This is a genomic window from Rhodococcus sp. NBC_00294, assembly GCF_036163995.1.
Classification (GTDB): Bacteria; Actinomycetota; Actinomycetes; order Mycobacteriales; family Mycobacteriaceae; genus Rhodococcoides.
The window spans coordinates 4,223,544-4,280,642 of sequence record NZ_CP108043.1; the positions used below are offsets into that span (position 1 = coordinate 4,223,544).

General features: G+C 69.2%; 53 protein-coding genes and 1 tRNA gene (1 of these 54 cut by a window edge). 27 read left to right on the forward strand and 27 right to left on the reverse strand.

Features of this window, described 5'->3' with window-relative positions:
* The first annotated feature begins 264 nt into the window (after positions 1–264).
* Complete coding sequence (locus tag OHB23_RS19755) at positions 265–591, forward strand: chorismate mutase (RefSeq protein WP_027504161.1); 327 nt, start codon at positions 265–267, stop codon at positions 589–591.
* Between the two features lie 66 nt (positions 592–657).
* Here OHB23_RS19755 and OHB23_RS19760 read toward each other — a convergent pair whose 3' ends face one another.
* Complete coding sequence (locus OHB23_RS19760) at positions 658–2,139, reverse strand: NAD-dependent succinate-semialdehyde dehydrogenase (RefSeq protein WP_328810222.1); 1,482 nt, start codon at positions 2,137–2,139, stop codon at positions 658–660.
* A 174-nt stretch (positions 2,140–2,313) separates the two neighbouring features.
* On the opposite strand from OHB23_RS19760, the gene pgi reads away from it, so the two are divergent.
* The 4 genes from pgi to OHB23_RS19780 all read left to right on the forward strand — a co-directional run bounded on the left by pgi (position 2,314) and on the right by OHB23_RS19780 (position 6,448).
* Positions 2,314–3,957, forward strand: a complete 1,644-nt coding sequence (gene pgi, locus OHB23_RS19765; RefSeq protein ID WP_328810223.1) for a glucose-6-phosphate isomerase — start codon at positions 2,314–2,316, stop codon at positions 3,955–3,957.
* A gap of 165 nt (positions 3,958–4,122) precedes the next feature.
* The gene (locus OHB23_RS19770; protein ID WP_056447520.1) at positions 4,123–4,884 is read left to right on the forward strand and encodes a crotonase/enoyl-CoA hydratase family protein; all 762 of its coding nucleotides are present in this window, start codon (positions 4,123–4,125) and stop codon (positions 4,882–4,884) included.
* Complete coding sequence (locus OHB23_RS19775) at positions 4,881–6,161, forward strand: hypothetical protein (RefSeq protein ID WP_328810224.1); 1,281 nt, start codon at positions 4,881–4,883, stop codon at positions 6,159–6,161. Before OHB23_RS19770 ends, OHB23_RS19775 begins: the two co-directional genes overlap by 4 nt.
* Positions 6,162–6,202: 41 nt before the next feature.
* Positions 6,203–6,448 (forward strand): DUF2630 family protein, encoded by a 246-nt coding sequence (locus OHB23_RS19780; protein WP_027504165.1) that lies wholly within the window; start codon positions 6,203–6,205, stop codon positions 6,446–6,448.
* Here the strand turns inward: OHB23_RS19780 and OHB23_RS19785 are convergent, their stop codons facing one another.
* Positions 6,449–7,201: an SDR family oxidoreductase gene (locus tag OHB23_RS19785; RefSeq protein WP_307095415.1), complete on the reverse strand. Its 753-nt coding sequence runs from the start codon at positions 7,199–7,201 to the stop codon at positions 6,449–6,451.
* Between the two features lie 47 nt (positions 7,202–7,248).
* Between OHB23_RS19785 and OHB23_RS19790 the strand changes: the two genes are divergently transcribed.
* Entirely contained in the window at positions 7,249–8,688 is a 1,440-nt protein-coding gene (locus OHB23_RS19790; protein ID WP_328810225.1) for a dihydrolipoyl dehydrogenase family protein, read from the forward strand.
* On the opposite strand, the gene OHB23_RS19795 is transcribed toward OHB23_RS19790, so the two are convergent.
* Positions 8,685–9,278, reverse strand: coding sequence for a molybdenum cofactor biosysynthesis protein (locus OHB23_RS19795; protein ID WP_328810226.1), 594 nt, complete (start codon positions 9,276–9,278; stop codon positions 8,685–8,687). The two genes, OHB23_RS19790 and OHB23_RS19795, sit on opposite strands and share 4 nt — an antisense overlap.
* Positions 9,279–9,318: 40 nt before the next feature.
* Here OHB23_RS19795 and OHB23_RS19800 point away from each other — a divergent pair, with 40 nt between their 5' ends.
* On the forward strand, positions 9,319–10,887 hold the full coding sequence (locus OHB23_RS19800; RefSeq protein ID WP_222627719.1) for a carboxylesterase/lipase family protein: 1,569 nt from the start codon (positions 9,319–9,321) through the stop codon (positions 10,885–10,887).
* Positions 10,888–10,891: 4 nt separating this feature from the next.
* On the opposite strand, the gene OHB23_RS19805 is transcribed toward OHB23_RS19800, so the two are convergent.
* Both OHB23_RS19805 and cobF read right to left on the reverse strand, forming a co-directional pair.
* Positions 10,892–11,758, reverse strand: coding sequence for an Fpg/Nei family DNA glycosylase (locus OHB23_RS19805; protein ID WP_027504169.1), 867 nt, complete (start codon positions 11,756–11,758; stop codon positions 10,892–10,894).
* Positions 11,759–11,778: 20 nt separating this feature from the next.
* Positions 11,779–12,525 (reverse strand): precorrin-6A synthase (deacetylating), encoded by a 747-nt coding sequence (gene cobF / locus OHB23_RS19810; RefSeq protein ID WP_027504170.1) that lies wholly within the window; start codon positions 12,523–12,525, stop codon positions 11,779–11,781.
* Between the two features lie 23 nt (positions 12,526–12,548).
* On the opposite strand from cobF, the gene OHB23_RS19815 reads away from it, so the two are divergent.
* Genes OHB23_RS19815 through OHB23_RS19825 form a run of 3 tightly spaced genes read left to right on the forward strand, consistent with a single transcriptional unit; the run spans position 12,549 to position 14,189 of the window.
* A complete protein-coding gene (locus OHB23_RS19815) occupies positions 12,549–13,346 on the forward strand; it encodes a thymidylate synthase (protein WP_056446937.1) in 798 nt (265 codons plus the stop codon).
* Positions 13,343–13,822, forward strand: coding sequence for a dihydrofolate reductase (locus tag OHB23_RS19820; RefSeq protein WP_027504172.1), 480 nt, complete (start codon positions 13,343–13,345; stop codon positions 13,820–13,822). The genes OHB23_RS19815 and OHB23_RS19820 overlap by 4 nt, the downstream gene beginning before the upstream one ends.
* Positions 13,823–13,862: 40 nt before the next feature.
* The gene (locus tag OHB23_RS19825; protein WP_027504173.1) at positions 13,863–14,189 is read left to right on the forward strand and encodes a cupin domain-containing protein; all 327 of its coding nucleotides are present in this window, start codon (positions 13,863–13,865) and stop codon (positions 14,187–14,189) included.
* A 63-nt stretch (positions 14,190–14,252) separates the two neighbouring features.
* Here OHB23_RS19825 and OHB23_RS19830 read toward each other — a convergent pair whose 3' ends face one another.
* Entirely contained in the window at positions 14,253–15,206 is a 954-nt protein-coding gene (locus tag OHB23_RS19830) for an acyl-ACP desaturase (protein WP_027504174.1), read from the reverse strand.
* 321 nt (positions 15,207–15,527) lie between these two features.
* Here OHB23_RS19830 and OHB23_RS19835 point away from each other — a divergent pair, with 321 nt between their 5' ends.
* The 4 genes from OHB23_RS19835 (at position 15,528) to OHB23_RS19850 (ending at position 19,837) form a co-directional block, all read left to right on the forward strand.
* Entirely contained in the window at positions 15,528–16,769 is a 1,242-nt protein-coding gene (locus OHB23_RS19835) for a PucR family transcriptional regulator (RefSeq protein WP_307095423.1), read from the forward strand.
* 54 nt (positions 16,770–16,823) lie between these two features.
* Positions 16,824–16,896: transfer RNA gene (locus OHB23_RS19840), tRNA-Arg, on the forward strand.
* A gap of 25 nt (positions 16,897–16,921) precedes the next feature.
* Entirely contained in the window at positions 16,922–17,818 is an 897-nt protein-coding gene (locus tag OHB23_RS19845) for a DUF3089 domain-containing protein (protein ID WP_328810227.1), read from the forward strand.
* Positions 17,819–18,499: 681 nt separating this feature from the next.
* Positions 18,500–19,837, forward strand: a complete 1,338-nt coding sequence (locus OHB23_RS19850) for a DEAD/DEAH box helicase (RefSeq protein WP_222627727.1) — start codon at positions 18,500–18,502, stop codon at positions 19,835–19,837.
* On the opposite strand, the gene OHB23_RS19855 is transcribed toward OHB23_RS19850, so the two are convergent.
* On the reverse strand, positions 19,817–21,100 hold the full coding sequence (locus tag OHB23_RS19855; protein ID WP_222627729.1) for an MFS transporter: 1,284 nt from the start codon (positions 21,098–21,100) through the stop codon (positions 19,817–19,819). The genes OHB23_RS19850 and OHB23_RS19855 overlap by 21 nt on opposite strands.
* A 69-nt stretch (positions 21,101–21,169) precedes the next feature.
* Between OHB23_RS19855 and OHB23_RS19860 the strand changes: the two genes are divergently transcribed.
* Positions 21,170–23,230 carry an ATP-binding cassette domain-containing protein gene (locus OHB23_RS19860; protein WP_328810228.1) on the forward strand — a complete coding sequence of 687 codons (2,061 nt, stop codon included), beginning with the start codon at positions 21,170–21,172 and terminating at the stop codon, positions 23,228–23,230.
* Positions 23,227–23,958: an energy-coupling factor transporter transmembrane component T family protein gene (locus tag OHB23_RS19865; RefSeq protein WP_027504179.1), complete on the forward strand. Its 732-nt coding sequence runs from the start codon at positions 23,227–23,229 to the stop codon at positions 23,956–23,958. The genes OHB23_RS19860 and OHB23_RS19865 overlap by 4 nt, the downstream gene beginning before the upstream one ends.
* 3 nt (positions 23,959–23,961) lie before the next feature.
* On the opposite strand, the gene OHB23_RS19870 is transcribed toward OHB23_RS19865, so the two are convergent.
* From OHB23_RS19870 to OHB23_RS19930, 13 genes are all read right to left on the reverse strand, one after another.
* On the reverse strand, positions 23,962–24,393 hold the full coding sequence (locus OHB23_RS19870; RefSeq protein ID WP_056446917.1) for a type II toxin-antitoxin system Rv0910 family toxin: 432 nt from the start codon (positions 24,391–24,393) through the stop codon (positions 23,962–23,964).
* A 66-nt stretch (positions 24,394–24,459) separates the two neighbouring features.
* Positions 24,460–26,121, reverse strand: coding sequence for a solute symporter family protein (locus tag OHB23_RS19875; RefSeq protein ID WP_328810229.1), 1,662 nt, complete (start codon positions 26,119–26,121; stop codon positions 24,460–24,462).
* On the reverse strand, positions 26,118–26,480 hold the full coding sequence (locus OHB23_RS19880) for a DUF485 domain-containing protein (RefSeq protein ID WP_027504182.1): 363 nt from the start codon (positions 26,478–26,480) through the stop codon (positions 26,118–26,120). The genes OHB23_RS19875 and OHB23_RS19880 overlap by 4 nt, the downstream gene beginning before the upstream one ends.
* 141 nt (positions 26,481–26,621) lie before the next feature.
* A complete protein-coding gene (locus OHB23_RS19885; protein ID WP_056446914.1) occupies positions 26,622–28,355 on the reverse strand; it encodes a sodium/solute symporter in 1,734 nt (577 codons plus the stop codon).
* A 31-nt stretch (positions 28,356–28,386) separates the two neighbouring features.
* Positions 28,387–28,743: a hypothetical protein gene (locus OHB23_RS19890; RefSeq protein WP_027504184.1), complete on the reverse strand. Its 357-nt coding sequence runs from the start codon at positions 28,741–28,743 to the stop codon at positions 28,387–28,389.
* 1 nt (position 28,744) lies between these two features.
* Positions 28,745–29,569 (reverse strand): LytR/AlgR family response regulator transcription factor, encoded by an 825-nt coding sequence (locus OHB23_RS19895; protein WP_051612976.1) that lies wholly within the window; start codon positions 29,567–29,569, stop codon positions 28,745–28,747.
* Positions 29,570–29,602: 33 nt separating this feature from the next.
* Positions 29,603–30,742 (reverse strand): sensor histidine kinase, encoded by a 1,140-nt coding sequence (locus tag OHB23_RS19900; RefSeq protein WP_037184426.1) that lies wholly within the window; start codon positions 30,740–30,742, stop codon positions 29,603–29,605.
* 29 nt (positions 30,743–30,771) lie between these two features.
* Positions 30,772–31,950 (reverse strand): lipase family protein, encoded by a 1,179-nt coding sequence (locus OHB23_RS19905; RefSeq protein WP_442973049.1) that lies wholly within the window; start codon positions 31,948–31,950, stop codon positions 30,772–30,774.
* Positions 31,951–32,027: 77 nt separating this feature from the next.
* Positions 32,028–33,659, reverse strand: a complete 1,632-nt coding sequence (locus tag OHB23_RS19910; protein WP_328810231.1) for a Na+/H+ antiporter — start codon at positions 33,657–33,659, stop codon at positions 32,028–32,030.
* A gap of 24 nt (positions 33,660–33,683) precedes the next feature.
* Positions 33,684–33,872 carry an antitoxin gene (locus OHB23_RS19915; protein ID WP_042575922.1) on the reverse strand — a complete coding sequence of 63 codons (189 nt, stop codon included), beginning with the start codon at positions 33,870–33,872 and terminating at the stop codon, positions 33,684–33,686.
* Between the two features lie 5 nt (positions 33,873–33,877).
* Entirely contained in the window at positions 33,878–34,999 is a 1,122-nt protein-coding gene (locus OHB23_RS19920; RefSeq protein WP_235578801.1) for an MBL fold metallo-hydrolase, read from the reverse strand.
* Between the two features lie 51 nt (positions 35,000–35,050).
* The gene (locus OHB23_RS19925) at positions 35,051–36,733 is read right to left on the reverse strand and encodes a purine-cytosine permease family protein (protein WP_051612977.1); all 1,683 of its coding nucleotides are present in this window, start codon (positions 36,731–36,733) and stop codon (positions 35,051–35,053) included.
* Positions 36,734–36,893: 160 nt separating this feature from the next.
* Positions 36,894–37,628, reverse strand: coding sequence for an enoyl-CoA hydratase (locus OHB23_RS19930; protein WP_027504192.1), 735 nt, complete (start codon positions 37,626–37,628; stop codon positions 36,894–36,896).
* Positions 37,629–37,721: 93 nt separating this feature from the next.
* On the opposite strand from OHB23_RS19930, the gene OHB23_RS19935 reads away from it, so the two are divergent.
* The 7 genes from OHB23_RS19935 to OHB23_RS19965 all read left to right on the forward strand — a co-directional run bounded on the left by OHB23_RS19935 (position 37,722) and on the right by OHB23_RS19965 (position 45,049).
* Positions 37,722–38,807: an NAD(P)-binding domain-containing protein gene (locus OHB23_RS19935; RefSeq protein WP_328810232.1), complete on the forward strand. Its 1,086-nt coding sequence runs from the start codon at positions 37,722–37,724 to the stop codon at positions 38,805–38,807.
* Positions 38,804–40,444 carry an ABC-F family ATP-binding cassette domain-containing protein gene (locus OHB23_RS19940; protein WP_328810233.1) on the forward strand — a complete coding sequence of 547 codons (1,641 nt, stop codon included), beginning with the start codon at positions 38,804–38,806 and terminating at the stop codon, positions 40,442–40,444. The genes OHB23_RS19935 and OHB23_RS19940 overlap by 4 nt, the downstream gene beginning before the upstream one ends.
* Positions 40,445–40,580: 136 nt before the next feature.
* Positions 40,581–40,868 carry a helix-turn-helix transcriptional regulator gene (locus OHB23_RS19945; protein ID WP_027504195.1) on the forward strand — a complete coding sequence of 96 codons (288 nt, stop codon included), beginning with the start codon at positions 40,581–40,583 and terminating at the stop codon, positions 40,866–40,868.
* A complete protein-coding gene (locus OHB23_RS19950) occupies positions 40,865–41,431 on the forward strand; it encodes a hypothetical protein (protein WP_328810234.1) in 567 nt (188 codons plus the stop codon). The genes OHB23_RS19945 and OHB23_RS19950 overlap by 4 nt, the downstream gene beginning before the upstream one ends.
* Positions 41,428–42,324, forward strand: a complete 897-nt coding sequence (locus OHB23_RS19955; protein ID WP_328810235.1) for an ABC transporter ATP-binding protein — start codon at positions 41,428–41,430, stop codon at positions 42,322–42,324. Before OHB23_RS19950 ends, OHB23_RS19955 begins: the two co-directional genes overlap by 4 nt.
* The gene (locus tag OHB23_RS19960) at positions 42,321–43,541 is read left to right on the forward strand and encodes an ABC transporter permease (protein WP_027504197.1); all 1,221 of its coding nucleotides are present in this window, start codon (positions 42,321–42,323) and stop codon (positions 43,539–43,541) included. The genes OHB23_RS19955 and OHB23_RS19960 overlap by 4 nt, the downstream gene beginning before the upstream one ends.
* A gap of 20 nt (positions 43,542–43,561) precedes the next feature.
* A complete protein-coding gene (locus tag OHB23_RS19965; RefSeq protein WP_328810236.1) occupies positions 43,562–45,049 on the forward strand; it encodes a carboxyl transferase domain-containing protein in 1,488 nt (495 codons plus the stop codon).
* Here OHB23_RS19965 and OHB23_RS19970 read toward each other — a convergent pair.
* Positions 45,030–45,560 (reverse strand): CGNR zinc finger domain-containing protein, encoded by a 531-nt coding sequence (locus OHB23_RS19970; RefSeq protein ID WP_027504199.1) that lies wholly within the window; start codon positions 45,558–45,560, stop codon positions 45,030–45,032. The two genes, OHB23_RS19965 and OHB23_RS19970, sit on opposite strands and share 20 nt — an antisense overlap.
* A 165-nt stretch (positions 45,561–45,725) precedes the next feature.
* Entirely contained in the window at positions 45,726–46,406 is a 681-nt protein-coding gene (locus OHB23_RS19975) for a GOLPH3/VPS74 family protein (protein ID WP_328810237.1), read from the reverse strand.
* Positions 46,407–46,448: 42 nt separating this feature from the next.
* On the opposite strand from OHB23_RS19975, the gene OHB23_RS19980 reads away from it, so the two are divergent.
* The gene (locus OHB23_RS19980) at positions 46,449–48,332 is read left to right on the forward strand and encodes a propionyl-CoA synthetase (RefSeq protein ID WP_222627750.1); all 1,884 of its coding nucleotides are present in this window, start codon (positions 46,449–46,451) and stop codon (positions 48,330–48,332) included.
* 13 nt (positions 48,333–48,345) lie between these two features.
* On the opposite strand, the gene OHB23_RS19985 is transcribed toward OHB23_RS19980, so the two are convergent.
* From OHB23_RS19985 to OHB23_RS19995, 3 genes are all read right to left on the reverse strand, one after another.
* Entirely contained in the window at positions 48,346–49,701 is a 1,356-nt protein-coding gene (locus OHB23_RS19985) for a cryptochrome/photolyase family protein (RefSeq protein WP_328810238.1), read from the reverse strand.
* 38 nt (positions 49,702–49,739) lie between these two features.
* Positions 49,740–50,675 (reverse strand): esterase/lipase family protein, encoded by a 936-nt coding sequence (locus OHB23_RS19990; protein WP_328810239.1) that lies wholly within the window; start codon positions 50,673–50,675, stop codon positions 49,740–49,742.
* Between the two features lie 151 nt (positions 50,676–50,826).
* Complete coding sequence (locus OHB23_RS19995; protein ID WP_328810240.1) at positions 50,827–53,004, reverse strand: glutamine synthetase III family protein; 2,178 nt, start codon at positions 53,002–53,004, stop codon at positions 50,827–50,829.
* Positions 53,005–53,236: 232 nt separating this feature from the next.
* On the opposite strand from OHB23_RS19995, the gene OHB23_RS20000 reads away from it, so the two are divergent.
* Positions 53,237–53,944 carry a response regulator transcription factor gene (locus OHB23_RS20000; protein ID WP_328810241.1) on the forward strand — a complete coding sequence of 236 codons (708 nt, stop codon included), beginning with the start codon at positions 53,237–53,239 and terminating at the stop codon, positions 53,942–53,944.
* Positions 53,941–55,284: a sensor histidine kinase gene (locus OHB23_RS20005; RefSeq protein WP_328810242.1), complete on the forward strand. Its 1,344-nt coding sequence runs from the start codon at positions 53,941–53,943 to the stop codon at positions 55,282–55,284. The genes OHB23_RS20000 and OHB23_RS20005 overlap by 4 nt, the downstream gene beginning before the upstream one ends.
* Positions 55,285–55,309: 25 nt before the next feature.
* Here the strand turns inward: OHB23_RS20005 and OHB23_RS20010 are convergent, their stop codons facing one another.
* Both OHB23_RS20010 and OHB23_RS20015 read right to left on the reverse strand, forming a co-directional pair.
* Positions 55,310–55,666, reverse strand: a complete 357-nt coding sequence (locus tag OHB23_RS20010; protein WP_027504206.1) for an FKBP-type peptidyl-prolyl cis-trans isomerase — start codon at positions 55,664–55,666, stop codon at positions 55,310–55,312.
* A gap of 70 nt (positions 55,667–55,736) precedes the next feature.
* The gene (locus tag OHB23_RS20015) at positions 55,737–56,423 is read right to left on the reverse strand and encodes a DUF2848 domain-containing protein (protein WP_056447514.1); all 687 of its coding nucleotides are present in this window, start codon (positions 56,421–56,423) and stop codon (positions 55,737–55,739) included.
* A 101-nt stretch (positions 56,424–56,524) separates the two neighbouring features.
* Here OHB23_RS20015 and OHB23_RS20020 point away from each other — a divergent pair, with 101 nt between their 5' ends.
* Positions 56,525–57,099 carry the 5' portion of an MFS transporter gene (locus OHB23_RS20020; RefSeq protein ID WP_328810243.1) on the forward strand. 286 nt of this gene lie beyond the right edge of the window, so only the first 575 of its 861 coding nucleotides appear in the window; its start codon is at positions 56,525–56,527; its stop codon lies off the right edge, out of view.

Below are 57,099 nucleotides of genomic sequence, written 5' to 3' on the forward strand. Positions count from 1 at the left end.
CACCATCACTCGGGCCGTGGGCGCCGAATCCCTGTCGTGTCGGAGTTCTGCCGCTCGCCGTATCACGCCGATCTGCAATTGCTCCTTCTTTACGTGGGGAGTGACACGGGCATACTCTTGCCCGGGCTCGACCGGCGAACGGCATCACACCGACTGCACCCGACCGTAGTGACCAGGCGTTTCGTGACTTCCGCGGAAATTCGTGGAAATCGCGTAACAGAACGTGAGAGCAGAGCGACACACGTTCTGACACGAGGAGTTGATATGAGCACAGCGATTCACACCACCGCAGCATCGGCATCGTCCGAGTCGAACGATCACGCCGACGACGCGAACCTGCCGACGTCCGAAGCCGAGATCGACGAGCTCCGCAAGGAGATCGACCGCCTCGATGCCGAGATCCTCGCCGCCGTGAAGCGCCGCTCGGAGGTCTCCCGCACCATCGGTCAGACGCGGATGGCACAGGGCGGACCCCGCCTCGTCCACAGCCGCGAGATGAAGGTCCTCCAGCGCTTCAGCGACCTCGGCCAGGAGGGTCACACGCTGGCCATGCTCCTGCTCCGCCTGGGCCGCGGCCGCCTCGGACACTGAGTCCACCGCTCGTAGAGCTCGACCGGGAACCGCCCAGACGACGGGCGGTTCCCGTGCCTCACCGCATCACTGCAGGGCGATGTACTTGGTCTCGAGGTACTCCTCGATCCCCTCGCTTCCGCCCTCGCGACCGAATCCCGACGCTTTGATCCCACCGAACGGTGCGGCCGCGTCGGAGATCACCCCGCGATTGACACCCACCATGCCGGTCTCCACGGCCTCCGCCACGCGCAGCGCCCGGTCCAGATCCCGCGTGAAGATGTACGCGGCCAGGCCGAACTCGGTGTCGTTCGCCGCAGCGATGCCGTCCTCCTCGGTCTCGAAGCCGCGCACCGCGAGCACCGGTCCGAAGACCTCCTCGCTCAGAATTCGGGCGTCGCCGGCCACGTCGGTCAGCACGGTGGCGGGGTAGAACCAGCCCGGCCCGTCCTCCGCAGTGCCGCCGAGAGCGACGGTCGCGCCCTTGGACGCCGCGTCGTCGACGAGTTCGGCCACCGTGTCACGCTGCTCCTCGTTGATCAGCGGTCCGAGCTTCGTGTCCGGATCACTGCCCCGCCCGACCGTCATGGCGCGCATCTTCTCGGTCACCTTGGCGACGAACTCGTCCTTGACCGAGTTCTGCACGTGGAACCGATTGGCGGCCGTGCAGGCCTCGCCGCCGTTGCGCATCTTGGCGAGCATCGCCCCCTCGACGGCGGCGTCGATGTCCGCGTCGTCGAACACGACGAAGGGCGCATTGCCGCCCAGCTCCATCGACGTCCGCAGCAGATTCTTCGACGACTTCTCCACGAGCATCCGCCCCACCTCGGTGGAGCCGGTGAAGGTCAACTTGCGCAGTCGAGGATCGTCGATCAACGGCCCGGTGACAGCGCTGGACTTCGACGTCGGCAGTACCGACAGCACGCCCTCGGGCAGCCCGGCCTCGGAGATGAGCTTCGCCAGGTAGAGCATCGTCAGCGGAGTCTCCGAGGCGGGCTTCACCAGGATCGTGCATCCCGCCGCGAGTGCGGGCCCGATCTTGCGGGTGCCCATCGCCAGCGGGAAGTTCCACGGCGTGATCGCCAGCACCGGGCCGACGGGCTGTTTGGTCACCAGAATCCGGCCGTTGCCCGCGGGCGCCGGCGTGTACCGCCCCGCGATGCGGACCGCCTCCTCAGAGAACCAGCGGAAGAACTCTCCGCCGTACTTCACCTCGGCCTGACTCTCGGCGAAGGCCTTGCCCATCTCCAGCGTCATGAGCAGTGCGATGTCGTCGGCGTGCTCGGTGATCGACTCGAAGACCGCCCGCAGGATCTCGCCGCGCTGTCGCGCCGGGGTGGCGGCCCAGGACTTCTGCACCGCGACGGCCTCGTCGAGCGCGCGTGCGGCGTCGGCGGGACTCGCGTCCGAGACCTCGGTGAGCACCTCCCCGGTCGAGGGATCCCGAACCGGGAACGTGGAGCCGTTCTCCGCGTCGACCTGCTTGCCTCCGATCCACAACTTCGTGGGGACGGACGCGATCAGGTCCTTCTCCCGGGTCGTCGCTGCGCTGCTCGTTCCTTCGCTCACGTCTCTCGCACTCCTCGTCGCTGCTCGCCGGGTCGCCCGGTGGTACCGACTGTCTACCCCGTGGGGCGGGACTCGTCACGCACTCCCGCACGGCGATCGCATGTCAGCGGGCAGGCCGGAGGCCGGTCGGCATGTCCCAGCGGCTCGGGTGCCCAGCGATTAGGGTCAGGGCTCATGAGCGCCGACATCACGAGCACCGAAGCCTGGACCGAGCTCGTCTCACATCACGAGGCCGTGGCCGATCGCCACCTCCGTGACTTCTTCGCCGACGATCCGTCGCGTGGGAGCGAGCTGACCGTCACCGCGGGCGACCTGTACATCGACTACAGCAAGCACCGGGTCGAGCGGCAGACGCTCGAACTGCTGCTCGACCTCGCACGCGCAGCGGACGTCACCGGGCGTCGGGACGCCATGTTCGCGGGCGAGCACATCAACACCTCCGAGAACCGGGCCGTGCTGCACACCGCGCTGCGTCTGCCGTCGGACGCGTCACTCGAGGTCGACGGCCAGGACGTGGTGGCCGACGTGCACGAGGTCCTCACGCGGATGGGCGATTTCAGCGATCGAGTGCGATCCGGCGAGTGGACCGGCGCCACCGGTGAGCGGATCCGCACCGTCGTCAACATCGGGATCGGCGGCTCCGACCTGGGTCCGGTGATGGTCTACCAGGCTCTGCGGCACTACGCCGACGCGGGCATCTCGGCGCGCTTCGTCTCGAACGTCGACCCGGCCGATCTCGTCGGCACCCTCGCCGATCTGGACCCGGCGTCGACGCTGTTCATCGTCGCCTCCAAGACCTTCGGCACACTCGAGACGCTGACCAACGCCACGGCCGCCCGGCGATGGCTCACGGCCGCACTCGGTGACGACGCCGTCGCCCAGCACTTCGTCGCGGTGTCCACCAATGCGGAGAAGGTGTCGAACTTCGGCATCGACACCGCGAACATGTTCGGCTTCTGGGACTGGGTCGGCGGCCGCTACTCGGTCGATTCCGCCATCGGTCTGTCGGTGATGCTCGCCGTCGGCCGCGAGGCGTTCGCGGACTTCCTCGAGGGCTTCCACCTGATCGACCAGCACTTCCGCGAGGCGCCGCTCGAGTCCAATGCGCCGATCCTGCTGGGCACGCTGGGCGTCTGGTACTCCAGCTTCTTCGGCGCGCAGTCCCGGGCGGTGCTGCCGTACTCGAACGATCTGAACCGGTTCGCCGCCTACCTGCAGCAGCTCACCATGGAGTCGAACGGCAAGTCGGTGAGGGCCGACGGAACGCCCGTCACGACGGACACCGGCGAGATCTTCTGGGGCGAGCCCGGAACCAACGGCCAGCACGCCTTCTACCAATTGCTGCACCAGGGAACACGACTCGTGCCGGCGGACTTCATCGGCTTCGCCGAGCCGACGGACGATCTTCCCACCGCGGACGGCACGGGCAGCATGCACGACCTGCTCATGAGCAACTACTTCGCCCAGACCAAGGTGTTGGCCTTCGGCAAGACGGCGGAGGAGATCGCCGCCGAGGGCACGGACGCGGACATCGTGCCGCACAAGGTGATGCCGGGCAACCGCCCGTCGACGTCGATCCTCGCGCCGAAACTCACGCCGTCGGTGGTGGGTCAGCTCATCGCCCTCTACGAACATCAGGTCTTCGTCGAGGGCGTCATCTTCGGCATCGACTCGTTCGACCAGTGGGGAGTCGAGCTGGGCAAGACCCAGGCGCAGGAGCTGACGCCGGTGCTGACCGATGCGGACGGCCCGGGCGCGGACCTCGATTCGTCGACGGGTGCGCTGATCGACTGGTACCGCAGCGAACGCGGACGCTGACGTACAGCGAGACCGCGCCGGTCCGTCGGGTCGGGGGTCTGACGGACCGGCACGGTCTCACACACCATGTCGCCGCCACCCGTCCGGGCGTTACACATCGGGCGAACTTTCTTCGGCGGCCTCGTGAACAACCACAACCGGGCGTGGCAGCGGTACGGTCGAACCATGAACGTGCGGATCGAACGCCGAGGTCCGGTGGTCACGGTGATCCTTCACCGACCCGAGGCACGCAATGCCGTGGACGGTCCGACGGCGGCCGCTCTGGTGGAGGCCTTCGAGGAGTTCGACGCGGATCCGACGGCATCGGTCGCGGTGCTGTGGGGAGACGGCGGAACCTTCTGCGCCGGTGCCGACCTCAAGGCACTGGGCACCGAGCGCTCGAACGTGGCGACCGAGCACGGTGACGGGCCGATGGGGCCCACACGCATGGAACTGTCCAAGCCTGTCATCGCCGCGGTGTCCGGCCATGCGGTCGCCGGCGGTCTCGAACTCGCGCTGTGGTGCGACCTGCGCGTCGCCGACGAGGACGCCGTGTTCGGTGTGTTCTGTCGGCGCTGGGGTGTGCCGCTGATCGACGGCGGAACGGTGCGATTGCCGCGGGCGATCGGTACGTCGCGGGCGATGGACATGATCCTCACCGGGCGTGCCGTCGACGCGCAGGAAGCGCTGACGTTCGGACTCGCCAACCGGGTCGTCCCCACGGGCACCTGCCGCGCTGCCGCGGAGGAACTCGCCGCGTCCCTGGCCGAGTTCCCGCAGGCGTGCCTGCGCGGCGACCGACTGTCGTCGCTCGAGCAGGAGGGCCTGGACCACCGCGCGGCGATGGCGAACGAGTTCCGGCACGGTGCCACCTCGCTCGTCGACGCGTTCGACGGCGCACAGAAGTTTGCGTCCGGCGCCGGGCGACACGGAGCACCGCTCGAGTGACTCGCCTCTCCGTCGTCGACGAGATCTTCCTCCGCACACATCGAGGCTTCGGCATACCCGTTGCGATGCAGGGCCTCTGGGTCACCGAGGAGCCCATCACCCCCGGCGCTCTCGACCTGATCGACGCCCGGCTCGCCGAGGGTCGTCTGGGTGTGCGGATCGTCAGCTCGCGTCTGCCCGGCGCGCGTCGGCGCTGGGTCCGGGCATCGGGGCGCCCCGGCGTCCGGTGGACGGAGCCGACCGACGACCCGGTCCGCTGGGCCGAGTCGGGCGCCGACGTCTCGCTCGACCCCGAGTACGGACCGGGCTGGCGTCTGACCGCGGCGCCCTGCGGGAACGGAACCGCCGTCTCGTTGGTGTGCTCCCACGTCATCGCCGACGCACGCGGACTCATCGACGCAGCAGCGGCGGCGCTGTCCGGCGTCCCGGACCCGATCGCCCCGGACGACGGCACCACCGACACCGCCGATGCACTGGCCACACTGTCGACCGTCGTCGGCCGCACCGCCGTGGCCGTCTCCGCGCTCGCCGTCAGTCGCGCCCGGCGCGCCGAACTGATGCAGTACCTGCAGGCGTCGAGGACCGGAACTCCTGCGCCGGCCCGTCCCGACGCGTGGGAAGCGCTGTCCGTGAGCACCGATGTCGAAGCGACGCAGTGGGATCGGGTCGCCGCCGACGGAGCGGGCACTCCGAACGTGGTGTTCCTGTCCGTCGTCGCGGCCGTCGTCGCGACGCTGAGATGTTCGGGCACGTCCGGCGACACCGACGGGTCCGTCCTGCTCGGCGTCCCGATGAAGGTCGAGGCCGGCGGCGCCAACGCGATCTCGGTGACGGCGGTCCGCATCACGGAATCCGACTCACTGGCCGACATCCGTCGACGCGCGAAGACGGCGTACCGAAGCCCGCTGACCGGTCCCGCGGGCTTCCCCGACGAGTTGCTGCACGTGGTCCCCGAACGCGCCGCCGCGCTCCTCGCGCCGTCGACGGGCCGGCGAGATGCTCTGTGCTCCAACATTGGCCCGCTTCCCGAGGCGGTGCGCACCATCGGCGGCCGCCCCGCGGTGCGCGTCGCCGCGCGGGCGATCCACCCGGGACTCCGACACGAGCAGTCCGCCGCGTCGCCGACCATCCTGTCGGCCTATCTCTGCCGCCACGATCACGCCTACACGCTGTCGGTGGTGGTCACCGATCCTGCGTTGACGCACTCGGTGGAGCAGGTTCGCGACGCGATCGCGACGGCACTCGGGCATCACCACCTCACACCCGACTTCTGGTGAGTACGGTGAACATCACCGACTTCAGAGAGGTGAGTGCGTTCATGAGTGAGACCGACATCTACGCGAAGATCAAGGACCTGGTCGACACCGAGCACGAGTTGCGTTCGCGCACCGAAGCAGGCGAGCTCGATCCGAGCGAGGAGCGGGCGCAGCTCGACCAGCTCGAGAAGGCACTCGACCAGTGCTGGGACCTGCTGCGTCAGCGGCGCGCCAAGAAGGACGCCGGACTCTCCCCCGACGACGCCGAGGCGCAGTCCGTCTCACAGGTCGAGAACTACCTGCAGTAGCTAGACGAGCCCGTCCGTGAGTCGACGAGGGAGCACGCGCAACACGACGTCGATCGCCTTCCAGGTGAGGCCCGGCAGCGCGGAGCGCGCGACCTCCTTCTCGATGGCCGCGACCATCGCGGAGACGCCGTCGTCGAGTGAGGACATCAGTCGACCGGCGTCTCCGGCGCGGGAGGACATGTCGGTGGCGACATATCCGGGCAGCACCGTGGTGACCGCGATGGGTGTGCGGCGGAGTTCGGCGACCAGCGCCTCGCCGAGTGCCGAGACTCCCGCCTTCGACGCGGAGTACACAGCCTTGGATCCGGGTAGTCCGCGATCGGCACTCACCGACGACACGAGGACGAGGTGACCGGCATTCTGCTCACGGAACACCGCCAGCGCTGCCTCGACCTGGGACACCACTCCGACGAAGTTGGTGCGTGCGGTCTCGAGGTTGGCGTCCGCGCGCCCGGTGCCGAGCCTCGCGCCCTTTCCGAGACCGGCGTTCACGATCACGCGGTCGAGCCCGCCGAGTGTCTCCCGCAACGCGTCGATCCCCGACACCACCGACTCGTGATCCGTCACGTCCATCGCGGCGACCGCCACGGTGATGTCCGGATGCCGGGCGGTGAGCTCGGCGCGCAGAGCCTCGAGCCGGTCCACCCGCCGGGCACACAGCCCCACGTCGCGGCCCATCGCCGCGAACCGCCGCGCCATCTCCTCGCCCAGACCCGAACTGGCCCCGGTGATCACGATCTTCTGTCTCCCCATCGGGCACACACTAGCCACCACGACCCACTCAGAACTCTGGAGGATCAGTGAGCGACAGCAGCACCGACGAGTACGACGTCATCGTGATCGGCGGAGGGCCCGTCGGCGAGAACGCGGCGCAGTACGCGATCGCGGGCAGTGATCGCACTGCCGCCATCGTCGAGCACGAACTGGTGGGCGGTGAGTGCTCGTACTGGGCCTGCATGCCCAGCAAGGCGTTGCTCCTGCCCGCCTCCGTGCTGAACCAGGCCCGAGCGATGCCCGGGGTCCGCGAGATCGTCGGCGACGCGCGACTCGACGTCGACGCGGTGTTCGCCCGCCGCGAGAGCTTCACCCACGGGCTCGACGACTCCTCCCAGGTGTCGTGGGCCGAGGGCGCGAACATCCACGTCGTGCGCGGTCACGGCCGGGTGTCCGGCGAGCGCGAGGTGACAGTGGGCGATCGGGTCCTGCGCGCTCGGCACGCGGTGGTCCTCGCGACCGGCACCACGGCCACGGTGCCGCCGATTCCCGGACTGCGCGAAGCACTTCCGTGGACGTCCCGCGATTCGACCAACCTGCACGAGGTGCCGGAGCGGATCATCGTGATCGGCGGGGGCGTGGTCGCCTGCGAGTCGGCGACATGGTTGCTGGCCCTCGGCGCCGAGGTCACGATGATCGTGCGCGGAACCTCGCTGCTGGCCGGATCGGAGCCGTTCGCCGGGGCGGCGGTGGCCGACGCTCTGACCGCCGCGGGTGCGCGCATCCTGTTCGAGTCGCAGGTCGCCACGGTGTCGCGGCCCGACGCGCAGGACACCGGGTACGGCCACCTCCACGGTGGGCCCGCCTCGGTGACGATCGGCGACGACACACTCGAGGTCGACGAGATCCTGGTCGCCGCCGGCCGACGGCCGGCCACCAAGGACCTGGGGCTCGACGCGGTGGGCCTCCCCACCGGGGACCCGATCGCCGTCGACGACCATCTGACGGCGAAGGACGAGTGGCTCTACGCGGTGGGCGACGTCAACGGTCGCGCCCTGCTCACCCACATGGGCAAGTACCAGGGACGCGTGTGCGGCGACGTCATCGCCGCGCGCGCCGAGGGTCGATCGATCGACGGCAGCAGGTTCCGGGCGAGTGCCGACCACGGCCAGGTGCCCCAGGTCGTCTTCACCACCCCCGAGGTGGCGTCGGTGGGCCTCACCGAGAAGAAGGCGCGGGCCGCCGGTCTGCCGGTGCGGGTGGTCGAGATGGACATCGCCGTCGCGGGAAGCTCCCTGCGCCAGGACGACTTCGCCGGACACGCGTCGATGGTGATCGACACGTCGAGCGACGTGATCGTCGGATTCACGCTGGTCGGCCAGGGCGTCGCGGAACTCCTGCACGCGGCCACCATCGCAGTGGTCGGCCGCGTCCCGCTGGAGACCCTGTGGCACGCGGTCCCGTCCTACCCGACGATGAGCGAGGTGTGGTTGCGCCTGCTCGAGGCCGCTCGCAGCGGAAGCTAGCCGCGCGGCAGCGGCTGGGCGCGCCGTACGGACAGTGCTGCTCGCGCGGGGTCGAGTGGGACCGGGGAGATCACGACACCGGGTCCGACTCGCAGCGTGCCCGAGCTGATCGGCGCGGTGCGCAGACCACCGCGTCCGATCAACGCCTTGCGGGTGCCGTCCACCACCATGCTGTCCATCCACGCGCACGGGTGCGCGGGACGCCCCCCACGCAGGAGCACCGGGCCGTCACCGGTGTCGATGACGAAGTCCTCGCCCCGGAGCGGGTCGAGTTCGAGACCACGCACGACGATGTTGCGGCGGGCCACGCTCACGTCCCCGTCCCACGGCTCGTCGTCCGGGTGCAGGGCGTTCGCCTCGGCGACCGCCGTCTCCCACGCCTCGACGGCCAGGAACGTGATCGCCGCCTCGGTGTGCGCCTGGACGCCGAAGAACCGGTCGCCCCGGATGCCCTTCCCGGTCACCACCTCGACGGACGACGGCAGCTGCGTGCGTACGTCGGCGGCGGGCCCGTCCTTGCTGCGACCGAAGTAGGCATGTGACGGAGACACGAGAAGCTGCACGATCTCGATGGGACAGGTGAACGTCATACCCCGAGTGTGCTCACTCGGCTCTCCGTATAGTCGCCGGATGGGGCAGGGAGACTTTTCGACAGAGATCACCACGAGCGAGGGGCGGGTCCGCGGATTCGTCGCGCGCGGTATCGCGCAGTGGCGGGGCATCCCGTACGCGCAGCCGCCGGTCGGACCGCTGCGGTTGCGCGCACCGCAGCCGCCGACGGCATGGGAGGGCGTCCGGGACGCCACCCGCTGGGGTGACGCGGCGGTCCAGGACTCGGGCCGCTCCCCCATCGGTCCCATCAAGGGACAGGGCACCAGCGAGGACTGCCTGACGCTGAACGTCAGCGCGCCGGCCACCACGCCCGCCGGCCCCCGCCCCGTCATGGTGTTCATCCACGGCGGCGCCTACACGCTGGGAACGTCGGCCACCTCCATGTACTCGGGCACGTCGCTGGTCCGCCGCGGCGACATCGTCTACGTCTCGCTCAACTACCGGCTCGGCGCCCTCGGGTACCTCGACTTCCGACAGTTCTCGACGCCCGACCGGACCTTCGACAGCAATCTCGGGCTGCGGGACCAGGTCGCCGCGCTGCAGTGGGTCCAGCGCAACATCGCCGCATTCGGCGGCGATCCGGACAACGTCACCATCTTCGGCGAATCGGCCGGCGGCAACGCGGTCACCACGTTGACGACCGTGCCCGCCACGAAGGGCCTCTTCCACAAGGCCATCTCGCAGAGCTCGGCGCCGGGCATGGTCGCCACGTCCGACCGTAGCGAGAAGTGGGGACGCGACTTCGTCGAGTTGCTCGGTGCCACTCCGGACACCGCCGCCGACACGCTCGCGGGAGCCGACGTGGCCGACCTGCTGAAGGCGGCTCACCGGCTGGGTTCGAAGAGCCTGAAGGAGACTCCGGGGCTCATTCCGTTCGGCCCCAGCGTCGACGGGGACTACGTGCCGGAGGCGCCGCTCGAGGCGTACCGATCGGGCCGCGCGCATCCCGTCCCGATGATCATCGGCAGCAACGAGCACGAGGGCACCCTGTTCCCCAAGTGGCTCGACGCCCTTCCCACGAATGCCGAGCGCATCGACCGCCTGTTCGCGAACACCGACCCGTCGGCCAGGGATCGCATTCTCGCCGAGTACCCCGGATACCCGAAGGGCCTGTCCGCCATCGACTTCGGCGGCGACATCACCTTCTGGCGACCGTCGCTGGAGATCGCGGACGCGCACACCGAGCACGCGCCCACCTATGTGTACCGCTACGACTACTCACCGCGGTTGTTCGACCTGCTGAAGCTGTACTCGACGCACGGTTCCGAACTGTTCGCCGTGTTCGGCGTCTACCGCGCCCGCGTCGGGAAGTTCTTCGCGATCCTGGGCGACTGGGGCAGCTCGGTGGCTGTCACCGACGAGGTGCAGAAGCAGTGGCTCGCCTTCGCGAGAACCGGTGCGCCCGAGGCGGACTGGACTCAGTACGAGGTGCCCGGGCGCGCCACTCGGATCTTCGACAGCGCGACGCGGATGGAGAACGATCCGCTCGGATCCCGCCGCGCTGCGTGGGAGGGCTTCAGCGGCTACGACACACCGACCGGATCCTCGGCCGGTACGGAGAACGAGTCGTCGCAGGACTTCCGCTGATCGGCTACTTCACGAGACGGGACAGACGGCGGTCGGCGAGAATCCGGCCGCCGGTCTGGCACGTGGGGCAGTACTGGAACGACCGGTCGACGTAGGAGACCTCGCGCACGGTGTCACCGCAGACCGGGCAGGGCATGCCCGTCCGCGCGTGCACCCGCATACCGGACCGCTTCTCGCCCTTGAGCCGTGCCGCGTCCTGACCCTCGGACCGCGCGACGGCGTCGAGCAGGACCGAGCGCATCGTGGTCCACAGCAGGGTCACCGACTCGGGGGTGAGCGAGGCGGTGGTGGCGAACGGCGAGAGCTTCGCGGTGTGCAGGATCTCGTCGCTGTAGGCATTGCCGATCCCGGCGAGCAGTTGCTGATCCACCAATGCGGTCTTGAGCCGAGAACTCTTGCGGGCGAGTAGTTCCGCGAACTCCGGCTCCGTCACCGCGAGGGCGTCCGGGCCCAGGCGGGCGATGCCGGGCACCTCCTGCGGATCGCGCACGACCCACACGGCGAGCCGCTTGCGCGTCCCCGCCTCGGTGAGGTCGAACGCGGGCGTGAGCCCCTCCGGCGTGAAGAGATGGACACGGAGTGCGAGCGGCCCCTTGCCCGGCTTGGGCGGCGCCGACGACGGATTGTCCGTCCACCGCAGCCAGCCGCCGCGCGACAGATGCGTGACGAGCCAGAGCCCGCCGGCCTCGATGCCGAGGTGCTTGCCCCACCGGGCCGCGCCCGTGACGTCCTTGCCCTGCAGATCGGTGACCGGCGGGTCGAAGGTCTTGAGAACGCTCAACGCGGCCACGTCGATGCGCCCGATCACCGCTCCCAGCGCATGCTCACGGAGGAAGCCCGCGAGAGCCTCGACCTCGGGTAATTCCGGCACACCTCGACCCTAATCGGAAGTCACGGTCGATGGACGAGATAGGTGTCCATCACCCAGCCGGCCTCGGCCCGCAGAGCCGCCCGGCGCGCGACGATCTCGTCCCCGATGTCGTCGACGGGGCCCGCCAGGGTCACCTCGCCGGGCGTGCCCAGGTTCGCACCCCACCACACGTTCCACCCGGGCAGCGACCGGAAGCTGCAGTCCGAGTCGAGCATCACCACGGCCGCCGTGACGCCGTCGGGCAGGCCCTCGTCACGAAGCCGGCGACCGGTGGTGGTGAGGACCGGCTCCCCCACTCGGTTCATCACGATGCGGTGCGCGGCCGCGAGCGCCGACGGACTGGTGACACCCGGGATCACCGAGACCTCGAACGGGCTGTCGAGCACCGCGCGCACCCGCTCCACCACGCGCAACGTGCTGTCGTAGAGCGACGGGTCGCCCCACACCAGCATCGCGCCGACCGACTCGGACGGCTCCGCGTCCACGAGGTCGGCGAGCATCCGGGCGCGGAGGTCGTGCCAGGTGTCGACGGCGTCGTCGTAGTCCGACGGCGCGCGGTCGCGCGGCGGATCGGTGAACTCGACCACGCGATGGTCGGTCGGCACGTGCTCGCGCAGGATGCGGGTGCGGACGTCGACCAACTCCTGCTTCTGCGCGCCCTTGTCGATGACGAAGAAGACGTCGACGGTGTTCATCGCCTTGATCGCCGCGACGGTCACCTGGTCGGGATCCCCCGCGCCGATACCGATCACGTGCATGGTCCTCATCTGCCTGAGCCTAAGGTGTAGCCATGGTCGCGACGCCCTACGAGGATCTGCTCCGCCGCGTGCTCGCGGAGGGCACGCCCAAGTCCGACCGCACCGGGACCGGCACCACCAGCCTGTTCGGCCACCAGATGCGGTTCGATCTGTCCGAGGGATTCCCGCTGGTGACCACCAAGCGCGTGCATCTCAAGTCGATCGTGCACGAGCTGCTGTGGTTCCTGCGAGGCGAGTCCAACGTCGCCTACCTGCGCGAGAACGGCGTCACCATCTGGGACGAGTGGGCCGACGAGAAGGGCGACCTGGGGCCGGTCTACGGAGTGCAGTGGCGCTCGTGGCCCACACCGTCGGGCGACCACATCGATCAGATCTCGCAGGTGATCGACACCATCCGCCGCGACCCCGATTCCCGACGCATGATCGTCTCGGCCTGGAACGTCGCGGAGATCCCCGACATGGCGCTGGCTCCGTGCCACGCCTTCTTCCAGTTCTACGTCGCCGACGGAAAGCTGTCGTGCCAGCTGTACCAGCGCAGCGCCGACATGTTTCTCGGCGTGCCGTTCAACATCGCGAGCTACGCCCTGCTCACGCACATGGTCGCCGCGCAGACCGGCCTCGAGGTGGGCGACTTCGTGTGGACCGGCGGCGACTGCCACATCTACGACAATCACGTCGACCAGGTACGCGAGCAGTTGACGCGAGACGCGTTCCCCGCCCCCACGCTCCGACTCGCTCCACGTGACTCGATCTTCGACTACACCTTCGACGACATCGAGATCGTCGACTACCAGCACCATCCCGCGATCAAGGCACCCGTCGCGGTATGACGATCGGGTTGGTGTGGGCGCAGGCGCACGGCGGCGTCATCGGCAAGGACGGCACGATTCCGTGGCGGGTGCCCGAGGACATGGCGCACTTCCGTGAGGTCACGGGATCCAGCCGCGTCGTCATGGGACGGCGTACCTGGGACTCGTTGCCCGCACGGTTCCGCCCTCTGCCAGGCCGGACGAACATCGTGCTCAGCCGTGACGCGTCCTGGTCCGCGGAGGGTGCCGCACGTGCCGCCACGATGGACGAGGCGCTGCTCGGCGGCCACGACACGTGGATCATCGGCGGCGCGGACATCTACCGGCTCGCCCTGCCGCACGCCGATGTCGTCGAGATGACCGAGATCGATCTGGACGTCCCCGGCGGCGACACGGTCGCTCCCGAGGTACCGGCATCGTTCACCCGGACCGAGGGCGCCTGGCAGACGAGCAGCGCATCCGATGTTCGCTATCGATTCGTGCGCTACACGCGCTGATTCGCCGCGCCGGGGCCTGCTGAGCGGGACAATACGACGCATGGACAAGAAATCGCTGACCGCGCTCGCTCGGCAACAGCTGAAGCTGGCGAAGACCGCGTCCAGCGGGCGGAGTTCGCACACCGTCTACGGCGGACATCAGCGCAGCCTGCGGCAGACCGTCGTCGGCCTGGCCGCGGGCAACTCGCTGGCCGAGCACGATCTGAACGGGGAGTCCACGGTCCTGGTCCTCAGCGGCCAGTTGCAACTGGTGAGCGGTGAGCGATCCTGGAAAGGTTCCGCGGGCGATCTCCTCGTCGTCCCCGACGCCCGCCACAGTGTGGAGGCCGTCGAGGACGTCGCGTTCCTGCTGACCGTCGCGATGTAGGACGGGCAGGCCGGAGGACGGGCAGGCCGGAGGCCGGTCGATCGAAGACGGTCGTCAGATCTGTCAGACGGCGATGGCTTCGCCGCGTTCGCGGTCGCGGGCGAGTGCTCGGTCGCGTGACTCCTCGAAGCGCACCGCCTGCTTCTCGAGGTCGGCCAGGTAGTCGGCCACCATCTCGCGCAGCTTCTCGCCCTCGGGTCCGAAGTCGGTGCGCTCGAAGATGTCCCACTTGCGCAGCACCGGCATGATGACCTCGTCGAGGTGCTGGCGCAGGTCGTAGATGCCGTACTTCGCGATGAGGACGGCGTTGCGACGGAAGTCCGGCTGGTTGAGCCCCGGCATCTGGAAGTTCATGACGACGTCGGCGATCGCCTTCATCGTCTGATCCGGCGCGAGCTCGATGGCCGCCGAGCACATGTTGCGGTAGAAGATCATGTGCAGGTTCTCGTCGGCCGCGATGCGGGCGAGCAGTGCGTCGGCGATCGGATCGTTGCAGGCCTTGCCGGTGTTGCGGTGCGACACCCGGGTGGCCAGCTCCTGGAACGTCACGTAGGCGACGCCGTGCAGCAGGTTGGCGCCCTCCATCGGCGAGTCGATACCGACCGTCATGTGCTCCATCCGCGCCTGCTCGAGCGCGACGGGATCGACGCTCCGGGTGACGACGAGATAGTCGCGCATCGCGATGCCGTGGCGGTTCTCCTCCGCGGTCCAGCGACCGACCCAGGTTCCCCAGGCCCCGTCCATCGAGAAGTTCTCGGCGAGCCCGCGGTGGTAGGAGGGCAGATTGTCCTCGGTCAGCAGGTTGGTGACCATGGCCGCCTTGGCGACCTTCGACAGCGACGACTGCTCCGGCGACCAGTCCTGGCCGCCCAGCATCGCGAAGTTCTTGCCGTCGCTCCACGGGATGTAGTCGTGGGGGTTCCACGGCTTGGCCAGCGTCAGATGGCGTTCGAGATTGGTTTCCGCTACCGGCTGCAGTTCGCGCAGCAGCTCGATCTGTGACAGCACCTGTGGCATGAGGTTCCCCCGTGACGCGTCGTGTTCCGTCGACCTGGCCGGCCGACGAGAGGTGACGCTAGGACGGGTCCGATCGGGCCACCGCCGCCTTGCGTCGATGTTGGGACGAGTCGCAGGACGGTCCGATTCCGCCTGGCTCGGGTCACAGCGCCGCGAGAAAACGCGGGACGAAACTACACATATGAACTTTTATTGCCCTACAATCTGAACTTGCGCCCCGTTTTTGTGCGAGTGACGAGCCAGTCGACCGTCGACGTGGAGGGAAACCGCCACGTGACACGGAGTGGACGTACGGCTCGCCGACCGGAAGGAACTAGTTACGTGAGTGTCGAGAACACGCAGTCGTCCCAGGCGGCTGCGGTGGAGAAGAGCACCACCGGACTCATGGTGGCAGGCCGCACCGGCGTGCCGCCACGCGACCTCGAGAACGTCGCTCGTCGGACGGTGGGTCAGCCGGCTGCGGCCACCCGCACGTCGACACTCGGCGCGACCCTCCGGGCCGACGTCACGGAACTGACGGTGTCCTGCCTGTCCATGGCCGTCGGCGTCGGCGACGCACCCACCACCTCGGACGAGGACATCGCCGAGCTCGGTGGCCGCGCGGCGCAGTGGGCCCGCGAGGGTGTTCCGCTCCGCGCCGTCCTCGGCGTCTACCACGAGGGCATCCAGATGGGCTGGGACCTGGTGTCCGAGCGCGCGACGGGCAATCTCAAGGCTGTCGCCAAGGCGTTCGTCGCCCTGTCGGAGCGCATCTCGACGGCCGCGTCGGCCAGCTACGTCGACGAACTGCAGGCCGTCGCGAGCGAGCACCACACCGCCGCGCACACCGTCGTCACCGCACTGCTCAGTGGCCACAACGCTCGTTCGGTGGCCCGCCAGTCGGGCATCGAGCTCGCCGACTCGTTCACCGTGCTGGCCGTCTCCATCGCCGCGCATCCCGACGAGTCCAACCCCGCCCTGCCGCGCGCGGTCACCGCCCGTCGCAAGCTGCGCCGCGTGCAGGCCGAGCTGGCCCTCGTATGCGACCGCTCCCCCCTGTCGATGCTGTCCGCCGAGGGCGGCACCATTCTCGTTCCCGGCGAGCGCGACGACGAATGGGTCGCCACTCTCGTGGAGCGCATGTCCGTCGCCGCCGAGACCGCGGTCACCGCCACCGTCGCCACCAGTTCCGTCAACGACGTGCCGGCCGCCTCGGATCAGGTGCACGAGCTTCTCGACCTCGCCCAGCAGCTTCGTCGACCCGCCGGTGTCTACCGCATGACCGACCTGGTTCTCGAGTACCAGCTCACCCGCCCCGGCCCCGGCCGGGCGTACCTGTCACGCGTTCTCGTCCCATTGGACAACTCGCCCGAGCTGCTCGAGACCCTCGAGATCCACATCAACCACGACCTCAACCGTCAGCGCTCGGCGCGTCAGCTGCACCTGCACACCAACACGGTCGACTATCGCCTCAAGCGGATCGCGCACCTCACGGGGTTCGATCCCACGCGCCCGTCCGGAATGCGGCACCTGCAGGCCGCACTGGTGGCACGCAAGCTGGAGGCCATCTCGCCCAGCGCCTGACAGACATGTCGACCCGGTACAGTGCTGAGCGTCAGCCCGGCTCTCGCCGGGTCGGCCCTCGTAGCTCAGGGGATAGAGCAACCCTCTCCTAAAGGGTAGGTCGCAGGTTCGAATCCTGCCGAGGGCACCGAAAGCCCCGCTACAGTCCAGCCATGACGCGCGCGCTCCTCCTGGTGGCAGCCCTGCTCGGCTCACTCGTCCTGTCGGTGCCGGCCGCGTCGGCAGCACCGTCGACAACCTGGCTCTGCCGGCCCGGCACCGCGGATCCGTGTGGTGGTGGCACCGACGCCCCTGTCGACTGCTTCTACGTCTACCCCACCGCCTCTCTGCAACCGGCGCAGTCGGCGAACCTCGACGCGTCCCCCGAACTCGCCTTCGCCGCGGCGGCGCAGGCCCGCCCGTTCGACTCCGTGTGCAACGTCTGGGCTCCGGTGTACCGGCAGGCCACGCTGCTGAGCCTCGCCACGGCCGACGGTCCCGCACGCGACGCGGCACTCGCCGAGGCCTACGTGGACATCGATCGAGCCTGGACCGATTTCCTCGCGCAACGGGACTCGAACCGTGGTGTCGTGCTGCTCGGCCACTCGCAGGGGTCACGCATGCTGCGCACACTCCTGCAGAACCGCATCGAGCCGGATCCCGCAGCCCGAGAAGTGCTGGTGTCCGCGATCATTCCCGGCATCTCGGTGCGGACGTCGGACTTCACCACCGTCGCCCCGTGCACGGATGCGAGCGAGACCGGTTGCGTCGTCGCGTATTCAACGTTCTCGCGCACTCCCCCGCCCGACTCCCGCTACGGCGGCGACGGCATCCTCTGCACCAACCCGGCGTCGCTCGGGGCGAATGCCAGGACGCCGGTGCTGGGGCCGTTGCCGAACCTCACGGCGCAGTGCGACGGTGACAACGTGCTCATGATCGACGGCCCCGGAGCCTCGGCCCTGCCCACGCTGCCGAACGCGACCTGGGGGATGCACCTGCTGGACCTGACGATTCCGCAACAGACACTGGTCGATCTGGTGCGGTCGCAGAGCGCGGCGTTCACTGCCTGACCGCACACCGATTCCGTCAGGCGCACACCCGCTGCGGCCTGTTGATAGGGGTGTGCGCCCACCAGAGGGGGGGTGCACACCCCTACCGGGCCAGCATCTCCCGCACACCCACCGCAGCCCCGTGCGCGCTGGTCACACGGGGTGCGCACACGCGAACCAGACCCGCACGCCGAAGCGCACACCGATTCCGTGAAGCGCACACCCGCTGCGGCCTGCTGGGAGGGGTGTGCGCTCACCAGAGGGGGTGTGCACACCCCTACCGGGCCTTGCACCGAAGCGCACACCCACCGCAGCCGCGCGCGCTCATCACCCGGGTGCGCACACGCGAACCAGACCCGTACTCCGAACCGCACACCGGTTCCATCAGGCGCACACCCCTTGCAGCCTGCGGGAAAGTGTGTGCGCCCACCGGAAAGGGTGTGCACGCACTGCCGATCCCGTTCCGCCACAACAACTCCACCCGGCAGAGCGCCCACGGCACCGGCCCCACCCGCTGCGAGACGGCGGTCACAGCGACCGACCGGCTACACTTGGGCACGCTGCTGCGCCACTGTGCGCGGCGTACGTCGTGGAATCAGCACGAATTTTTCTTACGGCGATCGGAACTGCCCACCGGCAGTCTCGCCATTCTGCGCTCCGCCACAGGAGTGCTCAGATGCCCGAAAGGCACTCGAACTCTTCATGACTTCTCCCTCCTTCGCCGACCTCGGCGTCAGTGACCGTCTCGTCCGCGCTCTCACAGCTGCCGGCATCGCGTCACCGTTCCCCATCCAGGCGGACACCCTGCCCGACACGCTGAAGGGTCGCGACGTCCTCGGACGCGGAAAGACCGGCAGCGGAAAGACTCTCGCGTTCTCCATCCCCATGGTGTCCCGGCTCGGCGAGACGTTCTCGGGCGTCCGCAAGCCCAACCGCCCGCGTGGTCTGATCCTCGCCCCCACCCGTGAGCTGGCCACCCAGATCGCTGCCGCCCTCGAGCCGCTCACCATGGCGTCGAACCTGCGCGTCACCACGATCTTCGGTGGCGTCTCGCAGGCACGCCAGGTCACCGCGCTCAGCCGCGGCGTCGACATCGTCGTCGCCTGCCCCGGTCGCCTCGAGGATCTGATGAAGCAGCGTCTGGTGACGCTCGACGACATCGAGATCACCGTGCTCGACGAAGCCGACCACATGGCGGACCTGGGCTTCCTGCCCGGCGTCACGCGCATCATGAAGGCCACACCCTCGCACGGACAGCGCATGCTGTTCTCGGCGACGCTGGACAACGGCGTCGACAAGCTGGTCAAGCAGTTCCTCACCGACCCGGTGCAGCACTCCGTCGACGAGGAGAACTCCCCCGTCGCCGCGATGACCCACCACATCTTCGAGGTGGGCGGTGTCGACGGCAAGAAGGCGCTGGTCCAGCGTCTCGCCTCCGGTGAGGGTCGCCGCATCCTCTTCATGCGCACCAAGCACCAGGCTCGCAAGCTGGCGCGTCAACTCACCGAGGCCGGCATCCCGTCCGTCGACCTGCACGGCAACCTGTCGCAGGCTGCGCGTGACCGCAACCTCGCTGCGTTCTCCAACGGCGATGCGCGCGTGCTCGTGGCCACGGACGTCGCGGCGCGCGGTGTGCACGTCGACAACGTCGAGCTGGTCGTCCACGTCGATCCGCCCGCCGAGCACAAGGCCTACCTGCACCGCAGTGGCCGTACGGCCCGTGCGGGCAGCGCCGGCGACGTCGTCACCGTCGTCCTGCCGGAGCAGCGTCGAGACCTGTCGGTCCTGATGCGCAAGGCCAAGATCGACGCGGCGCCGCAGCGCGTGACCGTCGACTCACCGGCCGTCCAGGAGCTGGTCGGCGATGTCGCGGCCTACGTCAAGCCCGCTCCCAAGGAGGCCGCACCGGCTCCGAAGCAGCAGCAGCCCGGACGCGGACGCTCCACCCGCGGCGGTCATGCCGGCAACTCCAACGGGGGTTCGGGTCGACGTCGTCGCCCCACCACCGCGCGCAGCGAATCAGCCGGTTACCGGGGCTGATCGCCGAGCGATCCCGACGCTGAGCACCGCCGCCACGACGCAGAGACCAGCTGCGCCGAACCAGGCGGCGGTGTACTCACCGGTGGCATCGCGCACGACCCCCGCCACCACGGACGCGATGCCCGCGCCCACCTGGTGCGAGGCGAACACCCAGCCGAAGACCAGCGGCCCCTGCGTGCCGAACACCTCGCGGCACAGAGCGATGGTGGGCGGCACCGTGGCGACCCAGTCGAGGCCGTACACGACGATGAACACCACGATCGACGGGTGCAGGGCGTCGGACAGCAGCGCCGGCAGGAACAGCAGGGCGACGCCTCGGAAGGCGTAGTACGCGCCCAGCAGCAGTCTCGGATCCACCCGGTCGGTGAGCCAGCCCGACGCGATGGTGCCCACGATGTCGAAGATCCCCACCACGGCCAGCAGTCCCGCGGCCGTGGTCTGCGGCATGCCGTGGTCGTGCGCGGACGGGATGAAGTGCACCCCGACCAGCCCGTTCGTGGTGGCGCCGCAGATCGCGAAGCCCACCATCAACGCCCAGAACGTCCGCACGGACGACGCGTCCCGCAGTGCTCGGATCGCCCGCATCGCGGGATTCCCCGTGACGAGCACCGGGGCGGCCTGCTCGGTCGCCCCGTACGGCAGCTCCCCCACCTCCTCCGGGGAGTTCCGCAGGAACAGCAGGACGAACGGCACCACGGCCAGCGCACCGCCCGCCACGACCAGTGACGCCGTCCGCCATCCCGAGCTGTCGGCGAGCGCGGCGACCACCGGCAGGAAGATGAGCTGACCGGTCGCGGACCCGGCCGTGAGGATGCCGGACACGAGCCCGCGCCGCCGCACGAACCAGCGGTCGGTGACCATGGCGGCGAAGACGAGTGCCATCGATCCGGTACCCAGGCCGATGAGCAGTCCCCACGTCAGCAGGATCTGCCACGGCGCGGTGACGAACACGGTGAGGGCGCTGCCCAGGGCCACGACGGTGAGGGCGACGGACGTCACCGTCCGGATGCCGAAGCGGTCCATCAGTGCCGCCGCGAACGGTGCGGTCAGCCCGAAGAGCAGCAGGTTGACACCCACCGCCGCGGACAGCACGCCGCGCGACCAGCCGAACTCGTCGGTGATCGGCACCATCAGCACCGACGGAGCGGCGCGGAACCCCGCGGCCCCGAGGAGTGCGAGGAACGCCACGGCGGCGACGATCCAGGCCCGGTGCACGCGTCTCGGGCGCGTGATCTGCACGGCGGCGTCGGAGTCGGACGTCATGGCTCACTTTCTCGTTCCGCGGGTCTCCGTCGGAACGGGAACCGGACACGCCGGTGGCACACTCGAGGGGTGAGATCCAGGACGGCCACAGGTCGCGGTACGAAGACGCTACACCCGGACGAACTCGCGACCGGATCGGTGATGACCGCCCTCGCCGTCGCGTTCTCGGTGATCGGCGCCCTCATTCCCGTGGCGGGTGCGCTGCAGATCGTCGCCATCGTCCCGTTGGCCGTCATCGCCCACCGCCACCGCCTGCGGGCACTGGCCGTCGCCGGTACCGCCGGCATGCTCGTGTCGTTCGTCGCGGGCGGGTTCGGCACCGCGCTGACCATGACGATCTCCGGAGTGCTGGCCGGGATCGTCGGAGTGAGCGTCCGACGCGGACGTGGGTTCACGTCGGTGCTCACCCTCTCGCTGCTCACCGGCGCCGTGGTGGGCGCCCTCTCCGTGCTGATGCTGCTGATCCTCAGCGGACTACGCGAGCTATTCCTCACCGTCCTCGACAACTCGATCCGCGGCAGTGCGGACATCGTCGGCAGGATCGCACCCGCCGAGGACGTCGCCACCGCCGTGGCCGACTACGCCTCCTTCGCCCTGGGGTACTGGTGGGTGCTCGTCTTCGTCTCGGCGCTTGTGTCGACGGCCGTCAGCGGCGTCGTCGCGTGGTGGGTGCTGCGCGCCACCCTGTCCCGCCTCGGCGAGCTGGCGTCGCGGGGCGAGTTGCCCGACGTCGTGGTCACCCCCGACGACGCGGCCGCACCGCACCCCGTGCCCGTGCGGTTGACGGGCGTGACCTACCGCTACCGGGGCGGTCACGACGACGCGCTGGGCCCACTCGATCTCGAGATCGTGCCCGGCCGTTTCGTGGCCGTCGTCGGCGCCAACGGATCCGGCAAGTCGACCCTCGCTCGCATCCTGGTGGGCACCGAGCCGACGGGCGGCCGGATCGACCGGACGGGTTCCACCGGGCTCGGCCTGATCGGCGGAACCGCGATGATCCTGCAGCACCCCGAGTCCCAGATCCTCGGCACCCGCGTGGCCGACGACGTCGTGTGGGGCCTGCCGGCGGCGGCGCGGCCGACACCGGACCGTGTGGAGGCCCTGCTCGCCGAAGTGGGCCTGGCCGGGTACGGGCTGCGCGACACCGGCAGCCTGTCCGGTGGCGAACTGCAGCGCCTCGCCGTCGCCGCGGCGCTGGCTCGCGAACCACGGCTGCTGGTCGCCGACGAGGCCACCGCAATGATCGACCCGGTGGGTCAGCGCGATCTCGTCGAACTGCTCGCCCGGCTCCCCCGTCGCCACGGCATGGCCGTCGTCCTCATCACCCATCGCGCGACCGAGGCAGCGCTGGCCGACGACGTCGTACGGCTGCACCGCGGCCGCCGGGTGATGCACGACCCGAACTGGATGTCGTCGACTCCGCTGCGGACGGATCCGCTGCCGCCGCCCGGACCACCGTTACTGGTGCTGCGCGGCGTCGGACACGTGTACGACCGACGCGGTCCGTGGGCCACCCGCGCGCTCGAGGGAATCGACCTCACGGTGCATCGCGGCGAGGGGTTGCTCGTCATCGGCGGCAACGGCTCCGGCAAATCCACGCTGGCCTGGATCATGGCCGGCCTGACGAAGCCCTCCGAGGGCACGTGCGAGCTCTCGGGCAAGGCCACGTCGTCGTCCGTCGGCACCGTCGCGCTCTCGTTCCAGCACGCTCGATTGCAACTGCAGCGCCGCACCGTGTCCGAGGACATCGAGGCCGCGGGAGGAACCGACGTGGGCACCATCGACGTCAGCCGTGTTCTCGACCAGGTGGGACTCGATCGCCGCATCGCGGGCGCGCGTGTCGACGAACTGAGTGGCGGGCAGATGCGGCGCGTCGCGCTGGCCGGACTGCTGGTGGGCAAGCCGGACGTCCTGGTGCTCGACGAACCGCTCGCCGGACTCGATCCGCCGGGTCGACGGGAGATCACCGCTCTGCTCACCCATCTGCGCCGCACAGGGCTCACCCTCGTCATCATCTCGCACGACGTCGACACCCTGGCGTCCGTCCGATCGCGCACCGTCGTGCTCGACCACGGCACCCTGCAGCTGGGGTCCACCGACGACACCATGGAACGAGGAGTGACCCGATGAGAGGCACGCTGCTCCGCGAACTTCCGCGGGAGACGTCGGTCCACCGACTCTGGGCGGGAACGAAACTCGTGGCGGTCACGCTGCTGGGCGGGTCGCTGGTGGTCTACCCGACCTGGCCGATGCTCGCCGCGGTGTCCGTCGTCCTGCTGCTCGCGGCGATCGCCGCGCGGGTCCCGGTGTTCGCGATCCCCGTTCCGCCGTGGTGGCTCTGGGGACTGGTCGCGTTCGGTGCCGCGGTGAACTCGGTGGTCGGCGTCGACGCCGTGTGGATCTACTTCCGCGGCATCCTGTTCGGCGTCGTGCTGCTGTGGGCGACGCTCACCGTGGCCTGGACGACGTCGATGGCGGACATCGCACCGGCCATCGCCACTCTGTTGTCGCCCCTGCGCAGAGTCGGTGCGCCCGTGGACGAGTGGGCCGTCTCGATGGCTCTGCTGCTGCGGTCGCTGCCGATGTTGGTCGACGACGTCTACACGCTGGTGGCCGCACGCAAGCTCCGACCCCGCAAGAGCACGCGCAGCGGCAAGACGCAGGACACATTCCTCATCGACATCATGGCCGCCATCATGTCGGTGGCCATCCGGCGGTCGGCCGACATGGGCGAGGCGATCGCGGTGCGCGGCGGCAGCGGCAGCATCACGTCGGGCCGACGTCGCCCGCACGGATCCGACGCGGTCGCCCTGGTGCTGGTGATCGCCGCGTGCGCGACGGGGGTCGTACTGTCCTGACGCTCAGGAGAAGACGGTGACGAACGTGTCGACGGACTTCTCGATGTCGCCCTTGAGCGCCCGCGCCACACCGGATCCCACGGGACCGAACAGGGGCGCGCCGCCGAGATCGATCGTCATCTTCAGCTCGGAGCCGTCCTTCTTCTCCGCGACGGTGAGCTTCAGCGAGACCTTGACCCCGCCCTTGCCCGCGCCCTTCAGCTCGAGCTCGCGCGGCGGGGAGTACTTCTTCACGGTCCACTGCACCCGGTTCCGCATGCCCTTGACCGACACCACGGACGCCATCTGCGTGCCTTCGGACAGTTCGGCGGGCAGGTCACTGCGCCACCCGTCGTGAATGCTGAGCCATTCCTCGTACCGCGTCAGATCGGATGCGCCGTTCCAGGCATCCTCCGCGGACAGAGGAACGATGCGGACCACCTCGAGTTTCGCCACCGCGTCAGACTAGCCGGTGGGTGTGCTCGTAGTGGCCCGCATCGCGATCGGACTGTCGTCGAGATGTCAGTGAGCGGATGCCTTCTCGGCGCCGACGCCCGTCATGGACCGCACCTCCATCTCCGCCGCCTTGTCGGTGCTCTCGTTGTCCTTGCTCGTCAGCGTTCCCACGATGCCGAGGATGAAGGCGAGCGGGATCGAGACGATGCCCGGGTTCGACAGGGGGAACCAGGCGAAGTCCGAGCCCTTGATCATCGCCGTCGCCGAGCCGGACACGGCCGGGGAGAAGATGATGAGCACGATGGTGGAGATCAGACCGCCGTACATGCTCCACAGCGCGCCGCGCGTGGTGAAGCGTCGCCAGAAGAGCGAGTACAGGATGGTCGGCAGGTTGGCCGCCGCGGCGACCGCGAAGGCCAGCGCCACGAGGAAGGCGATGTTCTGTCCGTTGGCCAGGATGCCGCCACCGATGGCGAGGATGCCGATGACGACGGCGGTGATGCGAGAGACCTGGACCTGCTTCTTGTCGTCGACCTTGCCCTTCTTGATGACACCGGCGTAGATGTCGTGAGCGAAGGACGCGGACGCCGTGATGGTGAGGCCGGCGACGACCGCGAGGATCGTCGCGAAGGCGACCGCCGAGATGACGCCCAGCAGGATCACCCCGCCGAGTTCGAACGCGAGAAGCGGTGCGGCAGCGTTCTGTCCGCCGGCCGCGGCGAGGATGCGGTCCGGTCCGACGATGGCGGCGGCGCCGTAGCCGAGCACCAGCGTGAAGAGGTAGAACGCACCGATCAGCGCGATCGCCCAGACGACGCTGCGACGGGCTTCCTTGGCGGTGGGCACCGTGTAGAAGCGCATGAGCACGTGCGGCAGGCCGGCGGTGCCGAGCACCAGGGCGATACCGAGCGAGACGAAGTTCAGCTGCGACGTGGCCGAGCCGCCGTACTGGGCGCCGGGGGCGAGAACGTCACGCGCGGCGACGGTCTCGGAGACCGAGTCGCCGACCATGGTCTGCGCGCTGCCGAGGATCTCGGACAGGTTGAAGCCGAACTTGGCCAGCACCATCACCGTCATGAGACCGGCACCGGCGATGAGCAGCGCGGCCTTGATGATCTGCACCCAGGTGGTGCCCTTCATACCGCCGACGAGGACGTAGACGATCATCAGGACGCCGACGACCGCGATGACGATGGACTGTCCCGTGCGATCCGAGATGTCGAGGAGCAGTGCGACGAGGCCGCCGGCTCCGGCCATCTGCGCGAGCAGGTAGAAGAACGACACCGTGAGTGTCGACAACGCGGCGGCGGTACGCACCGGGCCCTGCTTGAGGCGGAAGCTCAGCACGTCGGCCATCGTGAACTTGCCGGTGTTGCGCAACATCTCGGCGACGAGAAGCAGGGCGACGAGCCACGCGACGAGGAAGCCGATGGAGTACAGGAAGCCGTCGTAACCGTAGACGGCGATGGCGCCCGCGATGCCGAGGAAGCTCGCCGCGGAGAGGTAGTCACCGGCGATGGCGACACCGTTCTGCGGTCCGGAGAAGCCGCCGCCCGCGGTGAAGAACTCCGCGGAGGTGGCGTTCTTCTTGCTGGCCTTGATCACCACGGCCATGGTCACGATGACGAAGACCGCGAAGATCGAGATGTTGACGAGCGGGCTGCCGACGGTCTCGGCCTCGATCGTCTGCTGGGCCAGGAACTGCTGCGCGGCAGAGTAGGTGGTCACTGGAGGGGTCCTTCGAGTTCGTCGCGGATCTTCGCGGCACGGGGGTCGAGCTCACGGTTCGCGAACTTCACGTAGATGCCGGTGATGGCGAACGTCGTCACGAACTGTCCGAGTCCGAGCAGCAGTCCGACGTTGATGTTGCCGAAGACGCGGGTGGCCATGAAGTCGTGTGCGTACGCCCCGAGGAGCACGTACGTCGTGTACCAGATGAGGAAGAAGGCGGCCATCGGGAAGACGAAGCCGCGCAGGCGCTTCTTGAGTTCCTGGAACTCGGGCGTGGCCTGCATGTCGACGAAGTCCTGGGGGGACGGGGTCCGGGGTTCGGGGTGTGCGCCCGAATGGGGTTGTGCGGTGGTCACGGGTGCTCCTACGTGTCGGGAGATACTCGGATGACGGTAGTGAGACCACCATCACACCGATACGGCGTGGCGCCGATCACACGCCGAGCAGCGCGCCGGTGCGCCGAACGGTCTGCCGGGCGGGACGAACGGTCGTGCCGCTCACTGCTTGCGCAGTCGCTCCACGCCCAGACCGAGGCGTTCGGGTGCGTGCATGGCCGACATGATGCGGCCGATGTCCAGCGGTATCGAGGACCGAGTCGCCAGCGACACCGTCACCATGACGGCGAAGGCGAGGGGCACGCTGACCGCCGCCGGGTAGCCGACGATCGCCGCGGCCCACCCACCCAGGAGCTGATCGGACACCCCGCCGAGCACGGCGAGGGATGCGGCGGCCGTGGAGACCCCGCCGCCGACGATCAGCCCCGCGGCGGCCCCGGCGGCGGTGAGACCGCGCCACCAGATGCCGAGCACCAGCAGCGGACACAACGTCGACGCCGCGACGGCGAACACGAGCCCGACGGTGCGGGAGAGGTCGAGCGTCACCAACCCGACCGACAGCAGCAGCGGACCGGTGCCGGCCACGATCGCGGCGATCCGGAAGTCGCGCACCCGGCCGCGCAGGACGTCGGTGCTGAGCACTCCGGCGATGGTCACCAGCAGTCCCGACGACGTGGACAGGAACGCCGCCATCGCGCCCGCGGCGACGAGTGCGGCGAGCAGCAGCCCCGGCACCCCGTCGATGGCCGCCGACGGCAGCAGGAGCACGGCCGCGTCGGATGCTCCGGTGATCAGCAACTGGGGAACGTACAGGCGTGCGAACACACCCAGCACCGTCGGGAACAGGTAGAACACCGACAGCAGACCCACCACGGTCAGCGCCGTCCAGCGAGCCGCCGGCCCGTCCGGGTTGGTGTAGAAGCGCACGAGGACGTGGGGCAACCCCATCGTGCCGAGGAACGTGGCGAGGATCAGCGAGTACACCTGGTACAGCGGGAAGGGACCACCGAAACCGTTGCCGGGCGAGAGCCAGTCGGAGCCCTCGACCGGTGCGCCCGCCACCACGGGGACCGGCGATCCGGCCTCGAGTTCGAGCACCGTGCCCGACTGCAGCGTGTGGTCGCCCGCGTCGAGTGTCGTCGGTCCGTCCACCGCGGCGCCGTCGACGGTGCCGCGGACCACGACGTCGAGGTTCTCCTGCACCTGCACGACGACGTCGGTACTGATGTCGACAGTCGTGGCGGTGTCCACGGACGGCGGTGCGGGGGTGCCCATCTCGCGCGGATCGGCCGCGAAATGCACCGCGAGCACCAGCGCCGGTACCGCGACGGCCGTCAGCTTGAGCCAGTACTGGAACGCCTGGACGAACGTGATGGAGCGCATGCCGCCGCCGACCACGTTGAGGATCACGATCACTCCGATGACAGCCGCGCCGACCCAACTGGGAACGCCGAGAAGGATGTTGAGGGTGAGCCCGGCGCCCTGCAGCTGCGGGACGAGGTACAGCGCGCACACCCCGGCGACCACCAGCATGGCCAACGTGCGGAGCCGCGCCGAACCGAGGCGGAACTCGGCGAAGTCCGGCACCGTGTACGCACCGGACCGTCGCAGCGGCGCCGAGACGAACAGCAACAGCCCGAGATACCCGGCCGTGAAGCCCACCGGGTACCACAGTGCGTCGGCACCGTACTTGGCGATCAGGCCCGCGACCCCGAGAAACGATGCGGCCGAGAGGTACTCACCGGACACGGCCGCGGCGTTCCACCGCGGACCCACGCTACGGGAGGCGACGAGGAAGTCGGAGGTGGTGCGCGCCAACCGGACTCCGTACGCGCCCACCGCGACCGTGGCCACCGCCGAGAAGATGACGGCGAGCACCGTGGGGACGGACACCATCAGCGCGTGCCGGACGTGAGAGCGCCGGCCATCAGTCCTCCACCAGTTCGGTGAACTCCTGCTCGTTGCGCTCGGCCGAACGGACGAAGAGGTACCCGGCGACCAGCAGGACCGGGTACGCGGCGACGGCGAGTGCCCACCACGGAACCCCGATGCCGGCGATGCGTGCGGTACCCGCGGCCGGCGCGAACACCCACACCAGCGGGACGATGCCGAGGATCAGGACGACGACGGCCGCGGTGCGCAACGCGAGCGCCAACTGTGCGCGGACCAGGCCGTTGATCATGGCCTCGCCCACCTCGGTCTGCTCCTGGACCTCCACCCGGGTGCGCACGATGCGTGCGCCGCGGCGCTGGGCCAACACCACCTTCTCTCGCTGCGCCGCCATCTCAGGAACGGTGCTGTCCGGCGAGTGCCGCTCGTGGGCCGCGGACGAGCCGATCGCGGAGTTCGCGGGTGTGGCGACGGCTCACCGGGAGCTCGACGGGTGGGCAGGCACCCGTGCCGCGCAGGCAGACCACCAGTCCGGACCCGACGGTGCGGGTCCCCCCGACCTGGCCGACGGACACGAGGTACGACCGATGGACGCGCAGGAATCCGTGGTCGGCCCAGCGGGACTCCAGCGTCGAGAGGGCGATCCGCACCAGGTGGGTGCCGGTCGTCGTGTGCAGCCGGGCGTAGTCGCCCTCGGCCTCCACCCAGACGACGGTGGATCGCGGCACCATCGTCGTCACACCGCCGAGCTCCACCGGGATCACGTCGTCCTGGTCGCTGCGCCCCGCGGGACCCGGTACCGCGCCGGACCTCTTGTCGACGACGCGGCGGACAGCGTCGGACAGGCGCTGGTCACGGATCGGCTTGAGGAGGTAGTCGACGGCCCCGATCTCGAAGGCGGCGACGGCGCGATCGTCGTGGGCCGTCACGAAGACGACCGCCGGCGGTGAGGCGAAGTTGCTCAGCACTCCGGCCAGTTCCATGCCGTCGAGTCCGGGCATGTCGATGTCGAGAAAGACACCGTCGACCGGCGCGTCGCGCAGGATGCGCAGCGCCGTGGTGGCGTCGCTCGCGCCCTCGACCGATCCGACCGCCGGGTGGCGGCGCAGCAGGTAGACGAGTTCGTCCAGGGCCGGCCGCTCGTCGTCCACGGCGAGCAGCCGCAGGGGCCGGTCGGCAGCGGCGGGCGTGGTCGCCTCGGTGGCATGGGTGGGGCTCATGGCGTCTTCATCGTGCCATGTCGCGCGCGCACGTCAGGGCCGGATGCCTGCCCGAAATTTCGGGATCCGCATACTCACCTTGGTGCCGGCGTCCGGCGCGGTCTCCACCACCAGGCCGTAGTCGTTGCCGAAGGCGGCGCGCAACCGGTCGTCGACGTTGGCGAGTCCGACGTGCACCCCCTCCTCCGATCCCAGGTCGCCGGAGCGCAGCAGTTCCGGATCCATGCCGACACCGTCGTCCTCGATGCTGATGGCCGCGTCCGTACCCGCGTCCGCCGCGATGACGGTGATGCGGCCGCGTCCCCGGCCGGCGACGCCGTGGCGCACCGCGTTCTCGACGAGGGGCTGCAGCGCCAGGAACGGCAACACCACTCCCAGTACCTCGGGAGCGATCTGCACCGTCACGTCGAGGGAGTCACCGAAACGCGCGCGCTCGAGCGTGAGGTACCGGTCGATGTTGCGGAGCTCGTCGGAGAGCACCGTGAACTCCCCCGCCGTGCGGAACGAGTAGCGCGTGAAGTCGGCGAACTCGAGGACCAGCTCGCGCGCACGATCGGGATCGGTCCGCACGAACGACGCGATAGTCGTCAGGGCGTTGTAGATGAAGTGCGGGCTGATCTGGGCGCGCAGCGCCCGGACCTCGGCCCGGTCGAGGCGTGCTCTGCTCGCGTCGAGTTCGGCCAGCTCGACCTGCTCGCCGACGTACCGCGCGACCTCGGTGCAGGCCCCGAGAAGACCGGGACCGGGTTCCTCCAGCGTGACCACGCCCAGCACGCAGACCACGCCGGCGCCCTCGGTGAGGACCGGCTGCACCACCACCGAACGTGCCGGGGCGTCCGCGGTCGCGGCGGTGCGCAGCAGCACCCGACGCTCGGTGTCGACGGCGCGGCGGGCGACCACGGGGAACTCGTCCAGGGTCCCGTCGACGGGACCGTCGTGGCCCAACACCGTCCCGTCCGGTCCCGCCAGGACGACGGCGGCGGCACCGGTCAGTGTGCGCAGGTGCGGCGCCGCCTCCGACGCGGACGCGGCGTCGAGGCCCCGCCGCAACGGGCGTGCCGCGAGCGATGCGGTGTGCAGCGCGGCGTGCACCGCGCGTTCGGTGGGCGTGGTCAGCGGGCGCGTCCCCCGGCGCGTGATGACGACGACCGCACCGGCGACGACCGCGGCCATCACCAACAGGACGACCGCCGTGGTGGCTGTCACGGCACCTGGTCACACGTGTTCGTCGGTTGTCCGGTTCCCGCGAACCGCTGGGTGATCCAGTCGATGCCCTCGATGTTGGCGGCCGAGTCGGCGTGGCCCTGGTCCGCCCGGACCCGGTAGTCGATGACGTCGCCCTGCGCGCACGCTCGGCGGGACGCGTCCTCGGTCCACTGCGGCAGGATGAGATCGTCTCGCGAGCCGACCAGCACCATCATCGGCGCCGCGGCCCGCCCCTGCGGTAGGGCGTTGTCCGACAACCACTCTCGAATGGCGGCGTACGCCTCCGGCGAGCTGGGGCGCACGTCGTCCGGTCCGATGGATCCCGCGGCCGTCAGCTTCCCGGCGGCCAGGGGTCCCGTGCAGGCCAAGAGGACGTCCTTGTTCTCCAGCAGTCCGCCGCTGAGGAAGTCCGCGTCGGTGTACTCCGGATGGTCCACCAGGAAGCCCTCGACGACGAACGGCATGATCGCCTTCTGCGGCAACGTGAGCTGCCCCAGTCCGGACTCCGGGGCGATCGGGCTGATGTCCGCGGCCGGGGACAGGTTGGCCGATCCCAGGAACTCGAGCCCGTCGCCGTACTCCGCGGCCATCTCGGCGGCGGCCCAGGTGGCCTGCCCACCCTGCGACACGCCCAGCGCCGCCCAGCGAGTCCCGCTGCCCGGCGCCACGTTCCGCGCTGCGCGGACAGCGTCGATGATGTCGTGGCCGGCCGACGAGGCGTTCAGGTACGGATGCGGATCGTCGGTTCCCAGGCCCTCGTAGTCCGTCACCGCGACGACGGCGCCGCGTTCGAGCATCGGCGTGACCAGGCCGATGGAGCCGAGCAGATTGGGATAGAGGGACGGTGCGCACTCGTCGGTCACACCCGTCGTGCCGTGCCCGACGGACACGACCGGCCATCCCCCCTCGGGCGGTGCGCCGGCCGGGACGAACACCGTGCCCGTGACGTCGACACCGCCGCCGTCCACCCCGGACGTCGAGCGGTACGTGATGCGGTGCGCCGTGGCGCCGAGATTGGTGACCGCCTGGTCGACCTGACCGAGGAGCACGTCGGCGACCAGCGAGCCGCGCTCGTCGCCCGTGGGGGCAGGAGAGCGGGGTGCCGCGTCGGTGGTCGCGTCGTTCCCCGGGGTGGGCGCGGGATCCGAGGACGCACATCCCGACAGCATCAGCATCGACGCCGCCAGTGCCGATCCCAGCAGGACGGGGACCCTGCCGCGCAGTCCTGGTCTCGAACCGATCCTGCACACGTTCACTCTCGACCTCTTTCCGCCATGAATCGCTGCAACCGTGTCTCGGTGGCGGCCTGCTCGATGTCGAGCCCGTCCAGAACCGCGGCGAGAACCTCGTCGTCGAGGTCCCCCGCGTCGCGTGCGGCGAGCAGCGCCTCGCGCTGTCGCCGCAGTGCGGTGCGCCGCCATCGATCGAACACCGCGCCGGAGGACCGCGCCCGCGCGGCCCTCTCCTGATCGTCCTCGTCCTGCTCCGTGCGGAGTCGGCCCAGCATCACGCGGCGCACCCGATCGACGACCTCGGCGGCCTCGGTTCCCTCGACCTTCGTCATCGCCTCGTCGAGCGACTCCTCGACCGCACGGCGGGCGATCTGCCGAGCGAGTGCGCGCTGCTCGTCGAGATGCCGGGCCTCGTCCGGGTCGGAGATGTCCAGCCGTCGGATCACCAGCGGCAATGTCACCCCCTGGATCAGCAGGGTTCCGACGGCCACGGTGAAGGCGATGGCCTGGATGACTCCGCGCCCCGGGAAGTCGTCCCCCGCGAGGGTGGTGAAGGGGACACCGGCGGCCGCCGCGAGGGTCACCACTCCGCGCATCCCGGCCCAGGACAGGACGACGTTCTGGCGCCAGGTCAGTTCCGCGTCCTCGGTCGACCGAGCCCGGTGGTAGACGCGTCGCAGCGCCGAGCCGGCGAACAGCATCACCGGACGCACCGCCATGACGAGCGCGAGGACCAGAAGTCCGTACAGGAAGATGTGGTGGACGGGCAGCCCCTCGCGGCTGATGTCGTCGATGACGAACTTGAGCTGCAAGCCCATGTAGGCGAAGACGAAGGTCTCGAGGAGCAGATCGAGCGTCGGCCAGACGTGCCGCTCCTGGATTCGCGTCGGGATCGCGTCGCCGCTGCGCGCCGAACCGAGCACGAATCCGGCGGTGACGACGGCGAGCACACCCGAGGCGTGCATCTGCTCCGCGGCGAGGTAGGCGGTGAAGGGAACGAGGATGCCCAGCACGGTCTCCAGCGCGCTGTCCGCCATACGGCTGCGGACGAAGCGCACGAGTCGGCTGAGCACGTATCCCACGGCGACGCCGCCCACGACCTCGTAGACGAAGAACAGGAGCGGCGAGTCGATGCCGACCCGGCTTCCCGTCACGGAGGCGACGGTGATGGTGAACAGGGTCAGCGCCGCCGCGTCGTTGACGAGTGATTCGCCGGTGAGGATCGCCATCATGCGCGCGGGCAGACCCAGCTTGCGCCCCACTGCTACCGCGGCGACGGCGTCGGGCGGCGCGACCACGGCGCCGAGGACCAGGGCGGCGCCCAGTGTCAGCTCCGGGACGAGCCAGTACGAGAAGTACCCCACCGAGACGGTCGTGATGACGACGAGACCGACGCCGAGCCGGACGATGGAGCGGAAGTTGTGCGCGAAGGAGCGGAACGAGAAGTTCAACGCTGTCGAGTACAGCAGGGGCGGAAGGATCACGCCCAGAAGGAGTTCGGGTTCGAGAGCGGGACGCGGCAGCCCGGGGACGAACGAGGCGACCGACCCGACAGCGACGAGAACGAGGGGCACCTGCAGATCGAGGCGCTTGGCGAAGCCGGCGATGACGACGGCCCCGACGATCACCAGAAGCAGGAGCCACCCGTCCATCGACTCGACTACCGCGCGGGTCTGCTACTTCTCGGGGATCGCCTTCTTGGCGGCGTCCTGGACCTTGTCGATCTTGTCGGCGTACTTGCCCTGCGTCTTCTTGTCGGCGAAGTCCGCTGCCTTGTCCACGGCCTTCTCGATCTTGTCACTGTTCTGAGCGGCGGCCTTCTTGCCCTGGCCGATCAGCTTCTTGAGGTTGTCCACGAGTGCCATGGTCGTCACGATACCGCGCCGGACCACCAACGCCGGTGCGGGAGAGGACGCGCGAGATCGACTCGCTGGCCCGGCATCGGCACCACCACCGAGATCCGCTCCGCCTCGGCGGCCGTCAGCAGCCGCTCCACGGGTTCGGACCACGGGTGGAACGCGAGGTTGAAGGTCGCCCAGTGGACGGGCACGACGATGCCGGAGGACGGGGTGCCCTGCTGCAGGTCACCGTGCGACCGCGCCGCCTCCTCGGGGTTCATGTGGATGTCCGGCCACCGGTCGTCGTAGGCGCCGACGGGAAGCAGGGTCACGTCGAACGGACCGAGCCGCGCGCCGATGTCCGCGAACGCCTCGGTGTAGCCGGTGTCGCCGCCGAAGAAGGCCCGGTGCTCCGGACCCACCACCGACCACGACGCCCACTGCGTGGTGTCGCGCACCAGGGACCGGCCCGAGAAGTGTCGTGCCTCCAGGCACGTGACGGTGAGCGATCCGATGCGGACGTCGTCGTTCCAGTCGAGCTCGACGATCCGGTCCTCGGGAACCTTCCAGCGGCGCAGATGGGCGCCCACCCCCAGCGGCACCAGGAACGGCGCCGACTGCGACGTGAGCAGCGTGGCCACCGTGTCACGGTCGAGGTGGTCGTAGTGATCGTGCGAGATGACGATGGCGTCGACTTGCGGAAGCGCCTCGGCCGCAACGGGTACCGGGTGCAACCTGGCCGGTCCGAGAACCCGCGACGGTGAGACCCGCCGGCTCCAGACCGGATCGGTGAGCACGCGGTGACCGTCGATCTCGACGACCACCGAGGAGTGCCCGAACCAGGTGACGGCCAGGTCCCCGGCCTCCGCCGGCGCGAGCGGGGTGGCCAACGGCACGGCGCGCTCGGGTCGTCCCGAGCGGCCGCGCGTGAGCATCGCGGCTCCGATGCTCGCCTGCTCCCCCGCCGCGACCGGCGAGCTGCTGCGTGTGTTGTGGAACTTGCGGTCCCGGTAGTGCGAGGACGCGGCGGCGTACGGACGGATGGCACCGCGTCCGGCGCCGACGGCGGACGGCACACCCCACGCCGCGCGCGCGAGCCAGGACAACCCTGCGGCGGCGAGCCCGATGGACACTGCTGCGGTGGCTGGTTTCACGCCTCCGACACTAGTCCACGGTTGATGTGTACCGACTTCACAAGTATCGGCTCACGTCTGTTCCGGCAGGATGTGCTCCCCCGTCTTGTCGGTGCTCAGCGACAGCGACGAGATGTAGAGCGTCTCCCCGTTCGGCCCCTTCTTGGCCGACGCGATCATGTCCGGCCGCTCGAACTCCATTCCCGACACCGAGCACAGCAGCGTCGCGTCGGACGGGTTGCCGTACTCGTCGAACATCGGCAGATCGATGCCGTCGTCGGTGCGCCGCAGGTAGTACTTGCCCTTGGTCGCGATCGCCAGCACGGGCGGCAGCACGATCGCCAGTACCAGCGCCACGATGGGCGAGTACGGCTTGATCGCCGGCCCGAACGCCCCGAAGAACACGAGGATGGACAGGATCGCGGACACCGCCATGGAGCCGAAACCGACGGGGTTCACCGCGTAGAGCATCCCCCTGCGGAACTCCGGCACCTTCGGGGACAGCTTCAGCAGGTACTTGTTGAACACGATGTCGGAGGCGACCACCGCGATCCAGGCGATACCGCAGTTCGCGTAGAACCCCAGGATGTTGTTGAGGAAGTCGAACATGTTGGCTTCCATCAGGATCAACGCGATCGCGAGGTTGAACAGCACGAAGACCAGGCGTCCGGGGTAGGACTTGGTGACGCGGGTGTACGAGTTGGTCCACGCCAGGGAGCCCGAGTACGCGTTGGTCACGTTGATCTTGATCTGCGAGATGACCACGAGCACCACGGCGAGGGTCATGGCGAGCCAGCCCGGCATGAAGTTCTCGTAGATCTCGAGGAACTGGTGCACCGGCTCGTTGGCGATCGACGATCCGTCGACCACGTTCGCGATGAGGTACACGGCGAGGAACAGTCCGACGATCTGCTTGAGCGCACCGAAGATGACCCAGCCCGGCCCCGCGAGCAGGACGGCCGTCCACCAGCGACGCGAGTTCTCCGGCGTCTTGGGCGGCATGAAGCGCAGGTAGTCGATCTGCTCCGCGATCTGAGCGATCAACGAGAGGCAGACACCCGCGGCGAGCATGACGGATCCGAGGTTCACACCGGTGCCGGCGGCACCGTCGGCACCCCCGTAGGCCATGAACTGACCGATGGAGTCGGGGTTGCTCACCACGAGATAGACGAACGGCAGCACCATGAGGATCAGCCACAGCGGGGTCGTCCACACCTGCAGTGTGGCGAGCGCCTTCATGCCGTAGATGACCAACGGGATGACCATCAGGGTGGACACCGCGTACCCGATGGGCAGCGGGATGTTCAGCCCCAGTTCGAGGCCCTGGGCCATGATCGACCCTTCGAGCGCGAAGAAGATGAACGTGAACGTCGCGAAGATGACGTTGGTGACCACCGACCCGTAGTAGCCGAATCCGCTTCCGCGCGTGATCAGATCGAGGTCGATGTTGTAGCGCGCCGCGTAGTAGGCGAGCGGCAGACCCGTCAGGAAGATGACCACGGCGAACACCAGGATTCCCCACAGCGCGTTGCCGGTGCCGTAGGAGATGCCGATGTTGGCGCCGATCGCGAAGTCCGCGAGGTAGGCGATTCCGCCGAGAGCCGACGTCGCCACGACGCCGGTCCCCCACTTGCGGTAGCTGCGCGGGGCGAAGCGCAGCGTGTAGTCCTCGAGCGTCTCCTTCAGTGCCGCCGACTGCTTCTGACTGTCGGACGTGAGCGTGGAGTCGGGTGGAACGTCTCCGAGAGCGGTCATGGTCGGGTGCCTCCGGTCGTGTCGCACGCCGTGGCGGCGCGATGCGAGATGACCGTAGGAACGCTGTGTTGCCGGACTGTACGCACTCTGTGTCGAGTGCGTTACGTGGTGCCGGGGTGTCGCCTTTGTCCGAATCGGCAGGTCAGCGACCCCGATGTCGTCACTGACCCTGGAAGACCGGGCGTCGCTTCTCCTTGCGCGCGATCCGCGCCTCCACGGCGTCGTTGCTCGCCCAGGCGGCCGCGAACGCGTCGAGCTGCGTGGCGTTCGCCTCGTCACGTGTGCCGTCGTCGTTGAAGACGAGTTTGAGGTGACGCAGCGACAGTGGCGCCAGCTGCGCGATCTCCTCGGCCCACGCGTGCGCGACGTCGAGATCGCCGAGTTTGTTGGCCAGTCCGCACGCCAGCGCCTGCTCGGCGGACAACTGCTCGGCACCCAGAAGCACCGTGCGGGCAGGACCGCCGCCGGCCAGCGACACCAGCCGCTTGACGGTCCAATTGTCCACGGCGATGGCCAACCGGGTGGAGGGAATGGCGAAGAAGGCGCCCGAGTCGACCACCCGCAGGTCTGCGGCGATGGCCAACTGCGTGCCCGCACCCACAGCAGGCCCGTTCACGGCGGCGATGACCGGGACCGACACGGTCTGGAGCGCGCGGTTCATCGACAGCAGCGCCTCGGGGAACTCGTCGGCGATGGCTTCGCCCGACAGATCGGCGCCCGCGCAGAAGCTCGTGCCCTCGCCGGTGATCACGACGACGCGGGTGCCGTCCGCCTCGGCACCCTCCACCGCCTCACGCACTTCGGTGCACAGAGCCGTGTTCAGAGCGTTGCGGCGCTCCGGTCGCTGCAGTTCCACGGTGAGAACCGCGCCGTTCCTGGTGATACCAATGGTCACGTTGTGTCTTCTCTCTGCGTGGAACGAAGTGTTCTGTGAGACCCCCTTACGCGAATTTACCGGGTGCGGAGCCCTGACTGGTGTACTGGACGGGTGCAACACGTCGACGTCGCAGTGATCGGTGCCGGGCAGGCCGGTCTGTCCGCGGCCTATTTCCTGCAGCGAGCGGGGCTGCGGGCATGGGACGACTACGTCGTGCTCGACGGTGCGCCGGCTCCCGGTGGGGCGTGGCAGTTCCGCTGGCCCTCCCTGACCCTCGAGACCGTCAACGGCGTGCACGACCTCCCGGGCATGGCCTTCGCGGACACGCTGGCACCCGACGTCGACCCCGCTCACGTGCCCGCGTCGTCGGCGGTGCCCGAGTACTACGCGGCGTACGAGAAGCACTTCGCGCTGCCCGTGCGGCGGCCGGGACGGGTGTCGGTCGTCTGCGACCGGGACGAGACGACGATGCGGTACCGGGTGGAGGCCGAGCAGGGCGACGTCCACGCACGGGGCTTGATCAACTGCACCGGCACCTGGGAGCACCCGTTCGTCCCGCGCTACCCCGGCATGGAGACGTTCACGGGGCGCCAACTGCACACGCGCGACTACACCTCGGCGGAGGAGTTCCGCGGCGAGCACGTCGTCGTCGTCGGAGGCGGGATCTCCGCGGTGCAGTTGCTCGACGAGATCTCGCGCGTGACCACCACGACGTGGGTGACCCGCCGCGAGCCCGTCTTCCTCGAGCGGGACTTCACACCCGAGGTGGGCCGCGCTGCCGTCGCGCAGGTCGAGGATCGGGTGCGCCGCGGACTGCCGCCGGGATCGGTGGTGTCGGTGACCGGTCTGATCCTCACCCCCAGCTTGTGCGAGGCCCGCGATCGCGGCGTCCTGGTACGGCGGCCCATGTTCGCGGAGGTCACACCCGACGGAGTGCGGTGGGACGACGGCACCGCCACCCGGGCGGACGTCATCCTGTGGGCCACCGGGTTTCGCAGCGCGCTCGATCACCTCGCGCCGCTCCGACTGCGCGGGCCGGGCGGCGGCATCACGATGACCGGCGCGTCGGCCACTCGAGTGGCCGCGCGGCCCACCGTCCATCTGATCGGATACGGTCCGTCGGCCAGCACCATCGGCGCCAACCGTGCGGGACGCACGGCCGTGCGGGAACTACTTCAGGAGCTGGGCGAGACGTGAGTGCCGTGGTCCGTGTCGACGACCTGTCCGCCTATCGCGGCGAGCGCACGCTGTTCGACGGTCTCGACCTCACCCTCGGACCCGGCGACGTCGTCGGGCTGGTCGGCGCGAACGGCGCCGGCAAGTCGACGCTGCTCGGCCTGCTGGCGGGCACGGCGACCGGGGTCGACCACGACGGCACGGTCACGCTCACCCCGTCGGACGCCACCGTCGGCCACCTGGCGCAGGAGGTCTCCCGCGTTCCCGGTGAGACCGTCGAGATGTTCCTGCAGCGCCGCACCGGAGTGCGCGCGGCCGAGGACGCGATGAACGCGGCGGCGGAGACGCTCGGCGACGCGAGCGCGTCGGACGATCTCTACACACCGGCACTGGAGCGGTGGTTGGCGCTCGGCGGCGCCGATCTGCCCGAGCGAGCCGAGTCGGTGCTCGCCGGCCTGGGCCTGGACGCGGCGCTCGACACCGAGATGTCCGCCCTGTCCGGTGGGCAGGCGGCCCGCGCATCACTCGCGGGAATCCTGTTGGCGCGCTATGACGTCCTGCTTCTCGACGAGCCCACCAACGATCTGGATCTCGCGGGACTGGACCAGCTCGAGAACTTCGTGACGAGTACCCAGTGCGCCGTGATGATCGTCAGTCACGATCGTGAGTTCCTGGCGCGCACCGTCACCGGCATCGTCGAGCTGGACCTGGCGCAGCAGCAGATAGCGGTCTACGACGGCGGGTACGAGGCCTACCTCGTCGAGCGCGACGTGGCGCGTCGTCACGCACGGGAAGAGTTCGAGCAGTACGCCGACACCAGGTCCGGGCTCGAGGATCGCGCTCGGATGCAACGGAACTGGCTCGAGCACGGCGTGCGGAACGCTCGACGCAAGAGCAAGGACAACGACAAGGCGAGCCGGAAGGTCCGCGCCGAATCGACGGAGAAGCAAGCCGCGAAGGCGCGCCAGACCCAGCGACGCATCGAACGGCTCGACGTCGTCGAGGAGCCGCGCAAGGAGTGGGAACTGCGCATGGAGATCGCGGCGGCGCCCCGCAGCGGCAGCGTCGTGGTCTCCGTGAACTCCGCCGTCGTGGAGCGGGGGGCGTTCCGGCTCGGGCCGGTGACGGCACAGATCGACGCCGGGGACCGCATCGTCGTCACCGGCGCCAACGGCTCGGGCAAGACCACCCTGCTGCACCTGCTGCTGGGCCGCATCACGCCGACCAGTGGATCCGTGAGCATCGGCTCCGGAGTCGAGATCGGCGAGATGGACCAGGCCCGTTCGGCTTTCGACGGACCCGACTCGGTCGCCGACGCGCTGGCAGCCTCCGTTCCGGACTGGCCGGACGCCGACGTCCGCACACTCCTGGCGAAGTTCGGTCTCCGCGGACAGGCCGCCCTGCGGCCGTCGGCATCCCTGTCCCCCGGCGAGCGCACCCGAGCGGGACTCGCGCTGCTGCAGGCCCGAGGGGTGAACCTGCTCGTGCTCGACGAGCCCACCAACCACCTCGACGTCCCCGCCATCGAGCAGCTCGAATCGGCACTGGAGACCTACGAGGGAACGATGCTCCTGGTCACCCACGACCGGCGGATGCTCGACTCGGTGCGCAGCACGCGCCGGTGGACCGTCGCGCAGGGCGTTCTGCACCAGGACTGAGGATTTCCCCACCCGATCGTCGCAGTTCCTGCCGATCGGCAGGATCACGCACGATCGTGTGGTTCAGCGCGCGCTCGCCCGAACAGCGCTGCCTACGGTATTGACACATCGTTGGGTTTATACAACACTTCGATATATGAGTCCGGTCAAACGCGGGACCACGCTCCCTATCCACAACCGCATCGGTGTGCTGCGCGCCGAGCGTCGGATGACCCGCGCCCAGCTCGCGGAACTCGTCGAGGTCAACCCGCAGACGGTCGGCGCACTCGAACGCGGCGACCACTACCCGAGCCTCGATCTCGCGATGCGCATCTGCGACGTGTTCGGGCTGCCGGTCGAGGCGGTGTTCTCGCGTACCGAGTTCGCGCCGCTGTCCACGGAGGTCTACCGACGCACCCAGCCCGAGGAAGGGACACCACGATGAGTGACACCGTTCTGGACCGCTATCAGGCGTTCCGCACCCGTCGATACCTGCAGAACGAGGCGCGGTACGCGCACTACCTCCCCGGCTGGCGCACCAGGTCACGGCGCCGGCTGCTGGTGTGGATTCTCGTCGCCTCGCTCGTCGCGCTCGCGGCATCGTCGATCTTCATTCTCGTCGGGCCCGAGTGGGCGCCGCTCACCTGGCTTCCCGGCGCGATCCTCATGAGCGTGTCGTGGACGACGCTGCAGATCGTCACCGGCCGCCGCAGCGATGCTCCCGCCGATGCGCTCGACGAGTGGGACCTGGAACGTCGCAACGCGGCTCGCTCGATCGGGTTCGCGATCACCCAGGGCGCGGTGACGGTTCCGGCGCTCGCACTGGTGTGGGCGACCACCTTCACCGACGATCCCCGACTGGCACTCGGTGGCGGATTCATCATACTGAGTGGTCTACTTGTCGGGATCTGCTCTCCCGGCATCATCCTCGCCTGGACGGCGCCGGTCGACGAACCGGACGAATTCCCCACTCCCACAACACACTCCCCCGAGAAAGGATCAGCATGAGCGGCTCGACTCTCGAGATCGACGACCTGCACAAGAGATACGGCGAGACCGTCGCACTCGACGGCGTCGGGTTCACCGTGAATCCCGGCGAGGTGTTCGGGTTCGTCGGCAGCAACGGTGCCGGCAAGACCACGACGATGCGCATCACCCTCGGCGTGCTGGGAGCCGATTCGGGAGAGGCACGCCTGAACGGGCAGCCCATCGACCTGAACGTGCGCCGCACCATCGGGTACATGCCGGAGGAGCGTGGGCTGTACCCGAAGATGAAGGTGGGGGCGCAGCTGAAGTACCTGGCCGAGCTGCACGGGCTGTCCACGTCCGACGCCTCCGCCGCGGTCGCGACCTGGACCGAGCGCCTCGGCATCGACGGCCGGGTGAACGACACGGTCGATTCACTGTCACTGGGAAACCAGCAGCGAGTCCAGTTGGCCGCAGCCCTGATTCACGATCCCGCCGTCCTGGTGCTGGACGAACCCTTCTCGGGTCTCGACCCCGTGGCCGTCGACACCATGAGCGAGGTGCTTCTCGAGAAGGCCCGCACCGGTGTCCCCGTGCTGTTCTCGAGCCACCAGCTCGATCTGGTGCAGCGCCTGTGCGATCGGGTCGGCATCATCGGTTCCGGCCGGATGAAGGCCGTGGGCAACGTCGACGAACTGCGCGGCAAGTCCGGCACCACCCTCGAGGTGCACGCCCCGGCCGCTCCCGCCGGCTGGGCCGACGCGCTGACCGGGGTCACCACCGTGTCGCACTCCGACGGGCGCACCAGCCTGTCGTTGGCGCCCGAGGCGGACGACCAGGCGGTGCTCGGCGCAGCGCTCGCCACCGGACCCGTGCACGAGTTCGCCCGCAGCACACCGTCCCTGACCGACCTGTACCGAGAGGTAGTGGCATGAGCGAGAAGTCGACCACCCGATCACCGCTCTCGGCGGGACGAGCCATCGCGCTCGTCGCCCGGCGCGAGTTCGACGTCCAGGTGCGGAAGAAGAGCTTCCTGATCTCCAACGCCATCGTGCTGCTGGTCATCGTCGGCGGCATCGTCGCGTTCTCGATCTTCTCCGGCGGCAGCGACTCCGAGGACCGGACGCCCCTCGGGCTGGTCGGTGACCAAAGCCTGTCCCAGACCCTCACCGCGGTGGGCGATCAACTCGGCGCTCCCGTCGAGGTCCGCGAGATCGGCTCGGCGGACGAGGCTCGCACGCAGGTCACCGACGGCGACGTGGACGTGGCGCTCGTCCCCGGGACCGGCGGCGCGTACACGGCCGTCACCGAGGACACCGTCGACGGCACCCTGAAGGCCGTCATCGACAGCGCGGTCGCCGCGCAGGCGCAGAACGACGCCCTCACCGGGCTGGGAGTCGATCCCGCCACCGTCACCTCGGCGACGAGCGCCGCCACGGTCACGGTCGAGGCCGTCGATCCGCCCGATCCCGCACAGGGTCAACGACTCGCGCTGAGTTTCATCGCCGTCATCCTGCTGTACGCCCAGATCATCACTTTCGGCATGTACGTCGCGATGGGTGTCGTGGAGGAGAAGTCGTCCCGGGTCGTCGAACTGCTGCTCTCCACCGTGCGCCCGCTGCAGCTGCTGTGGGGCAAGGTGATCGGCATCGGTGTGGTCGGACTGGTGCAGCTCACCGCGTACGGCGCCGCCGGCCTCATCGCGGGCACGGCCACAGGCACGCTCACGGTCACCGGTACCGCCGTCAGCGTCTTCGTCTCCACCATCGGCTGGTTCGTGCTGGGCTTCGCGTTCTTCGCGGTGCTCTACGCCGCCGGCGGCTCCATGGTGTCGCGCCAGGAGGACGTCAACTCGACGACCATGCCGCTGCTGATCGTGATCCTGGCGATGTTCTTCGCGGCGTTCTCGTCCATCGACGACCCGGGAGCGACACTGCCGACCGTCCTGTCGTGGATTCCCCCGTTCTCCGCCATCCTCATGCCGCTGCGCATCGCGGCGGGCGTCGCGGACCCGATCCAGATCGTGGGCACCATCGTGCTGATGATCGTCGCCACCCTGGTTCTCGCCGTCGTCGCGGCCAAGATCTACCAGCGCTCCATCCTGCGCATCGGCCGCACGGTGTCCTGGAAGGAGGCGCTCGGGCGCGCCTGATCGCACGCCATACTGAGCGCATGACGACCACGGCGCAGCAGTTCCTCGACGCGGTGCTCGATCCCGGGACGTTCCTCTCGTGGGATCGGGCACCGCTCGTCGTCGCGGCGGACGAGCAGTACCTCGCCGACCTCGAGCGCGCACGAATCCGGAGCGGAGTGGACGAGGCGGTCCTGACGGGTGCGGGCACCGTCGGCGGGCGGCGCGTCGCCGTGGTGGTGTGCGAGTTCGCGTTCCTCGCCGGATCCATCGGTGTGGCCGCGGCGGAGCGCATCACCCTGGCCGTGGAACGCGCCACGGCGGAGCGGCTTCCGCTGATCGCGTCCCCCACTTCCGGCGGCACGCGCATGCAGGAGGGCACCGCGGCGTTCGTGCAGATGGTGAAGATCGCCGCGGCGGTGACCCTGCACAAGGACGTCGGCCTGCCCTACCTCGTCCATCTCCGGCACCCCACGACGGGCGGCGTGTTCGCGTCGTGGGGATCGCTCGGCCACGTCACGTTCGCCGAACCCGGTGCCCTCATCGGGTTCCTCGGACCGCGGGTCTACCAGGCCCTCTACGGCCAGGACTTCCCCGAGGGCGTGCAGACGGCCGAGAACCTGTTCCGCTGCGGCGTGATCGACGCGGTCGTCCCTCTCGCCGATGTCCGCGGCGTCCTCGAACGGGCCCTGGTGGTTCTGCAGGACGAGCCGGAGGCGACCCCCGAGTACGCGGAACCGTCCGACGAGGGTACGGACACCTCCGTGTCGGCATGGCACTCGGTCCTGCTGAGTCGCCGCGACGACCGCCCCGGTGTGCGAGAGCTGCTGGCGGCGAACGTCTCTCATCACATCCCGCTGAGCGGCACGGGGCGCGGCGACTTCGACTCCACCGTGACCCTGTCCCTCACCCGGTTCCGCGGACGATCGTGCGTCCTGTTCGGGCAGGATCGCACCGGGCAGACGCCGGAGAACACGATGGGTCCGGGCGCTCTCCGAGAAGCGTTGCGCGGCATGCGTCTCGCGGAGCAATTGGGCCTGCCGCTGGTCCTGGTGATCGACACGCTCGGCGCATCGCTCTCACGTGAGGCCGAGGAGCACGGGTTGGCTCCCGGAATCGCGCGCTGCATCTCGACGCTGATCACGCTGCGCACTCCCACCGTGTCGGTCCTGCTGGGGCAGGGCACCGGCGGCGGCGCGCTCGCACTGCTTCCCGCCGACCGCGTCGTGGCCGCGCAGCACGCGTGGCTGGCGCCGCTCCCGCCGGAAGGGGCGAGTGCCATCGTGCACCGCGACACCGCACACGCGCCCGCGATGGCCGAGGCGCAGGGCATCCGGCCCGTCGACCTCCGGTCGGCCCGGATCGTCGACACCATCGTGCCCGAGGACCCGGATGCCGCCGACGAACCGCACCGGTTCATGGGTCGCCTCGGGACCGCGATCGCCCGCGAACTCGACACCGTCACCGCCCTCGACCCGGGCGTCCGACAGTCCGAGCGACTGCGTCGGTTCAGGACGCTGGGGCAGTAGCCTTCGCGCGGTGCCGCCGGACCGCGTCGCGGTTGGAACAGGCCGTGCCGCAGTACCGTTGGCGACCGGTACGGGAGAAGTCGGCGTAGACACGGTCGCAGTCGTCCGCCGAACACCGACCGAGACGGTGCATGCCGCGGCCCACCAGATGCAGCGCGGTACCGACGCTCACCAGCGCGCGCACGACGTCCGCGAGCGGCAGATCCGGATCCCGGTAGTGCAGGTGCCAGCCGTCGTCGGCGTGGTTCGTCAACCTCGGGTATGCCGAGGTCTGCGCGAGCAACGCGTTCAGTGCGAGCGCCCGTTGCTCGTGCGTCGGCGCGTCGACCACGCCGAGCCACTCCTCGAAGAACACCTCCGCCCGAGCCAGATCGGTGTGCATGGCCACCGTGTCGTCGGACATGCCCGCCTCGAGGCACCGACTCTCGAACTCCACCGCATCGGTCGGGGGCGAGTTCACGATGTCGACGGCCAGCCGGACCGCATATTCTCCGTAAGGGTTGAGGTGCACAAGACCATTACAGCAGACTCGTCGTCATGAGCACCGTGGAATGTCTGCATCTATGGACGGTCGAGTCCCGCCACCGCACCAGCGAGGGCACCGTCGTCTATCACCGGTGCCACTGCGGACGGCACCGCGTCACCCGGGAGACCCCGGTCCAGGAAGCGGTCGGGATCAGCTCCCCGACGTACCGGCCATGACGGGAACCATCACCGCCACGGTGACCGCGGTGTAGACGTCCTGCACCGCCTTGCGCACGGCATCGCTCGCCCACTCCCCCTGCGCGATGTCCTTGGCACGGTTCTTCACCGCGCGCTTGTCCGCATCGGGAAAGACCTTGTGCGTCGCGTCGATCGCCGACAGCAACGCCACCACCGCGGACATCCGCGCATCCGGATCGAGACCGTCGATCAGGACGGAGTGCAGCGTCTCGCGGACCCGGTCCTCGTGCGACGAATCGAGCGTCGGCCACGTGGTGGTGGGGAACAGCCCCAGGACCGTGCCCTTCTCCTCGCCGACGAACCCCCGCTCGACGACGCGGGCGACCACCTGCTCGCGAATGTCCTTGTGCAACTTCTCGACGGCCGACTTCGGCGTCATCGGACGTTTGGCCGTCTCGATCGCCTCCACGGCCCGCTCGAGTACCGGATCCGACACCGTTCGAGCGCCGGACACCGCGAGCCGGCCCTTCTTCGTCGTCTCGTTGTCGCCGGCCACCGACACGGTGCCGTCCATCGCGAGCTCGAGAATCACCGCGCCGGCGAGCACCCGCGGCAGCTTGGTGCTGTCGACGACGGGCTTGCCCGTTCCGTCGTCCAGCAGAAGAAGCAGCAGATCCTCGGCAATCAGGGTCATGTCTCGACCTTACGGAAGTGCGGCCGAGATTACAGTCGGCTCATGACCGAATCGGGCGCCTACCGCCAGGCCTACGACGCCGCTGCCGCCGACCCCGACGCCTTCTGGCTCGAGGCGGCGCGGGCGATCGACTGGGACGTCGCGCCGACCATCGCCCTGGACTCGTCGAACGCACCCTTCCACCGCTGGTTCCCGGACGGTCGACTGAACACGTGCGTCAACGCGCTCGACCGCCACGTCGCGGCCGGTGCCGGCGATCGGACCGCGCTGATCCACGATTCCGCCATGACGGGCGCGCGCGTGTCGTTCACCTACTCCGAACTCCTCGACCGGGTGTCCCGCTTCGCGGGGGCGCTCGCCGCTCGCGGCGTCGGTGCGGGTGATCGCGTCGTGCTCTACATGCCGATGATCCCGGAGGCCGTCGTCGCGATGCTCGCCTGTGCGCGCCTCGGTGCGGTCCACTCGGTGGTGTTCGGCGGGTTCGCCGCGAAGGAACTGGCCGCGCGCATCGACGACGCGGATCCCGTCGCGATCGTGACCGCCACTGGTGGTCTCGAACCCGGACGCACCGTCGACTACGTGACACCCGTCGCCGCGGCCCTCGCCATGTCGACGTCGTCCCCGCGTGCGGTCTTCCTCACGCGCCGACCGGAGATCGACATCGAGGCGCCTGGCGACTGGCTGGACTTCCATCGGGAACTCGACGCCGCGACCCCCGCGGATCCCGTGTCGGTCGCGGCGACCGATCCGCTCTACATCCTCTACACGTCGGGCACCACCGGGAAGCCGAAGGGCGTCGTCCGGGACAACGGCGGACACGCCGTCGCGCTGCGCTGGTCGATGACCAACATCTATGACGTCGGACCCGGCCAGGTCATGTGGACCGCCTCGGACGTGGGCTGGGTGGTCGGCCACAGCTACATCGTCTACGGCCCGTTGCTGGCCGGAGCGACGACGGTGCTGTACGAGGGCAAGCCCGTCGGCACCCCCGACGCGGGCGCGTTCTGGCGAGTGATCGAGGAGTACGGGGTGCGTGCGCTGTTCACGGCGCCCACGGCACTGCGCGCCGTACGCAAGGTCGATCCGGAGGCCGCGCTGCTGCGCGATCACGACGTGTCGTCCCTGGAAACCCTGTTCGTCGCCGGCGAGCGCCTGGATCCGGACACCTTCGCGTGGGCGTCCCGCATCCTGGACCGACCGGTGGTCGACCACTGGTGGCAGACCGAGACGGGGTGGGCTATCTGCGCGAATCTCCGCGGGCTGGAACCGATGCCGCTGAAGTCGGGCTCACCGACGGTGCCGGTGCCCGGGTTCCACGTCGGCATCGTCGACGGTTCGGGGGCCGAGGTACCCGCCGGCACCGAGGGCAACATCGTGCTCGAACTTCCCCTGCCGCCCGGCACACTCGCCGGACTCTGGCAGGACGACGACCGGTTCCTGTCGTCGTATCTCGCCGCGTTCGACGGGTACTACCTCACCGGCGATTCGGGCTACGTCGACGAGGACGGCTACGTCTACGTCCTGGGGCGCACCGACGACGTCATCAACGTCGCGGGGCACCGATTGTCCACGGGCAGTATCGAAGCCGTCGTCGGCGCCCACCCTGCCGTCGCCGAGTGCGCCGTGATCGGCATCCACGACGAGACGAAGGGTCAACGCCCCAGCGCCTACGTCGTGCTCAAGACCGGCGTGGACATCGACGACGACACCCTGCGCTCCGAACTCGTCGCGGCCGTTCGCGAGGACATCGGCGCCGTTGCCACGTTCCGTGACGTGACCGTCGTACAGGCGTTGCCCAAGACACGCTCGGGCAAGATCCTGCGCAAGACGATGCGCCAGATGGTCGACGGCGACGAGGTGGTGGTGCCGTCGACCATCGAGGACGCGTCCGTGCTCGACGCCCTGGCGGCCCTCTTCAGGCCCTGAAGGGACTGCACAGTCAAGACTTGAGCGCGCCGAAGCGTCGGAGCGCTTCCTCGCGCTCGTGCTTGTGGTCGACGATCGGCTCGGGATAGTCCTCCGGCCGTCCGTTCTTCAGGGCGTGCACGGCCTTGCCCTCGACACCGCGGAGTTCGGGAACCCAGCGACGCACGTAGTCGCCGTTCGGGTCGAACTTCTCGCCCTGCGTCGTGGGGTTGAACACCCGGAAGTACGGCGACGCATCGGTTCCCGTGCCCGCGGTCCACTGCCACCCGTGCTGGTTGCTGGCGATGTCGCCGTCCATCAGGTGCTGCAGGAAGAAGCGTGCACCCCGCCACCACGGCAGGTGCAGGTCCTTCACCAGGAAGGATGCGACGATCATCCGCACCCTGTTGTGCATCCAGTTCTCCGAGACCAGTTGGCGCATGCCCGCGTCGACGATGGGGAAGCCCGTCGTGCCGTCGCACCACGCCTGGAAGAGCTCGTCCGCGTGCGGCCCGGAGTCGAGCTCGATCTTGTCGAACCTCTTGTCGTAGTTCTCCCGAGCGCTGTCCGGTCGGCGAAAGAGGATGTCGGCGTAGAAGTCTCGGAAGCACAACTCGCGTCGGTACGCCTCCGAGCCGTCGTTCTTCAGTGAGGCCAGATCGGCCAGCATGGTGCGCGGATGGATGGTCCCGTACTTCAGGTGCACCGACATCCGGCTGGTGCTGTCCTTGTCCGGACGGTTGCGCTCGTCGTCGTACCCGGTCGCACGGTCGTCGCGGAAGTCCGCCCACGAGGACAGCGCCGCCTGCTCGCCGGCCTCGACGTCCGCACGGGTCTCCTCCGTCGGAATGGTCACTCGCGTGCGGCCGCCCGACACGTCGTCCGGATCGATCCACGACGCCGACGACGCGGAGGTGTCGGCGGGGCCGCGCCAGCCGTGGTCCTGCCAGCGGCGGTAGAACGGCGTGAAGACCTTGAAACCCTCGCCGTCGTCCTTGACGATGCGGCCGGGCGACACCGCGTACGGCGACCCCGTCCGCACCAGGTCGACCTTCTCGGCGACGGCGTCGTCGCGGCGTCGACCGTACGGACCGTAGTCCTCGCTCACGTGCACGGCGTCTGCTCCCACGGCCTTCGCCACGGCCGGAACCGCAGCCACCGGATCGCCCTTCACCACCATCAGGCGGCCGCCGAGCTGGTCGTCCAGCGCTGTCAACGACCGGAACAGCACGTCGCGGCGCGCGGCACCCGACGGGCCGAGGAGGTGATCGTCGAGCACGAACAGCGCCAGCACGTCCCGGCCGTCCTCGGCGGCGTGGGCCAGTGCCGGGTGGTCACCGAGGCGCAGGTCGCGGCGGAACCACAGGACGGAGGGTGCAGAAGAGCTCATGACAAACGTTCGTACCCGTTCCGCGCCCCGGCCGAACGTCAGGGTCCGGTGTAGGCCGGCTCGGCCGGTAGCATCTGCGTCTGGATCTGCGCGTCCACCAGGCCGGCGATGGCGGTGGGCGCGGTAAGCAGCGGGCCGAGCGGATCGGTTCCGGGCGGAGCGAGTTGGAGACAACTCTGCGTGCCCACCCTCGACTCGACGGCCGGGCCGTCGTTGTCCAACGCGTCGGCCAGCATCGCGATCGCCGTGGCGTCCGACGGAAGCAGGACGTGGGAGACGTACTTCAGGGGGCAGACGTCCTGGATCACCAGGTTCGACGCCCCGGCCATCGCGCCGGCGGCCGGGGCCGGTCGCACCAGCTCGTCGAACGCCGTCGAGATCGTGGTGGCCGACGTGCCCGCCGGGAACGGCGTCGACGTCAGTGCGGCCATGAAGTCGGAACCCTCCGAGAACTGCCAGATGGGCGCCGCACAGCCGCCCAGCGCCGCGCACACCGCATCGGTGTCCTGCGGAGCACCCACCGGAGCGAGCCCGACCACGTCGTCCACCACCGCGGCGACCTCGGGATCGGACTTCACCGCCCACGCCGCGAGAGTTCCGCCCTGGCTGTGGCCGACCAGATCGACCGGGCCACCGCGGGTGTTCGCGGTGCGCAGCACGGCGTCCACGACGAAGCGGGTGCTGATCTGCACGTCGACCGTCGCACGCCGAGGTAGTTCCACCGTGCAGAACGGTCGACCGGTCTGCGTGAGCCACGGTTCGAGCACCGCGCCGAAGTCCTCGACACTGTTCGTCCAAGTGCCGTGCACCAACACCACAGGGTCCTCCGCCGCACCCGCGACGTCGCCGCTGCACGCGTAGGTGGAGCCGACGGCCGGGTCGGCGGGCGCTGCGACCGCCGTGACGGCGCTGACCACCACCGTCGCCGCCACCGCGGTCAGGACCAACCCGACCCGAACCGGTAGCGCGAACAACGACCCTGCATTCCACCCTGACGATCCTGATCCCGACGACCCCATGCCGCATCACCCCCGACGGGGAAGCTACCGCCCGCCGGAGGTGGTGCCGCACGGAAAACGGACATTCGGCACGCCTCGAGTGAATGTCACCAGCGCGCCGCGTGCATCACAGGACGAACAACATCTCCTGGTAGGTCGGCAGCGGCCACAGGTCGTCGGCGACGATGTCCTCGAGCTGATCGGCCGCCGCCCGCACCTCCGCCATGGCCGGAAGGAGTGCGTCCCTGGCGTGGGTCGCCTCGCCGAGCGCGTCGTGCCCGGTGTCGGCGTCCAGCGCGCCCTTCAGCGTCGCCAGCCCGGCCCGCAGAGCCGCGAGCGGCACGGACACGGTGTCCAGCGGTGCCCTGTCGATCTCCACGCCCACCGCCTGCAGCGCGGCCAGGTTCTGGGCGACCTCCGTCTGGTACCGCACTGCCGCCGGCAGCACGATGGTGGTGCCCATCTCGAGCGTCAACCGAGCCTCCACACCGATGGTGAGTGCGTACTGCTCGAGCCCGATCTCGTAGCGGCTGTGCATCTCTCGCGAGTTGAACACGTCGTACTTCGAGAAGAGGGCCAGTGCGTCGTCGGTGATGAGCTCCGGCAATGCGTCCAGAGTCGTGCGCAGGTTGGCGAGACCCCGCGCCTCCGCCTCGATGGGCCAGTTCTCCGAGTACCCGTCACCGTTGAAGACGACGGCCCCGTGGTCGGTGATGATCTGCGTCAACAGATTCTGGACGGCAGTGTCGAAGTCGACGCCGTCCGCGACCGCCGTCTCGAGCTCGGTGGCCATGTGGTCGAGCGACTCGGCCATGATCGTGTTGATGACGACCATCGGCTCGTTCACCGTCTGCATCGACCCCGGGGCGCGGAACTCGAATCGGTTGCCGGTGAACGCGAACGGGCTCGTACGGTTGCGGTCGCCCGGATCGGTGGGCAGCACGGGTAGCGTGTCCGCCCCGATCATCATGGTGCCCTTGCCCTTCGAGGACGTCGCCGCGCCCTTGGCGATCTGGTCGAAGACGTCGGCGAGCTGGTCACCCAGGAAGATCGAGATGATGGCCGGCGGAGCCTCGTTCGCGCCGAGTCGGTGATCGTTCGTGGCCGACGCCACCGATGCACGCAGCAGCCCGGCGTACTTGTGCACCGCGCGGATCACCGCAGCACAGAAGACGAGGAACTGTGCGTTGTCGTGCGGGGTGTCCCCCGGGACCAGGAGGCTGCCGAGCTCGGAGTTGCCCAACGAGAAGTTGACGTGCTTACCCGACCCGTTGACGCCCTCGAACGGCTTCTCGTGGAACAGGATCTCCATGCCGTGCTTCTTGGCGATGGTCTTGAACGTCGTCATGAGCAGTTGCTGGTGATCCGCGGCGATGTTGCCGCGCTCGAACATCGGCGCGATCTCGAACTGTCCGGGCGCCACCTCGTTGTGCCGGGTCTTGGCCGGGATGCCGAGCTTGAACAGTTCGCGCTCGGTGTCCATCATGAAGCCCAGGACGCGTTCGGGAATCGCGCCGAAATAGTGGTCGTCGAACTCCTGGCCCTTGGGCGGCTTCGCACCGAACAGGGTGCGCCCCGCGTTGAGCAGATCCGGACGCGCCAGGAAGAAGTGCCGGTCGACGAGGAAGTACTCCTGCTCCGGTCCGCAGAAGGACACGACGTGCTCGGGATCCTCGTGTCCGAAGAGCGTCAGGATGCGCTCGGCGTGCCGGCCCATCGCCTGCTGGGAGCGCAGCAGACCCGTCTTGTGGTCCAGTGCCTCACCGGTCATCGACACGAACACCGTCGGGATGCACAGCGTGTTGCCGTTCGGATTCTCGAGGACGTACGCCGGGCTGGTGACGTCCCACCCCGTGTAACCACGCGCCTCGAAAGTGTTGCGCAGACCGCCGTTCGGGAAACTCGACGCGTCGGGTTCGCCCTGGATCAGCGTCTTGCCGGCGAACTCCGCCAACGCGGAACCGTCCGACACCGGCTCGAGGAAACTGTCATGCTTCTCCGCCGTCAGACCCGTCAGCGGGTAGAACACGTGCGCGTAGTGCGTCGCACCCTTCTCGATGGCCCAGTCCTTCATCGCGGACGCCACCGCGTCGGCCACCATCGGATCGAGCGGCGCACCGTGCTCGATCGTCTTCATCACCGACTTGTAGACCGACTTCGGCAGGCGCTTCTGCATCACCACGCGGTTGAACACGTTCTCGCCGAAGACCTGACCCGGAGTCTCCGTGTCGGTGTAGCTGACGGCGGGAGGCTGGTACGCCTCGACCGCTCGCAGAGCCTGGAGACGGACCGTGTTCGCGCTCATCGTGATACCCCTTGCATGCTCGACCCCGACCGCGCTGGATGCACCGACGGCTTCGAGAGACGATAGAGACGCTCTGTTCCGGGAAGATTGCGCAGACGTGACCACCGCGATCGTTCCCGGCCCGGCCGGTTGTGTGCAGTGATCCGCGGTGAGCGCGGATCACTGCACACAGGTCGACTCCCGCGGCGCGGGGCGCAACCGCACACCACGGGCGTTCCGGCACAATCGACGGATGACCGCTCCGGACCAGCCCACCGTCCTCGTGGTGGACGACGACGTCGACGTGCTGGCCTCGATCGAGCGCGGACTGCGGCTGTCCGGGTTCACCGTGCTCACCGCTCGCGACGGCGCCGCCGCTCTCGACCTCGTCGGTGCACGGGATCCGGACGTCGTGGTGCTGGACATGAACATGCCCGTCCTCGACGGCAATGGCGTGGTCACCGCATTGCGCGCCCGCGGCAACGACGTCCCGGTGTGCGTCCTGAGCGCGCGCAGTTCCGTCGACGACCGCATCGCGGGCCTCGAGTCCGGCGCCGACGACTACCTGACCAAGCCGTTCGTCCTCGCCGAACTGGTGGCACGCATCAACGCGATGCTGCGCCGCCGCGGCACGATCGGCTCCAGCGTCCCGGCCACTGCCGCCGTGGTGGTCGGGCCGCTGAGCCTCGACGAGCCGGGCCACCGCGCCACCATCGACGGGCGGCCCCTCGATCTCACGAAGCGCGAGTTCGAACTCCTCGCCGTCCTCGCGCACAACGCCGGAGTGGTGCTCAGCCGGGAGCGGCTCCTGGAACTGGTGTGGGGGTACGACTTCGTGGCCGACACCAACGTCGTCGACGTCTTCGTCGGGTACCTGCGCCGGAAGATGGAGAGCGGTGGGGTGCCACGGATCCTGCACACCGTCCGCGGCGTCGGCTTCGTCCTGCGCACGGCTTCATGAAGCTCCTCCGGCCTTCCCGGCGCATGAAAACTCTCCGGCCCTCCCGGGTCTTCTCGCTGCGCGCCCGCGTGGCCGCCGCCACCGCCCTGGGCGCCCTCATCATCGTCTCGCTCGTCGGTTGGTACGTCGCAGCGGCCATCTCCCGCAACAACATCCTGCAGCTCGACCGTCGGCTCGAGACCGCATCGGAGGTGGTGGTGCCGCGTGCGCAGACGTTCGAGATGTTCCTCGGGAGCCTGAGCAGGTCCGAGGCCTTCGCCATCACGATCAGGCAGACCGATCAGGTGCGGGCCAGTACTCAGCCGCAGCTCCCCGCGATGCCGCTCGGTTCGGCGACCGCCGACGTCGACGGCACCCCGTTCCGCGTCTACACCGCCGCGGTGCCGGACCGGACGGACGTCACCGTGTCCATCGCGGTGCCGTTGTCGGAGGCGCAGGACATCACGGACGACCAGCAGCGGCAGGTGCTGCAGGCCGGCGCTCTGGCGGTCGGCGCGTCGACGGCACTCGGCTGGATCCTCGGCGGACGGGCCGTGCGCCCGTTGATGAGGCTCACGCACGACGTCGCGAAGGACCCGCCGACACCACCCCGCAAGTCGACGGGTGTGCGGGAGGCGGACGCCCTCGCGGCCGCCGTCGGCGACATGCTGCAGCGAGTGTCGGACGCCCAGGCGCGCACCGAGAGCGCCCTCGAGACGGCCCGCGACTTCGCCGCCGTGTCGGCGCACGAGCTGCGGACGCCGCTGACCGCCATGCGTACCGACATCGAGGTGCTGCGCACGCTCGATCTCTCGGCCGAGCAGCGGCAGGAGATCCTCGACGACCTGCAGCGCACGCAGGGCCGGGTGGAATCGACTCTCGCCGCGCTGGAACGGCTGGCCACCGGAGAGCTGACCACCGACGCGGACCGGGTGGGCGTGGACGTCGTGGAGATCGCCGACCTCGTCGCACGGGACGCCGCGCGGACGTTGCCGGAGACGCGGGTGCGGGTGGAGGCCGACGGGCCGGTGTCCGCCCTGGGCCATCCCACGGGACTACGGTTGGCGCTCGACAACGCCGTGCTCAATGCCGTGCGTCACGGCGGCGCGACGACCGTGGTGATCAGCGTGGCGCGCACGGCGGCGGGTGCGCGAATCAGCGTGGACGACAACGGGTCCGGCGTCCCGGAGGACGAGCGGGAACGTGTCTTCGGACGCTTCGAGCGCGGATCACGAGCCGCGGCGGGCGGATCCGGACTCGGGCTCGCACTGGTCGCCCAGCAGGCTCACCTGCACGGTGGAACGGTGCATCTGGAGGCGAGCCCACTGGGCGGTGCGAGGTTGGTGCTCGACGTGGCGTGAGACCGTCGAATCTGCGGAGCAGAGGTCAGGCGTTCAGCAGATCGATGACGAAGACGAGCGTCTTGCCCGACAGCCGATGTCCGGCGCCTGCGGGGCCGTAGGCGAGCTCCGGCGGGATGGTGAGCTGACGGCGTCCGCCGACCTTCATGCCGGGAATGCCGTCCTGCCAGCCCTGGATGAGGCCGCGCAGCGGGAAGGTGATGGACTCGCCGCGGTTCCAGGACGAGTCGAACTCCTCGCCGCTCTCGAACTCGACGCCCACGTAGTGGACCTCGACGGTGCCGCCGGGAACGGCTTCCGCGCCGTCACCGACCGTGATGTCCTGGACCACGAGGTCGGTAGGAGGGGGGCCGGCCTGGAACTCGATCTCGGGCTTGGTCACGATGAACTCCTGTAGTCGACTGATACCGAACGACGATGTCCTGTACCGATCGACTGTAACGTGACTGCGCTCAGCCTATCGGGGACGGCATGGCGACGGTGCGGTAAGCGCAGGTCAGAGTCCGATCGGTCGCCGGGTCGCGCAGCTCGACCTTCCACGCACTCGCGAACTGGTCCACCCCCGGAACCATCGACACCGTGCCGGACATCAGCACCGTGCCCGCCCGGAAGAGCCCCCGCTCGGTGAGGACGTCGAGCCAGTGATCGGGCGAGAGCAGATCGCCCAGAGTGCCGTCCTGGATGAGGGTCTCGTCGTCTCCGACCCGGGCGCGCAGCGTGATGTCGTCGAGGCGGTCGGCCACCTCCGCGAGCCGCCAGGCCCCGGTGCCGAGCACGTCGGGTGAGGCGTTCTTGCTCCACGCGACGCTGTGCACCTCGAGATCGCGATCGGTGTGGTCGCACGCGACGGTCAGCAGCACGTCGTCGCGGGTGGGACCCGTGATCACCAGTGCCCACTCCGCCTCGCCCGAGGTGTGTCCGTGCTGGACGTGCACCTCGGAGGTCTGCTGTGCCAGGTAGGGCGAAATGGGGTACATCGCCGGAATGGTGGTCGGTGCGGGAACGCCGAGCTCGGCCAGTTCGGCGATGTGGGACGCGACCTCGGCCTGGTCACGGCCCGCGTACCCGGCGTTCAGGAGTGTGGTCACGGTGACCGACTCGGTGGAACCGTCGGGAAGTTCGAAGGTCAGTGTCGTCATCATTTCTCCTGTTACTTCTCTGTTTCGGGAGCGCTCGAGGGGTTGCGCATACGTCTTGTATACAGCAAGTATATGAAACACGACACCCGAAAGGACATCCCATGGACGGCACGACACCCGACGGCCGAGGGGCGGTGCGTCCCGACCGGACTGCGCTGACCAAGGCTTTCGCTGCCAGCCTCACCGGTACGGCACTGGAGTGGTACGACTTCGCGGTCTACTCCGCGTCGGCCGCACTGATCTTCCCCATCATCTTCTTCCCGGAGAGCGACCCGTTGACGGGAACGCTGCTCGCGTTCTCGACCTACGCCGTGGGATACGTCGCGCGGCCGATCGGCGGGTTCGTCTTCGGCCGCCTCGGCGACGTCATCGGACGCAAACAGTTGCTCGTCATCACGTTGTTGCTCATCGGCGTCACGACGTTCCTCATCGGACTGCTGCCGGGCTACGCGACCATCGGCGTCGCGGCGCCGATCATCCTGGTGGCGTTGCGCTTCGCACAGGGCGTCGCCGTCGGTGGCGAGTGGGGCGGTGCCGTCCTGCTCTCGAGCGAGTACGGCAATCCGCGCAAGCGTGGATTCTGGTCGTCCGCGGCGCAGATCGGCCCGCCCGCCGGCAACCTGATGGCCAACGGCGCTCTCGCGGCCCTCACCTTCGCCCTCACCGAGGAACAGTT

What these genes read in the sequence shown, in the direction of transcription:
- OHB23_RS19960 (WP_027504197.1), top strand. Translation starts at nt 42,321, where the DNA reads ATGAGCGAGAAGTCGACCACCCGATCACCGCTCTCGGCGGGACGAGCC.
- OHB23_RS19820 (WP_027504172.1), top strand. Translation starts at nt 13,343, where the DNA reads ATGACGATCGGGTTGGTGTGGGCGCAGGCGCACGGCGGCGTCATCGGC.
- OHB23_RS19900 (WP_037184426.1), bottom strand. Translation starts at nt 30,742, where the DNA reads ATGGCCGCGGTCGTCGCCGGTGCGGTCGTCGTCATCACGCGCCGGGGG.
- OHB23_RS19785 (WP_307095415.1), bottom strand. Translation starts at nt 7,201, where the DNA reads ATGGGGAGACAGAAGATCGTGATCACCGGGGCCAGTTCGGGTCTGGGC.
- OHB23_RS19865 (WP_027504179.1), top strand. Translation starts at nt 23,227, where the DNA reads ATGAGAGGCACGCTGCTCCGCGAACTTCCGCGGGAGACGTCGGTCCAC.
- OHB23_RS19830 (WP_027504174.1), bottom strand. Translation starts at nt 15,206, where the DNA reads ATGCCACAGGTGCTGTCACAGATCGAGCTGCTGCGCGAACTGCAGCCG.
- OHB23_RS20000 (WP_328810241.1), top strand. Translation starts at nt 53,237, where the DNA reads ATGACCGCTCCGGACCAGCCCACCGTCCTCGTGGTGGACGACGACGTC.
- OHB23_RS19925 (WP_051612977.1), bottom strand. Translation starts at nt 36,733, where the DNA reads ATGACCGCTCTCGGAGACGTTCCACCCGACTCCACGCTCACGTCCGAC.
- OHB23_RS19915 (WP_042575922.1), bottom strand. Translation starts at nt 33,872, where the DNA reads ATGGCACTCGTGGACAACCTCAAGAAGCTGATCGGCCAGGGCAAGAAG.
- OHB23_RS20005 (WP_328810242.1), top strand. Translation starts at nt 53,941, where the DNA reads ATGAAGCTCCTCCGGCCTTCCCGGCGCATGAAAACTCTCCGGCCCTCC.
- OHB23_RS19905 (WP_442973049.1), bottom strand. Translation starts at nt 31,950, where the DNA reads ATGCTGATGCTGTCGGGATGTGCGTCCTCGGATCCCGCGCCCACCCCG.
- OHB23_RS19885 (WP_056446914.1), bottom strand. Translation starts at nt 28,355, where the DNA reads ATGGTGTCCGTCCCCACGGTGCTCGCCGTCATCTTCTCGGCGGTGGCC.
- OHB23_RS19945 (WP_027504195.1), top strand. Translation starts at nt 40,581, where the DNA reads ATGAGTCCGGTCAAACGCGGGACCACGCTCCCTATCCACAACCGCATC.
- OHB23_RS19955 (WP_328810235.1), top strand. Translation starts at nt 41,428, where the DNA reads ATGAGCGGCTCGACTCTCGAGATCGACGACCTGCACAAGAGATACGGC.
- OHB23_RS19780 (WP_027504165.1), top strand. Translation starts at nt 6,203, where the DNA reads ATGAGTGAGACCGACATCTACGCGAAGATCAAGGACCTGGTCGACACC.
- OHB23_RS19845 (WP_328810227.1), top strand. Translation starts at nt 16,922, where the DNA reads ATGACGCGCGCGCTCCTCCTGGTGGCAGCCCTGCTCGGCTCACTCGTC.
- OHB23_RS19800 (WP_222627719.1), top strand. Translation starts at nt 9,319, where the DNA reads ATGGGGCAGGGAGACTTTTCGACAGAGATCACCACGAGCGAGGGGCGG.
- OHB23_RS19975 (WP_328810237.1), bottom strand. Translation starts at nt 46,406, where the DNA reads ATGACCCTGATTGCCGAGGATCTGCTGCTTCTTCTGCTGGACGACGGA.
- OHB23_RS19855 (WP_222627729.1), bottom strand. Translation starts at nt 21,100, where the DNA reads ATGACGTCCGACTCCGACGCCGCCGTGCAGATCACGCGCCCGAGACGC.
- pgi (WP_328810223.1), top strand. Translation starts at nt 2,314, where the DNA reads ATGAGCGCCGACATCACGAGCACCGAAGCCTGGACCGAGCTCGTCTCA.
- OHB23_RS19825 (WP_027504173.1), top strand. Translation starts at nt 13,863, where the DNA reads ATGGACAAGAAATCGCTGACCGCGCTCGCTCGGCAACAGCTGAAGCTG.
- OHB23_RS19795 (WP_328810226.1), bottom strand. Translation starts at nt 9,278, where the DNA reads ATGACGTTCACCTGTCCCATCGAGATCGTGCAGCTTCTCGTGTCTCCG.
- OHB23_RS19980 (WP_222627750.1), top strand. Translation starts at nt 46,449, where the DNA reads ATGACCGAATCGGGCGCCTACCGCCAGGCCTACGACGCCGCTGCCGCC.
- OHB23_RS19965 (WP_328810236.1), top strand. Translation starts at nt 43,562, where the DNA reads ATGACGACCACGGCGCAGCAGTTCCTCGACGCGGTGCTCGATCCCGGG.
- OHB23_RS19755 (WP_027504161.1), top strand. Translation starts at nt 265, where the DNA reads ATGAGCACAGCGATTCACACCACCGCAGCATCGGCATCGTCCGAGTCG.
- OHB23_RS19815 (WP_056446937.1), top strand. Translation starts at nt 12,549, where the DNA reads ATGGTCGCGACGCCCTACGAGGATCTGCTCCGCCGCGTGCTCGCGGAG.
- OHB23_RS19850 (WP_222627727.1), top strand. Translation starts at nt 18,500, where the DNA reads ATGACTTCTCCCTCCTTCGCCGACCTCGGCGTCAGTGACCGTCTCGTC.
- OHB23_RS19950 (WP_328810234.1), top strand. Translation starts at nt 40,865, where the DNA reads ATGAGTGACACCGTTCTGGACCGCTATCAGGCGTTCCGCACCCGTCGA.
- OHB23_RS20015 (WP_056447514.1), bottom strand. Translation starts at nt 56,423, where the DNA reads ATGACGACACTGACCTTCGAACTTCCCGACGGTTCCACCGAGTCGGTC.
- OHB23_RS19770 (WP_056447520.1), top strand. Translation starts at nt 4,123, where the DNA reads ATGAACGTGCGGATCGAACGCCGAGGTCCGGTGGTCACGGTGATCCTT.
- OHB23_RS19895 (WP_051612976.1), bottom strand. Translation starts at nt 29,569, where the DNA reads ATGAGCCCCACCCATGCCACCGAGGCGACCACGCCCGCCGCTGCCGAC.
- OHB23_RS19910 (WP_328810231.1), bottom strand. Translation starts at nt 33,659, where the DNA reads ATGGACGGGTGGCTCCTGCTTCTGGTGATCGTCGGGGCCGTCGTCATC.
- OHB23_RS19890 (WP_027504184.1), bottom strand. Translation starts at nt 28,743, where the DNA reads ATGGCGGCGCAGCGAGAGAAGGTGGTGTTGGCCCAGCGCCGCGGCGCA.
- OHB23_RS19985 (WP_328810238.1), bottom strand. Translation starts at nt 49,701, where the DNA reads ATGAGCTCTTCTGCACCCTCCGTCCTGTGGTTCCGCCGCGACCTGCGC.
- OHB23_RS19995 (WP_328810240.1), bottom strand. Translation starts at nt 53,004, where the DNA reads ATGAGCGCGAACACGGTCCGTCTCCAGGCTCTGCGAGCGGTCGAGGCG.
- cobF (WP_027504170.1), bottom strand. Translation starts at nt 12,525, where the DNA reads ATGAGGACCATGCACGTGATCGGTATCGGCGCGGGGGATCCCGACCAG.